Genomic DNA, 57,671 nt, shown 5'->3' on the forward strand with positions numbered 1-57,671 from the left:
GGATACAATGCCATTACGATAAGATATAATCGATCCTATATATGAGACGGTAGTCGTTCTTATCCTACATCTTACTTTCGGAATGTAATGAGGGCGGTTTACTAAAAACTGAAGTTTTTCTTCATTGCTCATATCCTTAAATGATTTATTGTGCGGGACTGTTCTCACTTGCTCTTCTTGTTCCTCTTCTTCTAGTTTTCCTTCTACTTTTTCTTCTTCCACTTGCTGCTCCTCTTTCGCAAGCTTTTCTCGTTCTACCGTCTCTTCCACTGCACTACTTACAATACTTTCATTTCTATCACTTTGCTCTTTTCTATCCTCATTTTCAAAGTTTGTAAGAAGAATTCTTTTCATGTTCGGTGCAGCAAGTTCTAAATTTACTTGTGCAATATATAACAACGGTTTTCCAACTGTTGAACTTTTATTTTTATTCTTCACACTCGTCCCTCCCACTTCCATACATAGCTGGATAAATCGTGTACTATTATAGTTATATTCATAACAATGCAAGAACTTTCGTTAAAAATCGTTCTTTCCTAGAACAATTAAAAAGGACAGCCTCAATATGTAGAGACCGTCCTTTTTAAAAAACTATAATCAATATTATATTTATCCTAAAATATGATATCCTGAATCAACGTGGATATTTTCTCCTGTTACTCCGCGTGCTAAATCACTGAATAAGAATACTGCTGTATCCCCAACTTCTTCTGGAGTCGTCGCACGACGAAGTGGTGCGCGCTCCTCAATTTCTTTTAAAATTGAGTTAAAGTCGCCTACACCTTTCGCAGATAACGTACGAATTGGTCCTGCAGAAATAGCGTTAACGCGAATGCCATGTTGTCCTAAATCGTTCGCTAAATATTTCACGCTAGCTTCTAATGAAGCTTTCGCAACACCCATAACGTTATAGTTTTTCACAACGCGCTCGCCGCCAAGGTATGTTAAAGTTAAAATATTTCCGCCTTCTGTCATCACTTTCTTCGCTTCTCTTGCTACAGCTGTTAAAGAGAATGCACTAATATTTTGTGCAAGTAAAAATCCATCGCGAGAAGTATCTACAAATTCGCCTTTTAAATCATCACGATTTGCAAAAGCAATACAGTGTGCAACACCGTGAATTGTACCAACTTCTTGCTTAATAGTTTCAAAGCAAGCTGTAAGTTCCTCATCATTCGTTACATCACAAGGTAATACAAGTGATTCTTGTCCTTCTAATGTTTCCGCTAGTTCACGAACGTTTCTTTCTAAACGCTCTCCTGCATATGTGAATATTAATTTTGCACCTGCATTATGCAAAGAGCGAGCAATTCCCCATGCAATACTTCTTTGGTTCGCAACGCCCATAACAACAAATGTTTTCCCTTGTAATAGTTCCATGATATATCCTCCCAGAAATACTTATACTTGTTATTAGTACCTGATACTATAATTATAGTACCATAAAACCTCTTAAAGGCAAACAAAAAAGTCACTAACATAAATTTGTTAATGACTTTTTGTTTCTATAAAAAACCTTTCTAATCCTTCTTCCCAAGTAGGCATTTGTAAAAAACCATTTAATTGTAGCATTTTATGCTGAAAGATCGAATATTTCGGTCTCGCTGCCGTCGATCCAAATTCCTCAGTCGACACAGGTAATACATTCACTCTTATTTTTGTATGCGAAAATATTTTTTGAGCAAATTCAAACCAAGAACATGAACCGCGATTTGATACGTGATACGTACCGTATAAGGATGTATGAATGAGCTTATTAATCACAGTAATTAAATCCGCCACGTACGTAGGAGAACCAACTTGATCAGCTACAACAGATATGTTTTCTCTCTCTTTTCCTAATCGTAGCATCGTTTTCACAAAATTATTTCCATACTTACCATACAACCACGATGTACGAACTATAAAATATTTATTATGTAACTCTTTTACGAACCGCTCTCCTGCAAATTTAGAAGCTCCATATATATTTATCGGTGCCGGATTATGAAATTCATGATAGCCATCCGGTTTGTCACCTGGAAATACATAATCGGTACTGACATACACTAACTTAGCCCCTACTAATTGTGAAGCAACCGCTACATTTCGAGCTCCAATCGCATTTATTAAGTAAGCAAGATCCTGTTCTTTCTCAGCACCATCTACCTTCGTATACGCTGCACAATGAACAATTGTATGTGGCTTTATTTCTTGTACCACTTGCTTAATTCGGGATATATTTGTTACATCTAATAACTCTTTATCAAATGGATATATGTCATATTCCTCAGAATTCAACTCTTCTTGTAGTTGCTTCCCTAGCTGACCGTTCGCTCCCGTTATGATAATCCGTTCTTTCATCTACATGCCCCTTACTTTTCTTTTAGTGGTTTCCACCAGTCCACATTGTTTTTATACCATTCCACCGTTTCTTTTAATCCTTGTTCGAACGTATACTTCGGTTCCCATTCAAACTCATTCTTCATTTTTTGTGCATCAATCGCATAACGACGGTCGTGACCTAAACGGTCTGTTACAAATTCAATATCTTTTTTCGTTTTTCCTAAAAGTTTTATAATTTGTTCCACAACATCTACATTTGTTTTTTCGTTATTTCCGCCGATATTATACACCTCTCCTACACATCCCTTATGCAAAACGGTGTCAATTGCACTACAATGATCCGTTACATGCAGCCAATCCCTTACATTCAATCCATCACCATATAATGGTAGTTTCTTTCCTTCAAGCGCATTCGTAACCATTAACGGAATTAATTTCTCAGGATATTGGTACGGTCCATAGTTATTAGAACAACGTGTTACAACAACTGGTAATTGATACGTTTCATAATAAGATAAGGCTATCATGTCGCTACTTGCTTTACTTGAAGAATATGGACTATTAGGAGCTAGCGGGGTTTCCTCTGTAAATCTTCCGGTTTTCCCTAAAGAACCGTATACTTCATCTGTTGATACTTGCACGAATTTAATATGTGAATATTTTTTCACTAACTCCAACAGCGTGACTGTCCCGATTACGTTTGTATCATAAAAAGGGATCGGATTTTCAATGCTACGATCTACATGTGATTCAGCTGCGAAATTTACAATTACTTGCACGTCACATTCCTTAACAACATGTTCCAGTAGCTCTCCATTTTGGATTTTCCCTTTTACAAATGAGTAGTTAGGATTTTCTTGAATAGGCTTTACATTATTTAAATTCCCGCTATATGTTAATGCATCGTAATTAATGATTTTATATGTTTCATAGTTTTTTAACATATAGTGAATGAAATTACTTCCAATAAATCCAGCTCCACCTGTAACTAATATATTCATAAACAACTCTCCTACTTAAAAACTATCTTCATATTCCTGAAGTAATGGTAATATTCGATCCTTATCGGACAAGATAGGATTTGTTACCGGCCATGGAATTGATAATTCTTTATCTTCCCAAAGCAAACCGGAATCGTGATCAGCACTATAATACTCATCTACTTTATACATAACAATTGTATGAGGTACAAGTGTACAAAAACCATGAGCAAATCCTTTCGGCACTAATAATTGCCTATGATTATCCGCGCTTAAAATATAACCTCTCCACTTTTTAAATGTAGGTGAATCTTTTCGCAAATCAACGATAACATCATATATTGCACCTTGCATAACTTGAATGAGTTTCGTTTGTGCTTTCGGATTTTTTTGAAAGTGGAGCCCTCGAATCGTCCCCGAATGCGCTGAATAAGATACGTTATCTTGCACAAATGAATGCGTAATCCCTAACGTTTCTAGCATCTTCTTATTATAACTTTCAGTAAAAAAACCTCGCTCGTCTTCAAACAATCTCGGTTCTAACAATTTCACATTGTTAAAATTTGTTTCTACAACTTTCATATTTTCACCTATTCTCCATTAAACTGTTTCCCAAAGTTTATATCCCGCGCTAACGTATTCGCTCTTTGAAGAGAAGCATGCGTTCCCGCATCAGTCCACCAGCCGATCATTTCATTATAAGTAAGTACTCCTCGTTTTAAATACCAATTATTTATATCTGTAATTTCAAGTTCCCCTCTTGCGGAAGGTTTTAATTCTTTTATATAAGAAAAGACTTTCGAATCATACAAATAAATTCCCGTAACAGCATAAGAACTTTTCGGCTCATTCGGCTTTTCTTCAATTTTAATTATTTTTCGGCCTTGAATATGCGCTACACCAAATCGCTCGGGATCTTCTACAGATTGAAGCAGCACTTTAGCCCCTTCTTTTTGACTTGTAAACTCTTCAACATACGGGCGAATATCATCTGAAAAGATATTATCTCCTAATATAACTACCATCCGATCATTTCCTACGAAATCTTCACAAAGTCCTAGCGCCTGCGCAATCCCGCCCGCCTTATCTTGCACACGATACGTAAAGGATACACCAAACTCTTGACCACTTCCTAGGAAGCTCACAACATCTCCCATATGCTCTTTACCTGTAATAATCATAATATCTGTAATTTCACATCGCTTCAGCTTATATACCGCATGATAAATCATCGGATACCGCCCAACAGGAAGTAAATGTTTATTCGTTACTTTCGTTATTGGATATAATCTCGATCCTGTCCCGCCTGCTAAAATAATCCCTTTCATCCTTCATCTCTCCCTTATGATGGAGATAATATATCTTTATAATGTTCTACAAATACTTTCCGATACTTCTCGTATGTATCGGCATCAAACTCATCTCCGTTGTAATGAATACACCATATATTTGCTTGATTAGGGATACCAATTAAATAGCCAGCCTTTTGAAACTCTAAAGACTGTGAAACGTCATAAAAGTGGAATCCTTGAAATAAATCTTCTCGCCACGGAATATCATACTGCGTTGCCATGAATAAACCATCGATTGCCTGCACTGACATAAAAGATTGATTTCCATAAAACCCTTGATCTAAATTTAATAATTGATAATTCTGTCTTCTGTATTCAATCACTTTCCCTACTAAATTTTTCCCTTCCCACCATATCCCATTACTCGGTATAAACTGAGCGCCAGCGACTCCAATTAAACCAAGTTTTTCATTTTCTTTAAAAAGAGAAATAAGTGTATAAAACATATCACGATTAATAAGGTACGTATCTTGATGTATATATACTTTATACTTTGCAGGAAAGGAAAGGGCTCGGTTATATGCACTTGCCATACTTTTTGCATCTCGTATCGGGAAAATTTGCACAGCATAACCAGGGGGAACAAAAATGTTTCTTATTTGCCTCTCACATTGCTCGAAAAGCTTTTCATTATTTACACAAACAACGACTAATATTGTATGATCTTTCATTTTGTAGCCCCTCTATTCTTCCTTATTCACATCTGACATATAGTTCTCTACAAATACTTTTCTATGCTTTTCATAGTTTGTCATATTTACATCGAAATGATAATGAATACACCACGCATCGCGCTGTACAGGGACACCGACTGTATATCCTGCTTTTTTAAATTCAAATGATTGAGATACATCATAAAAGTCAAATCCGTCAAATAAGTCTTCTCGCCACGAGATATCATATTGTGTCGCCATCAACAAACCGTCAATACATTCAACAGGAATAAACGTTTTTGATTCATGAAATGGTTGCTCTAAACTTGCCATATAAAACAAATCGTTCATATAACCAATGACTTTCCCGACAATCCCACGCCCCTCGTTCCATACTCCATTTGGAGGAACATATTGCGCTCCAACCATCCCAATCATCCCAAGATGTTCATGTTCCTCAAATAATTGAATTAATCCGTATAGAAAAGCTCCGTTTATAATAAAGACATCTTGGTGTAAATACACTTTATATTTCGCTGGATGTGAAATGGCTTGATTGTATCCGCCCGTCATACTTTTCGCATTTCGAATCGGCATAAATTGCACAATATATCCTGGAGGTACTGCCAACTTCAATATATGTCGCACACATTGTGCATATAATTTCCGATCATTTATACATGTAACAAATAATATTGTTTTTTCGGCGGCACTCATAATTGTGATTTTTCTGCTTCAATAATATATTGGAATACAACCGTCTCAGCCATGAAGCCACTTCCAAGACGATATTTTTTACAAACTTCATATAATTCTTCAATAAGCGGTTCATACATTTTATGATCAACATATACACGATCTACTTTACTAATAGAATATCCTGCTTTTAAAAACATTCTTAGCATTTCATTAAAAGTAAAGAAACGAATATGCGTTTTATCTAACAGGCCATACTCTGTATATGTCCAATTTCCAGCAAGTAAGGGAGCTAACACTGAAATATGAGCAACGTTCGGGATACTAGCTAAAATCACACCATTTTGTTTTATATATGGTTTAATTTTTTCTATCACAGCCCATGGATCAAATAAATGCTCTAATACATCTCCAAATATGACGCAATCAAATTGTTCCTTCTCGTAAGGAAGATCTATTTTTTCTATATCACCTAAAATAACGTGATCCAGTCTTTCTTTCGCTTTTTCTGCTGCCTCTGGAAATGCCTCAATTCCTGATACACGTGTGCCATTTTCTTTTATGGCTGCTCCCAATGCACCGCTCGAGCAACCAATATCAAGAACTTCTTTCCATTCCTTTTTTATATGCTTCAATAAATTTGGATTGGCTGCATTATAATAAAAATCAGATTTTTCTTCATATAAAGAACTTTTTTCTCGATTCATTTCACACACTCCTTATGTAAATTGAATTTGAAATATATATATCATATGAACAAAATACATTTTACAAACAATATCCTCTCTGCCGATACTCTAATATATAGCCAATCTATCATCATTAGAATAATAACAAGTTATTTCCTAAAAACAGGATACATTACGCCTTATATTGTTTATCAAAAACACCCCGAAAATATTTACGGTTATATTCGATTGCAGCATTATTCGGAACATAAGAAGCTGCTAATTCATTGTAATAATAAGCTTTGTCTTGATCTCCTAACTTGCTATAGCAAATACACATTTGTAAATAGGGAATCCATGTGTAGCTAGCTGGACTGTGAAACGGACTATCCGTTGCCAGAGGTACTTCCGTTGCCAATTTAAACCAAAATATCGCTTCATTATATTTTTGTTGATCCATATATATATATCCTATTCTTGTACAATTCTCTCCTCTAGGAACATCGTATCGAAACGATTTTGCACAAGCCTCAACGGCCTTCTCCCACATTCCGATCTTCGCATAGCAATCCCCTAACTTACCGCATGCATAAATTTTCTCTTCATACCATCCTTCATCTTGTTTCAGAAATGTTTCATATAAAAGAACTGCATCATTGTATTTTTGATTATCCATAGATTCATTCGCATAATAAAATAAATCTCTCGGACTCAATTCTTCTCCAGCTGTTACAGCATTTTGAAAAATTTTCAAATTACGATCCGTTACTTCTTTTTCCTTTTTATGTGTAACTGCAATATTACTATTAAAAATCTCACCTGAAACCGCTAAATACTCATGCACCTTACCAAACCATTGAAACTGTTTCTCGCGCTTTACAAGTCGATATCTTCTTGTGCAATAAAGAGGTTTCCCGTTAGAATCCATTACAAGATGATACGGCATCGAAACAGCATCTACATTAGAATCTAATTCTCCTTTTAATTGTTTCAACGCTTCTTGAGCATCTTCTAATAATACGTCATCTGCATCTAGCCACAATATATACTCTTGCGTCGCTTTTGAAAAAGCAAAATTTCTAGCCGCAGCAAAATCATCAATCCACTGGAAATCATATATATTAGGAGTGTATTTCTCTACAATTTCTTTCGTTCGATCAACAGAACCTGTATCAACTACTACAATTTCTTCAACAATTTCTTCAATCGCATCCAAACATCGAGCTATTGTATTTTCCTCATCGCGAACAATCATACATAGACTAATTGTAATTCCTTGCTTGTTCAACATAATCACCCTCTTCCAACTCAATCATATGTTATACATACAATAAACTTTCCATTTTTTTAACTTGTTCAAGCTATTTAAGATTTCTTTTTAATAATTCAAATGTCCGTGTCATTTTCTTGCGATTTTGCATCTACTATATAATGAAAGCTTTATGGAGGTGAATTTATGTCAAATAATAATTATTCAGATGGCCTAAATCCTGATGAATCATTATCAGCTAGTGCATTTGATCCTAATCTTGTAGGTCCAACTTTACCACCAATACCACCGTTTACACTTCCAACCGGGCCAACTGGACCTACTGGGCCGACTGGACCTACTGGACCTACCGTACCTACTGGACCTACTGGGCCGACTGGACCTACTGGGCCTACTGGACCTACTGGACCGACTGGACCGACTGGGCCTACTGGGCCGACTGGACCGACTGGGCCGACTGGGCCGACTGGAGACACTGGCGCAACTGGACCGACTGGGCCAACTGGACCGACTGGACCTACTGGGCCTACTGGGCCTACTGGAGACACTGGTGCGACTGGACCGACTGGACCGACTGGGCCGACTGGACCGACTGGGCCGACTGGACCGACTGGGCCGACTGGACCGACTGGGCCGACTGGACCGACTGGGCCATCTGGATTAGGACTTCCAGCAGGATTGTATGCATTTAACTCTGCTACAATTTCTTTAGCTATTGGAGTTAATGCTCCCGTACCGTTTAACACGGTTGGATCTCAGTTTGGTACAGCAATTTCTCAATTAGACGCTGATACTTTCATCATAAGTGAAACTGGATTCTACAAAATTACTGTTATCGCATATACTGCATTAGTAAGTGTATTAGGTAGCCTTGCAATTCAAGTTAATGGCCTTAATGTACCAGGTGCAGGCACAAGCTTAATCTCAGTTGGAGCGCCTCTCGTTATCCAGGCAATTACACAAATTACAATAACTCCATCAATGGTGGAAGCTGTTGTTACAGGACTTGGGTTATCTCTAGCTCTTGGTACAAGTGCATCCATTATTATTGAAAAAATCGCTTAATTTTTTACTTAGCAGTAAAACTGATATTAGTTTTACTGCTTTTTCAATTGTAAATTCAATCATGAAACTTTCACTACTTACATAATCATATTGTTGTATGACACTTTGCAGGAGGCAAAAATATGGAAAATAAATCTGCTGTTCAGCTTTATCTGGAATTGTTAAAGAAAACAATTTTATTTGAAATATGGATAGAATATGAACCATATTTACCAGCTTCGTTACATATTTCTAAGGAACTTCCATATGAACCAGTTACAGTACCGCTCCCTCTATTCATTAAGCAATATGCTGAAAACCATAACTTAAAAATTGTGAAACCAGATGTTTTAAAAAGTGAACGTCAAGATGGGATGGATTGGCCAAGAGCAGCACACAGTATGATTGGTCGAGAGCGAATGAATCAGTTACATGAAGCACTAGAAACAGTTGTCCACGAAAATATAGAGGGCGATTTTATTGAAACTGGTGTATGGCGCGGAGGATCTTGCATTTTTATGAATGGTTTTTTACAGGCAAATAACATTACTGATCGTAATGTGTGGGTTGTGGATTCATTTGAAGGTTTGCCAGCACCAAATATAGAACAATATCCGAAAGATTACGGAGATTATTTACACTCTTTCGATTACTTACGTGTTTCTTTAGAACAAGTACAAGAGAATTTTAGAAAATATGATTTATTAAATGATCAAGTGAAATTTTTAAAAGGCTGGTTTAAAGATACGTTACCAACAGCACCAATAGAAAAAATTGCGATTGCTCGCCTTGACGGTGATATGTACGAATCCACCATGGATAGTCTCGTAAACTTATACGATAAAGTTTCTAAGGGCGGCTATATAATTATTGATGACTATGGGCTACCACCATGCGCTCAGGCTGTGACAGACTTTAGAAATCATAGAAATTTAAAAGCCCCTATTACTCAAGTCGACGTATTTGGTGCTTATTGGAGAAAAGAATAAAAGAAATTTCAATTAGCAGGAGGTTCCATTTTCACTCATTATTTACTCTCACTTCTAACACAATAAATTAGTCGTTTTAGGAATCTCCTTACATATAACAATCATTCGCTTATTATTCTCTCACTACAAAGTGAAACTTTAATTAATAAAAAGACTACAAATAGCTAGATAAAACAAATACTGTTCACTTAATTTTCCATCACAAGAAAGGAGTATACTTATGAGCGAACTTGAAAAAGAAATGACGTTACTTCCCCCTCCCGAACTCGTCCAATATGTAGGTGGCGACTTCAAAAAGGTTGGAAAAGAGTTCCTAAAGCATTTTATTCAAATTGGCGCTTTAAAATCAAATGAAAAAGTATTAGATGTAGGCTGTGGTGTCGGCCGAATGGCTGTACCATTAATAAATTACTTAACTGATGATGGAGCGTATTATGGATTTGATCTATTTAAAGATGGAATTACTTGGTGCCAAAATAATATTGCAACTATACGTAATAATTTTCATTTTGAACACGTTGACATATACAATCAATTTTACAATCCAAAAGGAAAAGAAGATGCCTCTCAATATCGTTTTCCGTATGAAGATGAGACATTCGATTTTATCTTTTTGACTTCTGTATTTACGCACCTTCTCCCGGAAGAATTAGAACATTACTTATCTGAGATTGTACGTGTGTTAAAGAAAGACGGGAGATGTTTTATTACGTTCTTTTTAATAAATCCTGAGTCATCCTATTACTTAAATGCCGGACTAAGTACATTAGGATTTTATCATCAAATTGAAAATTGTTACGTTGTAAATAAAGATATTCCGAATTTCGCAGTTGCTTATCCTGAAACAGATATTTGCGCTTTATTGAATAAATATGGCTTAGAAATAATGAATAAACCGCATTATGGTTTATGGTGCGGCAGACATGAATATACAAGTTATCAAGATATTGTTCTTACAAAAAAAAGCTTCTGAAAGGAAGTTACGTATGATGAGTGAAAAGAATATACCTCTCGTTTCCATACTTATTCCCACTTATAATCGACCTCATTATTTCAAAATCGCTCTAGAAAGTGCTTTAGCACAAACTTATCCAAACATTGAAATCATCATCGGTGATGATAGTACAAATGATGAAACAGAGACTTTAATACGTGAACAGTATTTACCGTATTATAAAAACATAACATACATTCGAAACACCTCTACTCTAGGGCAATTCCACAATGACCTTATGCTCATGGAAAAATCGAATGGTGAGTATATAAATTTTTTAATGGACGATGATGTGTTTTATGAACATAAAATACAAAAAATGATGGACTATTTCGAGAAAGGTTCCAATAACAATCTTGCTCTTGTCACTTCTTATCGCGTACTTATTGATGAGCATGGAAATAAAATAGGTGATGCTCACCCAACACAAAGATTATATAGTGAAGACACTCCATTAAACGGAATATTTTTAGGCGAATGGATGTTAAAGGATGGCCACAATATTATCGGTGAACCTACCACCGCTTTGTTTCGAAAAAAGTTTCTCACGGAACCCTTTGGCACACTTAAAGGGCGACAATACGCTTGCAGTGTTGATATGGCATCATGGATTTCTTTACTTTCTAAAGGAGATGCAGTATACATTTCTGATCCTTTAAGTCAATTTCGCTACCATGCTGGACAACAACTACACAGTAAGCTACTTGAAGGCTCTGAAGATTTCATGCATCTCGTTATAACTTCAAAAAAATATGGCTTTTTACTTAATGAAACAGACTATAGAACAGCTCTACTTAGTGCTTACCAATGGTGTAAAAATTCCTTAAAATACTATCTTCATCAACCAGACATTTTTCCTGACGCACATGTACGTCTTTCCCATTGTTTGGATATAATTATTAAAGAGTTAAAGAGTTAAACTACTCTGCAAAATCAAAAGTGTATGGACTATATGTGAATCACTCGTATAGTTCATACATTCTTTCTCATATTATAAAATCCATTACTATAAAGAGCAGCAGAAAGGATTACATACATTGAAAGATACAAATTCTCAATATCAAATAGACTACGTTTTACTATTCATTTTATTTGCCATTGGGACTGTTAGTTGCTTTGCTATTGCAAGTGCGCAAACCTCTTTACCACCATTTTTACAAAATGTAAATTTTGCACTCAAGCAAATACAATGGTACTTCATTGGATTTTTCGCTATTGGTGTTATTATGATTATCGATTTCGATCGGTATCAAAAAATTGCTTGGTATTTATATGGCTTTGCAATGATACTACTTATCGGGCTAGAACTTCAGGTTCCAGGTGCCGTTACAATTAAAGGGGCTACCGCTTGGTACAGGCTTCCAGGTATCGGAAATTTTCAGCCTTCAGAAATTATGAAATTATTTTTAATTATCGTCATTGGACGAATTATAGCTAATCATAACGAAAAATATTTTTTTCAAACACCTCGTGAAGATTTTATCTTACTCGGAAAAATATTCGCAACGAGTTTGCCACCACTACTACTTATTGCAAAGGAACCTGATTTAGGAAACACAATGGTAATTTCAGCGATGCTTGCAACAATGATACTAGTTTCCGGTATACGTTGGCGCTTTATTTTCGGATTAGTCTCCATTATTTTCACAGCAGGTTCTACCTTAACGTATATTTATATTGCTCATACAGAATTCTTTAAGGAGCATATCTTAAAAGAATATCAATTAAACCGCTTCTATGGTTGGCTGGCCCCTTACGAATATGACGCGCAAGGCTATCAATTAAGACAAGCCTTCTTAGCTACTGGGTCAGGAGAAATGCAAGGAAATGGATGGGAAAATGGGCAAGTATATTTTCCAGAACCACATACAGACTTTATTTTCACGAATGTAGCTGAACAATTTGGTTTTTTAGGTGCAAATATCATTATTTCACTTTTTTTCTTACTCATTTTTCGCATGATTCATATCGCTTTAGAAAGTAATGATCCTTTCGGGAGTTACATTTGCGCTGGTACGATCGGTATGTTCACTTTTCAAGTATTCCAAAATATCGGGATGACAATCGGATTGCTCCCTATTACAGGGATCACATTACCCCTTATGAGCTACGGAGGAAGTTCGTTGCTTACATACATGATTGCGATTGGATTTATTTTAAACGTTCGCTCACGGACGAAAATTTTTATGTTTAAATAAACCGTGCAAAAAACGATATTTTTATCTCTATCCTTTTTTAGTTATACTAATGAAAAATAGGCTGGAGGTTTAAATATGAAATATGACATTATAGGTGACATTCATGGCTGCTTCCAAGAGTTTCAAAACTTAACGACGAAACTAGGATATAAATGGAATAGTGGCTTGCCAGTTCATCCCGACCAGCGAAAGCTTGCATTCGTTGGTGACATTACAGACCGCGGTCCTCATTCATTACATATGATTGAAATTGTATGGGAACTTGTCATCAATAAAAAAGAGGCTTATTATGCTCCAGGAAATCACTGTAATAAACTGTATCGTTTCTTCCTTGGACGTAATGTTACAATCGCTCATGGGCTCGAAACAACTGTTGCAGAATATGAAGCATTGCCTTCTAATAAGCAACAAATAATAAAAGAAAAATTCATTACTCTTTACGAACAATCACCGCTATATCACATACTGGATGAAAAAAAATTAATCGTCTGTCACGCTGGTATTCGGCAAGATTACATAGGAAGACAAGATAAAAAAGTACAAACCTTTGTATTATATGGTGATATTACAGGTGAAAAACATGATGATGGCTCTCCTGTCCGTCGCGACTGGGCGAAAGAATATAAGGGGGACGCTTGGATTATATATGGACATACACCAGTAAAAGAACCTCGTTTTGTAAATCATACAGTCAATATCGATACTGGCGCTGTATTTGGAGGTAAGCTAACTGGATTACGTTATCCTGAAATGGAGACCGTTTCTGTCCCTTCTTCCCTTCCTTTTGTCCCTGAGAAATTCCGCCCAATTTCATAATCCTCTCTACTTCGTACAATTCACGATTAACGAGAGATTATCATATTTTCTAGACGTACCCTATATAAATCTAGGTAAAGCAATTAAAAAAGATGCAATAAAGTGCATCTTTTTTTAATTGCACGACATATAATGTCGCAGGAGGTGACAGAATGAAAAAAAAATCTTCTAAACAAAAAAGAAAATTCTACCCTTTATATCAGCCCATGTGTGGAATTAACAACTGGTGCGGTATTCGAGCTGCAGCTATAGAAGAACTGGAAGAACAAGAGTCATCAAAAAAGAGCAAAGCTAAAACAAAATATGTCTCTTTAGAAAATGCTGTAATGAGTCGCATAATCAATCGTAGAAAAGTAAAGATGCAGCAAAAAAATAAACATCTCTCTCATCACGATGAACAAGTACTGCATTCTGAGAAAAAACAGGAAAATACGGAAGAGAACATTCCTGTAGCAATAAATAAAAAAATACAACCAGAAATTCCAACCGCTATTATAAACCAAGTAAAAAAAATAAAAGAAGCATTAACTCCATCAAATGATATACAAACAGAAAAAACGATCATAATTCAGACTCCTGCACCTGAAAATACGAAAGTAAAAAAAGAAGGCCGATATTCACATGCAGAAGGGCTTCACTCGCATGCAGAGGGTACAGTTTCACATGCAGAAGGACTACTTACACACGCAAAAGCAACTTGCTCTCATGCAGAAGGATCGAAAACAAAAGCAACTGGACATAGTTCGCATAGTGAAGGAAGTGAAACGACAGCAGGCGGCTCTTATTCTCACGCGGAAGGTAAACATACGATTGCTTTAGGCGAAGCAGCACACGCAGAAGGAACCGCAACTATCGCTAATGGATTCTCTTCTCATGCGGAAGGTAATCATACATCAACAGCTCATTTTGCAGGAAGCCATATTATGGGGCGATTCGGCACGGCCGAAGAAGCCTATTCTTGGTTTATTGCAAACGGAACAAACGATACCGATCATAATATCGGCGCTAAATGGCTTGCTCATAATGGAGAAATGTACATTGAGGGTGCTTCTTACAATGCAAGCGGAACGGATTTTGCACAAATGTTTGAAACAGCGGACCATAAAGCTATTGATGTCGGTTATTTCGTTACATTTAGTAACGAAGAAAAAATTCGGATAGCTACTTCAAGCGATTCTTTCATTTTAGGAATATCTAGTGCAACCCCCGCTCTTATAGGAAATAGTGGTGCTTTAAGTTGGCAAAAGCGCTATAAAACAGATAACTTCGGAAAGCGTCAATATGTACGTACAGAAACACAAGAAATACAACCACTTTTAAATACAGAATGGGATCCAGCTTGCAAATATATAGCAAGAAAAGACCGTTCCGATTGGCTTCCTGTCGGATTAATTGGACAAATGTTAGTACGTGATGATGGCACTTGCGAACCGCATGGATATTGTCGTCCAAATGATGACGGTATTGCTACAAAAGCTGAAAGTGGCTTTTTCGTTATAAAACGTACTGGTGAAAATCAAATTTTAATATTATTTCGCTAAAAAAAGGGAACAAAATTCTTTTTATGATAAGAATTTTGTTCCCTTTTATTTGTTATGTAAAGCGTATTGCATATCATCTGGGATACTTACGGTAAAAGTCATTCCCTTTTCTAAAATAGGATGATAAAACGTCAACGATGTACTATGAAGCGCTTGACGTTTTATCACATCTCTTCGGCCGCCGTATAGATCATCCCCAAGTAGCGGATGCCCTATATATGCCATATGTACACGAATTTGATGTGTTCTTCCCGTCTCGAGCTCAAGCGATACATGCGTCTTATCGGAAGAACTCTCCATCACTCTAAAATGAGTGACAGCTCTTTGACCATCTTCGCAGACCGTTCGCTCGATAATACTCTCCGCTTTTCGTCCAATTGGCGCATCAATCGTTCCTACTTCTTCTAAAATAGTCCCATGAACAATCGCCTCATACGTTCGTTTCACCCCTTTTTGTTGATGCTGCTTTGATAAAAGGTGGTGAACAAATCTATTTTTTGCAATTAACATAAGTCCTGAAGTATCACGATCGAGTCTCGTTACAATGTGCACTGTACTTGCAAGGTTCTGTTTATCATAATGATATAACAGAGCATTTGCAACACTTCCTGATGGATGCTCCCTAGATGGAATTGTCGACATATATGCTTCTTTATTTACAACAAGCACTGCGTCATCTTCATATACAATATTTAAAGGAATATCTTCTACTTCCATCCCTTCACTTCTTTCCTCGAATGGAAAGAAGACTTGTAACCCTTCACCGGCTTGTAACTTGTGGCGAACACTCGCATGTTGACCGTTTACTTCAATAGCTCCGCCGTGAAACTTTATATCGGTTAAAGCAGCTTTCGAAATCCCTTTCGTTTTCAAAAACTCTCTAACTAAAGTCCCCTCATCTGCAAGCTGTATATCCCATTTCAATGTAAATCTGTTCAAATATATAAACCCTCTCTATTTATCTGCAACAAACGAGTCACGGACACGTTTCCAGAACGGGAACGGACGGAAACGAACAAATCGTACTTTCTCGTTTGCAACGCGATACTGAATTGATTTCACATCTTGATGAACCATCGTCAAATGATCCACCGTAATTTGCAAGTTCATTCCTGCAGCCGGCTTTAAAACGCATGTATGATGTTTCGGCAGTACGAGCGGTGAACCTACCGTACGAAATACACGATTGTTAATTGATGCCATTTCTGCAATTTGAATCGCTTCAATAGAAGGGTGAATAATCGCTCCGCCAAGTGCCTTATTATACGCAGTACTTCCTGAAGGAGTAGAAATACAAAGACCATCTCCGCGGAACGTTTCAAAATACTCTCCGCGTATTTCCACTTCTGTTACTAATGTTCCTTCTGCACTTTTTACAGTCGCTTCATTCATCGCCAAATACTGCGACTCTTTACTACCATTCACATAGCGAATAATCACCTCTAAAAGTGGGTATTCAACTACTTGGAACGGTGTTTTAGCAATCGCAATCACTAACTTCTCTACTTCCGTCGGTAACCAATCTGCATAGAAACCTAAATGCCCTGTATGTACACCAACAAATGCGGTTTCATCTAATCGATTATAGTAACGATGAAACGCATATAAAAGCGTTCCATCTCCCCCAACAGAAATTACAATATCAGGTTCCTTTTCATCCATCGTAAAACCAAAATCTAACAAGTATTCTTTCATCGTACTTGCTAATGTATCTGATGATTGATCGCCCTTTGACATAATTGTAAATTTCATCGCCCAACACCCTTTAGTTTATGATTCAGAATCTTTCGTTTCCTGCTTTCGTGAAAAGATCTTTTGCGCTTCTTGAATTTCAAGACGAATGGAAGACATTTCTTCATCTAATAAAAATGCCGCTTCCGCTGCACGTTGTAAGCGTATTTTAATATCTTCAGGAAAACGTCCACTATATTTGTAATTTAAAGAATGCTCAATCGTTGCCCAAAAATTCATCGCTAACGTGCGAATTTGAATTTCCACTAACACTTTTTTTTCTCCCTGTATCGTTTGAACAGGATAACTAATGACAACGTGGTAAGAGCGATAGCCGCTATCTTTCTTTTGCGTTACATAATCACGTTCTTCCACAATTTCAAAATCATTTCGTTTTCGAAGATATTCTACAACAGGCTTAATCTCATCAACAAATTGACACATCATTCGAAGGCCCGCGATGTCCTGCATATCTTCTCTGAGCCGGTCTAGCGGTACATTTCTCTTCTCCGCTTTATCAATAATACTTGCAACCGATTTTACCCTTCCTGTTACAAACTCAATTGGAGAATGCTCCGTTAACATTGCAAATTGAGTACGCATTCCTTTTAGTTTCACTTTCAGCTCCGCCACCGCTTGGTGATAAGGTGCTAAAAATTCTTCCCAATTACGATTCATTTCAACCACCACCAAAATCAATCCATTTACTTATAGAAACACTTTTTCTACAGCAGTTACTAGTTCTTCTCCGTAATTTGCATTACCTTCAATATTTTCAACTAAATATTCTACTTCTTCTTTTAATCCTTCTAATTCTATTTCAACATCATTCACGCGAATAAACATCGCTGTATCTTTATTCATCGCTTCATGTATTGCTTCCCAGCATGTATGCGGAATACTTACATAAATGAAAGATGATTCATTTTCTAAGATATATAAAAATGATAAATTGTCTGAGTCTACAAGTACGTGATTACGCGCACTTAACTCCTTTACCTCTATTTCAGTATTTTCCGCACAAAAAATAAGCGCATTCTCTCTCATTTCTACGCTCTTAACTTGAATTTTATTTTGCATGCTCAAACTCCTCCATCTCAACTTCCTGTCTTACTTAACAGTATTATTGTATCATAACATGGACGCAAACAAATAAAACATTGAACCAAATTTGCGAAAAAGCGATAATGTGGAAAGAATTATTTTTCAAAAGGAGCGCATAAAATGACACAAGAAATTGAAATTGAATTTAAAAATATGGTTACAGAGGAAGAATTCCAAACATTATGCAAATCTTTTTCTATTGAAGCATTTACAAAACAAGTGAATCACTACTTTGAAACGCCTCACTTCTCTTTAAAAGATGCGGGCTCTGCACTTCGTATTCGTCATAAAGATGGAACTTATACATTCACATTAAAACAACCTGCTGAAATTGGTTTATTAGAAACTCATCAATCTATAACTGAAAAAGAAGCAAAACTTATGATGGAAACAAACGTAATCATTCAAGGCACTGTAATGGATCAACTTCAGAAACTACAAATTCCAGTTTCCTCTTTAACTTATATGGGAAGTTTAACAACAGAAAGAGCTGAAACATTATTTGAAGGCGGAACACTTGTCTTTGATCATAGTTTCTATTACAATCACGATGATTATGAAATCGAATATGAGGTACAAGATGAGGAAGCTGGTAAAGCCGCATTTATGAGTTTACTAAAGCAACATAACGTACCAGTTCGTCATACAGACAACAAAGTAAAACGCTTTTTCCTTGCCAAACAAAACGAAGAGCGCTAAAGTAAAATTTCCATCAGTACAGAAATGATTTACTGGTGGCTATGTTTCACCTTTTTGGAAAGTGAAGATTTATTAGCAACATATAGAATAAGCAAAGAATGTTATGAAGGCTGTTTAGTTGCTCTTCATAACATCCCATTGCTACAATAGATATACATTTCATGGAAAAAGGAGTTTATAAAGGATGAGCAAGCAACCGATGACACCATTTGAAGCAATTGGCGGTGAACAATGCATTGCAACATTAGTGGATACATTTTATTCCTATGTCAGTAAACACCCTGACTTATCTCCGATCTTCCCGGATGATTTAACAGAAACTGCTAGGAAGCAGAAACAATTTTTAACACAATATTTAGGTGGCCCTAATTTATACACTGAAGAACATGGGCATCCTATGCTAAGAGCACGCCATCTTCCGTTTGAGATTACTCCAAAACGCGCAGAAGCTTGGCTATCATGTATGGAGCAAGCAATGGATGATACAGGAGTGCACGGTCATATAAGAGAGTTTGTTTTTGAACGTTTAGCATTAACTGCTCAACATATGGTCAATACTCCAAATGAAACAGGTGAAGTGTAATGGATAAGCAGGAAGCAAAGCATATAAATATGCCTTCTCCTTCCACATGCGAGCATAAGTCTGTAGAAGCATATTTATTTATTGATCCACTTTGTAAAGATTGCTGGGATATCGAGCCATTTATTATTAAACTATGGCTTGAGTATGGGAAATACTTCTCTATTCGTCATATCGTAACAGGAAAAGTGGACGGGGCAAACGCTTCCTCACACAAATGGAATAAACCTGCTAATATTCGATTTGTGTGGGAAAAAACAACAAGTTTACAGGGTTTTTCATGTGATGGAAAAGTACATATGCAAGAGGCATCGTCAACACCGTATTTAGTTTCGATGGCAATTAAGGCGGCGGAGTTGCAAGGGCGAAAAGCAGGTTCGAAGTTTTTGCGAAAACTCCAAGAATACATTTTGCTTGAAAATGTATCAAACCCTGACTGTGAATTATTACTTACATGTGCTAAAGATAGTGGCATCGATGTAGAGGAATTTAAAAAGGACCTACACTCAGTTAGCGCAAAAAAAGCTTTCCAATGCGACCTGAAATTCACAAATGAGATGCATATTACAGAAATACCTTCCCTCCTATTTTTCCATGCAAATTCAGACGAGGAAGGTATTAAAATCACAGGAATTTATTCCTATGATGTATACGTACAGCTATTAAAAGAACTTGTAAAATGCGAGATTGAGCCAGAGCCATTACCTCCTTTAGAAGTATTACTAGAAGCAACACAATTTATTTCTTCAAAGGAAATCTCATTTATATATGACTGCCCTCAGCAAGAAATAGAGCGCGAACTAAAGAAATTACAACTAAAACGAAAAGTACAAATGATTGAAGTGAAGTGCGAGCGTTATTGGAAATGGATAGCAAAAGAAAAAGACCTGGTGTAAACACCAGGTCTTTTTCTTTACGGCTTATAAAAATATTAAAGGGGATGGGAGAAATTTTCACGTTCAAACAAAGGGGTATATGTTTGTATGTGAATTCGTTCACGCTTATTATATTACAAGATTCGACGTTAGTTGACAACCCCTTTTGTCGAATTTCACACTTTTGTCACATTCTAAACGTTTTCATTCTTGAATAAGCTATAAAAAAAGCAATTTAGGAGGTTTCCTTATGAAAAAATCTCATATTTTTCTTATCTTTCTATGTGTTATTGTTTCTTTTTTCTTGTATATCCTCTCTCTACTACAAGCTTTTCCTAAAATTATTGCCTTCCCTCTTTTATTCGGAGTTATCGTCATCGCTGTCTCTTATTTCAACTATAGAAAACGATTTAAAGGATTTTAACTACAAAAATAAGTCGTGAAAATTCCTTCTAATATAGAAAAAGTAAAGAAAATCACTTTAATTATTCGACAAATATCGACATATCATGCTTTTGAGAAAATGTTTCAAACAAAAAGACGAGGATAAAATCCCTCGTCTTTTCTCATTATTTCTCTTCAAACAATAGCGCTTCTAATTCATTTAACTTCTCTTCAAATACTTGTAATGCTTCTTTTACAGGTTCTGGCGATGCCATATCTACTCCTGCTTTTTTCAACACTTCAATTGGGTAATCAGAGCTCCCAGCTTTTAAGAATTCGTTAATGTAACGTTCTACTGCTGGTTGTCCCTCTTCTAAAATTTGTTTTGACAAAGCTGTCGCTGCACTAAATCCTGTTGCGTATTGATATACGTAATAGTTGTAATAGAAATGCGGAATACGAGACCATTCTAAACCGATTTCTTTATCGATTACTAAAGCGTCTCCGAAATATTTCTTATTTAAATCGTAGTAAATCTCCGTTAACATATCTGGCGTAACCGCATGTCCTTCTTGTACTTTTTTATGAATGATATGCTCGAACTCTGCAAACATTGTTTGACGGAATACAGTACCACGGAAGCCTTCTAAATAGTGATTTAATAAATATAGACGCTCTTTCTTATCTTCTGTCGTCTTCAATAGGTAATCATTTAGAAGCGCTTCATTACAAGTTGATGCTACTTCTGCAACGAAGATTGAATAATCACCATATACGTGCGGTTGTGTCTTCCTTGTATAGTAACTATGCACTGAATGACCAAACTCATGAGCAAGTGTAAATAAATTATTTACATTATCATGCCAGTTCATTAAAATATACGGATTTGTTCCGTATGCACCAGATGAATATGCTCCGCTTCGTTTTCCTTTATTCTCATATACATCTACCCAGCGATTTTCATATGCTTCTTTTAAAATTTCAACATATTCATCACCAAGTACATTTAAAGATTTCAATAACATTTCTTGCGCTTCTTCATACTTCACATTCATTTTCACTTCTGGTACAAGTGGTGTATATAAATCGTACATATGAAGCTCATCAAGACCTAGAGCACGCTTACGAATATCAATGTATCGATGTAGTAAGTGTAAATTATCATTTACTGATTCAATAAGTTGATCATACACCGCCTCAGGGATATTATTATTACTTAATGCAGCTTGACGTGCAGAATCGTATTTACGAACGCGTGCATTGAAATTATTACGTTTCACAGCCCCGCTTAGCGTACTTGCAAATGTGTTCTTATACTTTCCGTACGTTTCATATACAGCTTTGAATGCATCTTCGCGCACACGACGATCATCACTTTCTAAAAACTGAATGTAACGACCATGCGTTATTTCTACTTCTTCTCCATCTTCACCTTTAATAGATGGGAATTTTAAATCCGCATTATTCAACATACCAAATGTATTACTTGATGCACTCATCACTTCAGACGCTTCTGCTAACAAAGCTTCCTCAGCTTCTGATAATACGTGCGGGCGTTGACGCGTAATTTCTTCTAATGCATGTTCATATACACTTAAGTCTCTATTTTCTTTTAAGAATGATTGTAACGTATCCTCTGAAATCGATAAAATTTCAGGCACGATATAAGCTGTGCTACTAGATACTTGTGAGTATAAATTTGTTGCGCGATCATTTAATGCTTGATACACAGAGTTTGTTGTATCTTGATCGTAACGCATATGTGCATATGTATATAGCTTACCTAATCGCATTGAAATTTCATCTTCATATTGCAATGCCTCAAGCAACTTGTCCGCAGAGTCGCCAAGCTTCCCTTTAAATTCAGTTAACTTCGGTAATAGCTCTTTAATAGCTTGGAATTCTTTTTCCCATTCTGCATCTGTTTGGAAAATATCTTCTAATCGCCATGTATTTGCTTCTTCAATCTCATTGCGATTTGGTAATGATTTTACTGTATTTTGTTCAGCCATTCTTTAAGCCCTCCTTATAATATCTCTACTTAAGTACAATTCGATTTTTCTTATGTAATTCCTTCACGATCAGTCTTTATTATATCCCCTTTTCCCTCTCTCATGTTGTACTTTGTCTCAAATAGAGATAGTGCATGTGCTAAGCAAATTTCATCATATTTCATAATTTCTTCCTCTGTTTTTAACAAAATAACATCTCGTATTTTTCGATACTTATTAATACCTACTTTTATTAATACACCTACATAACATAAAAATGTCATATACTCTGCAACTGCTACCTTCCATATATGTTGTACAAAATACGGAAGTAGACGCCTCTTCGTATACTTTGCTGCATAGTTACATACGTATTGCAGAGAAATATACTCCCCTACCTTAAGCATACCTATACACTTCATATAAAGAGAAGCTTGCCATATAAATGGATTTGTTTGAAAAGCAAACGCGGATGGGAGCGGAACACCGATTTCAGAAGGAAAACTCGCTGGGGTACATTTATATTGATATAAGAGGCGAAGTAGTGACTTATGATTATAATTCCAGATAGATAAAGCATTTTGCCTAAAATGGTCCTTTTTTCTCTTCCATTCTTGTCCTAATATCTCTTTTTGGAAAGGAACGGAAGAAAAGAGCATGTCAACAGTAGTCGTACCGGTTGGTAAATAAATAGTATGTGAGAAAGAGACATTTGTAGAAAACGGAGTGATAAATGCGCATTTCATAAACGATTTTTGTTTCGGACAAAAGAAAATAAGAAATGGCTGAGGATAAGGTTGTAAGGAGAACGCCATAAGGGAGGAGAATGTCATCCAATAGGCGGATTGCTTTTTCAACTGATTTCCACCGATTATCCAGATGACTTGTATACTAGCTTGCCAATACGAATATGTTCGCTTATAAAGCTGCTCTATGGAGAGATTTGCACATTGATATTCAATCGCAATTTTTCTATCCGCTCTCTCTACATAAATATCTGGCCGTTGCTGGATTACCGGCAGGTAACGCTCTATATCTACATGAAAACCTTGACTTTTTAGCCATCTATATAACAATTCTTTACCGTGCATATGATACATAGATTCTGCTTCATAAAAGGCAAGACATGACTCCACTTTCTTATGAGCAAAATGCCACCTCTTCTGTTTTCCTAATTTCATTTGCACTTCTTTTCCGCAAGCTGTACAAAATAATTTTTCTCGTTTACGCATTTCGCGTAAAAGCTCTTCATCCCCGTTATATAATAGATGAATTTTTTCTCCGTTTTCTCTCCTTGCAATAAACATCACAATCACACCCTTTCAACTCCTTGTATTCTACAATTTACTACAAATTCCTCTCAAAAAAAGAGATGTCCTAAATTAGGACATCTCTTTCTATAATAAAGGTGATAATAACCGATACGTCGATTCAACAATCCGCCTATGAAGACGTCTCTTATGAAATCGGTCAACATGAATTTCACTGGATTCTTCTAAATCGTCTTTAAAATCTTGAACGAGCTTTCGAATGCTATCTGTGTCATATAAAAAGGCATTTACTTCAAAGTTTAAATGAAAACTTCTCATATCCATATTAGCTGTCCCAATTGACGCGAGATCAGAATCAACGATAACAACTTTACTATGAAGAAAACCTTTTTCATACTCATATATTTTTACTCCTGCATCTAATAACTCCGGAAAGTACGATCTTGATGCATAAAAGACAGTGCGCTTATCTGGCTTACTTGGCATTAACAAACGAACATCAATACCAGCAAGTGCAGCTACTTTTAATGCAGATAAAATATCATCATCTGGAATAAAGTATGGTGTTGCAATCCAAATCGATTTCCTAGCTGAAGCAATCATTGCAAAATATAAATGTTTAATTGTTTCCCATTTATTATCCGGTCCACCTCCAACAAGTTGGACTCCGCCCCAATGATCACCCTCAACTGCTTCCGCTTGTAAATATTCAGGTGCTAATACCGCCTCACCAGTCATATAAAACCAGTCTTGAAGGAAAATTAGCTGTAAACTTTGAACTGCTTCACCGCGTAAATATAAATGCGTGTCTCGCCAAAAACCGAAATATTTATCTTTCCCTAAATACTCATCACCAATATTTAATCCACCCACAAACCCTTCATTTCCATCTATAATAACGATTTTCCGGTGGTTTCGATAATTAATTTTATCGTTTAAAATTGGAAAACGCACAGGGAAAAATGGAATCATTTCTACTCCTGCATCATTCAATTCTTCAATATACGAATTTGATAATTTAAAGCTTCCAACCGCGTCGTATAAAAAACGAACGACAACGCCTTCTTTTGATTTTTTTATTAAAATATCTTTAATTTCTGTACCGAGCTTGTCATCACGCACAATGTAATACTCCATATGAATGTGGTGTTTCGCTCGATTTAACCCATCTAAAATTGCCTGAAACGTTTCGTCTCCATTTGTTAATGTTCTCGTTTCAGTTTGAAATGAAATATTTAAAGCACCCAATCGATCTGCTAAACGAAATAACAATTCTTGATGCTTATGATTTCGTAAAATCCGTTCTTCGTAATCTTCGTGTCCCTTATATTGTAAAAACGCCTGTTCATCAAGTAATGCCTTCTTTTGGAACATTCTTTTTCTGCGAAAATTTTGTCCAAATAAAAGATAGGCAAAGAAACCGAACACCGGAAAAATACCTAGTACGATTAACCACGTAAGTGTTTTAGACGGATGGCGGTTTTCTAAGAAAATAACACATCCAATTAAAAATGCGGAAACCGTAAATAAAATACTAATAATACCTAAAATCGAAACATCCTTTATCCCAATGACATCCGAATAAAATGCTACATCAATAAACATGCGTAATGAAACAAATAATGCGAACAATAGTAGAAAAAAGAAAAGTAGTTTTAACGTGTTTTTCATCTCTTACCTCCTTACTAAGAAAGCCTTCCTATTCTTCATAAAAAAAGCCGATTTCATACTATAGAAATCGGCCTACATTTTAGGAGGGAAATTGTTGCGAATTGTCTCAAGCGCACGCTCTTTCACAACCTGTTTCCCATACTCACTTACACGGTGAATCGTTAAAGTAGATTCTTCTCCATATTCTAAAACAATACTTAAAATACGATCAATTTCTTCTTCATCATGTAGCACTTCATCGAATTCCACATATACATAATAGCGGTCCTCAAATGAATGCAATTCATCTTTTATATCTTCAAAGATAAGACGATGACTTAATGAAATGACATCTTCAAAATCATTAAACTTAATTAAAAAGCCAAACGTACCATCTTCATTAAAGTTTGTTCCTACTTGTTCTTCTACCTCTTCCACTAATTCTTGCTGGAATAATGATTCGATGCCTTCATCTAGAGGAATGTCTATAATTTTGTCTACACCTATTGGTAGTTCAAGCTTTTGCCCATCCTTTGAAAGCTCCGCTTTCGTTACAAGTACTTCAATCCCTTTATCGACTGCTTGCACTTGAATCCATAACGGCCCATCGATAAAGAAATCATCATGATCACGAGCTTCGTCCATCATCTCCCAAAAGAGCTCTTCACTTCGTTCGCGATCATACCAAATTTCTTCACGGTTAAACCCTCTGTCCTCTATATCAATGTACGTAATAAAAAATTTCATCGTATGGTCATTAATTCTTTCAATATCCAAAATACAACGCTCCCTTCCTGCTTAGAATTGTTATGAAGGGATCCCCCACTCATATGACAAATCAATAGATTCTCGTACTCTCATTTTATGATAAGATTCTCCAGAAGGGAAATAAAATCGATTTATTTTACAAAAATAGTTATGTGCCTATCCTCATTCGACTGTTTATATAAAGGAAAACTTTATTCAGTATTTTTTCATCCTCCACTGATTATCAGCTCGCACCAATCGGAATAAATATACCATTATACCAATTCACTGCTCGCAAAAAATTTGGACATACATTCCCATATTCCCTCGTACACTGTAATAAAGTGAAACTTCTATTAGAGGTGATTATTTTGTCCCTGGGAGCGCGGGATCAAAACTAGACAAACTTTCTTCACCACATACATATATTTCGCTTATTAAAACATCATAAATGGAGGCAGACGAATGGACTTAGAGTTTTTAACATCTGTACTAATGATTGTCGGTATCGATGTTGTACTAGGTGGTGATAACGCAATTGTCATCGCACTAGCTAGCCGAAATTTACCTGAAGCAAAACGAAATAAAGCTATTTTGATTGGTACTATTTTAGCAATTGTGCTACGAATTCTCCTCACAATACTAGCTGTCTATTTACTTGATATCCCATTTTTACAACTCATCGGCGGAATTTTACTCACATTAATTGCGGTAAATTTACTCACTGATAATAACAACGATCTTTCTTCTATCAAAGGAAAAACAACTTTATTCCAAGCTGTGCGTACAATTGTATTCGCGGATCTCGTTATGGGGTTTGACAATGTTATTGCCATTGCAGGAGCAGCTCACGGAAGACTTTCACTCGTAATAATCGGTTTATTCATTTCTATCCCGATTATCATTTGGGGAAGCAAACTTATTTTAATACTCATGGAACGCTTTCCATTTCTCATTTATTGTGGAGCAGCAGTTCTCGCCTATACAGCAGGAAAAATGATTACACATGAAAGCAGACTTGCAACGTTTTTCCATCATAATCCTAGTTTTACCACAAGTATCCCTTATTTGTTCATTTTCACGATTTTATGCATAGGCTTTGTCGTTCAACAAGTGCGATTACGTAATGTTAAACAGTAAAAAAAAAACCTTCTACTCTATAATAGGTAGAAGGTTTTCATATTATTATAATTAATTTACAAGACGCTGTGCTTCACGTAATTGGAACGTTCTTACTGTACGTGGTAAGAAACGACGGATTTCGTCTTCGTTGTAACCTACTTGAAGGCGTTTTTCGTCAATCATAATTGGACGACGTAAAATACCTGGATAGTCACGAATCATCTTATATAAATCTTGAAGTGGTAAAGACTCTAAGTTCACATTCAATTCTTGGAAAACTTTTGAACGAGTAGAAATAATCTCATCCGTTCCGCTTTCTGTCATACGTAAAATCTCTTTAATCTCATCAATCGTTAATGGATCTGAGAAAATATTACGTTCTGTATAAGGAATATGATTTTCCTCTAGCCATAATTTCGCCTTTCTACAAGACGTACAGCTTGGAGAACTATATAATGTTACCATACAAAGCTCACTCTCCTTAAAGAGTACAAATTCTGTACTAATTACAGTTTAAATTTCTAACTTCCGCAATTTTTCGCGATAACTTGTCTTATAGCAAAGTAAAAAATCGCAATTCATGTAAGCAACAACAATTACTTTTAATAAGTAACTTCTATAATCATTATACAATAGTTTTTGCAAGAAATATACAGTGAATTTACTGCTAGTTGAGAAAAATTCTCCGTGTACTCCACTGCTATGTAACATGATTACACTCATTAAAACTGTCCTTTAACAACGATCTTCAACCCTTTTGATACTTACTTTCTACAATAATTTTCAATTGATATACAATTACAGTTTCACAATCTTCCCTATCAAAAAAAGAGCGTTTTCTTACCTTTTCCCGACAAAACAATTGAAAAATGTAAGACTCTAAAGGTTAGAAAAAAAATAAGAACACCTGTTCTTATTTTAACAAATCTCCCCGCTCATGTCTATATGCTTTCTAAAGTAAATCGAATATTTTTCTGACATTTCTTTCTTTTTTACCATTTATCTCATACAATAAAAATATAGACAGGCAAGGGGGAATTTGCATATGATCGCTTTTTTTACTGATTTTATCATTGTTGCTACCCTCATCATCGGAATAACAGCATTGATTGGTGTCATTACAAATAGCATCGGTGAAAAACTCTTTGGTGGGAAAGAAAAAATGAAGTTTGTTAACAAAAGTTTAGATATACAATCTGGCTGGAACCAAGTTGGCGGAAAAGGCATTTATAAAAAACGTACGTACTAAAAAAAGCAGGTAATCACCTGCTTTTTTTGTTATTTTCCTACTGATGCCCATTTGAAGCTTACTTCCCCACCATACTTATGGTTGTACATGTCTTTAATTGTTTCTCTTTGTAAATATGCTCTACCACGTTGATATACTGGAACAATCGCGGCGTCATCAAGTAACATTTTTTCCGCGTCTAATAAATTTTTCCAGCGAGCATTTACGTCGCTTCCATCTTTCTTCGCTTTCATAATAATCTCATCGTACTTCGGATTAGAATAATTCATTTTATTCTGTGCTCCGTCAGTTACGAACATATCAAGATATGTAACTGGATCTGGGAAGTCTGCACTCCATCCAGAGAATGACATTACATAGTCACCCGCATCTTCTAATTTTAGTTTTTGCGCGAATGGCTGCTGTTTAATTTTCACTGTTAAACCTGGTAAATTCTTTTCTAACTCACCTTTTAAATATTCACCAGTTTTCTTCGATAATTCCACGTCTTCATTTAACATCTCTAATTCGATTTCATTTTTACCAAGTTCTTTTTTACCAGCTTCCCAATACTTTTTCGCTTCTTTCACATTCGGTTTTACAATATCTCCATTTTCAGCACGGAAATCTTTGTTATCCGGCCCTTTAATGAAGTTATCTGGAATTAATCCAGTCGCTGGCTTAGAACCGTTATTTAATAACGTATCAACGAATGGTTTACGGTCAAAACCAAGTGAAATTGCTTTACGAATATTTTTATTTGCTAAAGCTGGGTCTTTTTGATTTAAGCGAAGGAAGAATACAGATGTATCTTCTACCGTTTTGAAATCTGGTTTTCCTTTATATTTATCGATGAACTCTGCTAATAACGTCGCTCGATCGACTGCGTTTGTTTCATATAAATTAATTGGCGTAGACGTATCTTTTACAATATTAAAGTTTACTTCCTCAAGCTTCACTTCTTTATTGTCCCAATACGATGGGCTCTTTGTCATTTTGAAGCTACGTTCATGTTGCCAATCACTTAATGTAAATGGTCCGTTATAAAGTGTTGTATTTGCTTCTAAACCAAACTTCGTTCCTTGCTCTTTCACATACTTTTCATTAACAGGATAGAAGATCGGATAGACCATTAAATCAACAAGATATGGAATAGAATTATCTAATTCTACTTCTAATGTATGATCATCAATCGCTTTCACGCCTAATTGGTCTGGACTCATCTCTTTTTTATTAATTTTCTCAGCATTTTTTATATCGTACATAATGTACGCCGATTTCGCAGCTGTATCTGGATTAATTGCTCTTTGCCATCCATATACGAAATCTTTCGCTGTTACAGGTTCACCATTTGACCATTTTGCATCTTCACGTAATTTAAATGTATATTTTTTACCGTCTTCTGACTTTTTGAATTCTTTCGCTACACCTGGAACTAACTTATCATCTTTTCCAAGACGGTATAGTCCTTCCATCGTGTTGTTCATTACTTTCGAAGAAACTGCATCAGCTGACAAAGCTGGATCCATCGTTGGAATTTCTTGTGTTTCAATTAAGTTTATAACTTGCTTCGCACCGCTTTTCCCGCTATCCCCTTTTGCGTTCGCTTGCGGCTCATCTTTTTGATAACTACACGCCCCTAAAATCATGCTCATTGCTACCGTTGATAATACAAAAACCGGCATCTTTTTCTTCATATTTCCACCCTCCACAAAAATGTTAGCCCTTTCATTTTCAAACAGAAAGAAATGTATATATGTTCTAATAATTCATATTATACACATAAATATATTCTTTGTATATTTATATTTCTATTTTATTAAAATTTTCTGTTAACACTTAGTATATTTGTAAACGTTTCATACTGCCTTTTTATTGAACTAAAGTGTTAAAAATACCAAATTTTATACTTTTCTAAATTATCAGAGAAAAACAAATTTTATATTCTATAATATCTTTCGTATAATTATTCTTCCTTTCCTGTCATAAAATGAAGGTTTATTCATATTGAAAATATGTAGGCTAAAATAAGTGCAAAGGATATGAAAGTGTGTTACGATACACTTTGCTAAAAATAGATATCGGTAAAGAGGGGACGGACATGACAGCAATTCGCTCAAAAAACGGGCCAACAGAGAAATTGAGTTTATTCTTATTAACATGGCCTATTTTTCTAGAAGTTTTTCTTTTTATGCTGATGGGGATCGCTGATACTTTCATGTTAAGTGCATTATCAGACGATGCTGTATCTGGGGTTGGTGCAGCGAATCAATACCTTCATATCGCGATTTTAGTACTAGAAGTCATCGGGAATGGCGCTGCTATCGTTGTATCCCAATACCTCGGTTCTAAACGCTTTATGGAAGCATCAAAAATATCAGCATTAGCAGTAACATTAAACTTAGGAGTCGGGCTCGTTATAAGCGCCGGTTTTCTTTTATTCTCAAAACATATGATGATAGCAATGAACTTACAAGGCGATGTATTAACGTACGCGCAAAGCTATTTATCCATCGTCGGAGGAGCCATTTTCCTTCAAGCTATTATTAACTCATTAGCCGCAATTATCCGTGTACACGGTTTTACAAAGCAAGCAATGTTTATTTCACTTGGAATGAATATTATTCATATCGCTGGAAACTACGTACTTATTTTCGGGAAATTCGGTTTCCCTGAACTTGGTGTGCAAGGGGCAGCTATTTCTTCCGCAGTCAGCCGGTTAATCGCACTTATCGTTTTCTTCTGGTTACTGTACCGCGTTATGGAATACCGCGTGAAATTACAATATTATTTCACTTTATCAAAAGAATACGTTGGTAAAATTTTAAAAATTGGCATTCCATCTGCATTTGAACAAGTCATGTATCAAGCTTGCCAAATTGTCTTCCTATATTACGCAACATACTTAGGAACGGAATCATTGGCAGCAAGACAATACGCTACTAACATTTCCATGTTCACTTATTTATTCGCTATTGCTATCGGTATGGGAACAGCTATTATCGTTGGACGCCTAGTTGGCGGGAATGAAAAAGATGAAGCTTACACACGCGTATGGAAAAGTGTACAATGGGCGATTGGTGTAACTTTATTTATGGTCATTCTCGTTGTTACATTCCGCACACAATTAATGGGACTATTTACGGATAATCCCCATATTATCTCTCTAGGGGCAAGCGTTCTTTTACTAAGTGTACTACTTGAAACAGGACGGACGATGAACATCGTCATCATTAATTCACTTCGTGCAGCTGGCGATGCAAAATATCCGGTTTTAATCGGCGCATTCTCCATGGTGTTAATGAGCTTACCACTCGGTTACTTTTTCGCCTTCCATTTAGATATGGGGCTCGTTGGTATTTGGCTAGCGATTGCCATCGATGAATGGACGCGGGCAATTATTATGTTCTTCCGATGGAGAAGTAGAGCGTGGGAAAATTATGCACTTGTTAAACCAAATGAGCAAGAAGAAAGTGTTTCTGTTCATGCACAGTAACACTTGTTTGATCAAGTTGTAGTTATTAGTGAATGAAATTTATATCGGCGATTTTTTCAATATATCGACTTACCGACAATGTTGACAACTCATTTATATAGTAGAAAAAAGCCACCCTTCCTTAATGGAAGAATGGCTTTTTTATTATTGATAGATTTCTTTATATTTCTTATACTCTGCTTCAGAACATAGTACGAAATGTCCTGGGCGAATTTCGCGCATTGTTGGCACTTCACTACCATAATCATGCTGAGATGGATCGTATACGATACGTTTACGGTTGCGCTCATAATCTGGATCTGGAAGTGGAATTGCTGATAGTAGTGATTTTGTATATGGATGCATTGGATTCTCATATAACTCTTCACTTGTTGTCAGCTCAACGATTTGACCACGGTACATTACACCGATGCGATCACTAATGTATTTTACCATCGATAAATCATGGGCGATGAATAAGTACGTTAAACCTTTTTCTCTTTGTAACTGTTTCAGTAAGTTTACAACTTGCGCCTGAATCGATACGTCAAGTGCTGAGATTGGCTCATCAGCAATGATGAATTCAGGTTCTACAGCTAGCGCACGAGCGATACCGATACGTTGACGTTGTCCGCCTGAGAATTCATGCGGGAAACGGTTCGCGTGCTCTTTATTTAAACCAACTGTATTTAAAAGCTCGTGAACACGGTCCATACGCTCTTTTTTGCCTTTTGCTAGTCCGTGAATATCAATACCTTCTGCGATAATATCCCCTACTGTCATACGAGGATTTAATGATGCATATGGATCTTGGAAAATCATTTGCATTTTACGGTTGAACTTCTTAAGTTCTGCGCGTGATTTTTTACCATGTACATTTTCACCATCGAACAACACTTCACCGGCAGTTGCATCGTATAAACGAATGATCGTTCTTCCAGTTGTTGACTTACCACAACCAGATTCTCCTACAAGTCCAAATGTTTCACCGCGGTAAATATCAAATGAAATATCATTAACTGCTTTAACAACACCACCACTCACATCAAAGTGTTGTTTCACATTTTTTACTTCAATTAATTTCTCACGTTGTTTAGTCATGTTGTTCACCTGCTTTCATTTGAAGAATACGTTTTTCAACAACTGCTGGTGGTTTTACTTCTGGCGCTTGCTCATGAAGTAACCACGTTGCCGCATAATGTGTATCGCTTACTTTAAATAAAGGTGGTTCCATTTCAAAATCAATTTTCAGCGCCTGCGGGTTACGTGGTGCAAAAGCATCACCCTTTGGCGGTTTTAATAAGTCAGGAGGCGTTCCAGGAATCGCATATAGTTCGTCCTCTGAACCATCTAAGCTTGGCATAGATGCGATTAAGCCCCATGTGTATGGATGTTTTGGATTGTAGAAAATTTCATCAACAGTTCCAATTTCAACAACTTTACCAGCGTACATAACCGCAACTCGGTCTGCAACGTTTGCCACTACACCTAAGTCATGCGTAATGAAAATGATTGCTGCTTCTGTTTTTTGCTGAATGTCCTTCATAAGTTCTAAAATTTGCGCCTGAATTGTAACGTCTAACGCTGTTGTCGGCTCATCGGCAATTAATAATTTCGGATTACAAGCTAACGCCATCGCAATAACTACACGTTGTCTCATACCACCTGAGAATTGGTGAGGATATTGTTTTAAGCGTGCTTCTGGATTTGGAATACCTACAAGGTCGATTAATTCTAAAGCAACTTTACGTGCATCTGCTTTACTCATTCCTTGGTGTTTAATAAGACCTTCCATAATCTGATTACCAATTGTCATCGTTGGATTTAACGATGTCATTGGATCTTGGAAAATCATCGCAATATCTTTACCGCGTACTTGCTGCATTTCTTTTTCTGTTAGTTTCGTTAAGTCACGACCTTCAAATACGATTTCACCGTTTTTAATACGTCCTGGAGGATTCGGAATTAATCCCATTAACGCTTTAGAAGTAACTGATTTACCAGAACCAGATTCTCCTACAATCGCTAATGTTTCTCCTTTTTTTAAATCAAAAGTAACGCCGCGTACAGCTTGTACTTCACCTGCATGTGTATCAAAGGAGACTTGCAAATCTTTTACCTCTAGCAATGTTTTCATTTTTACTTCTCCCCTCTTTTACTTACGCATTTTTGGATCTAACGCGTCGCGTAATCCGTCTGCCATTAAGTTGAATGCTAAGATTAACATACTGATGACAACCGCTGGGATGAACATCATATGTGGATACGTTTGAATTGATTTATAACCATCGTTTACAAGAGAACCAAGTGATGCGAATGGTGGCTGAATGCCTAGTCCGATGAAGCTTAAGAATGCTTCACCAAATACCGCTGTTGGAATTGTAAACATTGTCATTACGATAATCGGTCCCATTACGTTCGGAATTAAGTGCTTCACAATTAACTGTGTATTCGTTGCCCCTAATGTACGAGATGCTAATACATATTCTTGATTTTTTAATTTTAGGATCTGTCCACGAACGATACGCGACATCCCTATCCAACCTGTAATTGCCATCGCGAGTGTAATCGACCAAATACCTGATCCCATAATGATTACCATTAAAATAACGATGATTAAGTATGGAATACCGTTAATAATCTCCATAATACGTTGCATAATATTATCTACTCTGCCGCCATAGAAGGCTGAAATACCTCCGTATGCAACCCCAATTACTAAGTCAATCGCTGCTGCTAAAAGAGCGATATATAATGATACTCGTGTACCTTCCCATGTTCTTGTCCATAAATCACGGCCAAGATCATCTGTACCAAACCAGAAGTACTCTTTAATATCACGTTTTTCATATTGGTCAACACCATATTGATCTGTACCATCAAATGGTAGCCAATGAACATTTTCAATCACTGGAATTTTCGGTGGCATTTTCGCACGACCTAAATCCTGCTCTTTATAAGAATGCTTACTTACCATCGGTCCTATAATTGCTAGTAGTACAATAAGCATTAATAATACGAAACCAAACATTGCACCTTTATGTTGGAACAAACGTCTTCTTACATCTTGCCAAAACGTTAAGCTTGGACGGGCAATGACTTCATTATCAACATTACTTTGATTGGCTGGTTGAAATAAATCTGGAGATAATTTTTGTACATCTTTCATCATTTTTTCCCTCCCGCTAAACGAATACGAGGATCAATAATTCCGTATAAAATATCGACAATGAAAATAACTAAGATGAAGATCGCACTATAGAAAATTGTAGTTCCCATAATAACTGTATAGTCATTCACTGTAATCGATTTAACGAATTGTTCCCCAAGTCCAGGTACAGCGTAAATTTGCTCAATAACTAGTGTCCCTGTAATTAATCCTGCAACCATTGGTCCTAAAATTGTTACAACTGGAATTAATGCGTTACGCAGTGCGTGCTTGATAATGATAACGCCTTGGCTAATTCCTTTCGCTTTCGCTGTTAAAATGTAGTCAGCTTGCATAACCTCAATTAACTCTGCACGAGCGAAACGTGCGATTGTTGCGATAACTGCCATCGATAAGGCAATTGTAGGCATTACTGTAAACTCCGGTCCTTTCCAGAATGCTACTGGGAACCAACCAAGTTTTACCCCTACGAAATATTGTAGTAATGCGGCGAATACGAATGATGGTACCGACATCCCGAGTACGGAAATAATTGTCGCCCCATAATCGACCCACGTATTGTTACGAAGTGCCGCAACGATTCCTAAAATTAAACCGATAAATGTTCCTAATATAATTGCTTGCAAACCAAGTTGTGCTGATGGTCCAATACGATCCACAATCATATCTGTTACTGGGCGGTTATCATATTGGAATGATACCCCTAAATCACCTTTTGCTAAGTTACCTAAGTAACGTGCATATTGAACTGGTACTGGATCATTTAATCCATATTTTTCAAGAATGATTTCTTTTTGTGCCGGTGATAGCTTCTCCTGGTTTTTAAGCGGAGAACCCGGAAGTAATTTCATCAAAAAGAAAGTCAGTGTAGTAATTAAAAATAATGTCAAAGCCATGTACACGAAACGTTTTAATACATAACGTCCCATAGTCAAGCACCTCCCCGTTTTTCTCAAAAGCAATAAGATAGTTTGAAATATTCTTACTTTTATTTTTTTAAAATAAGAGCACATGCCCATCATAGGCATATACCCTTATTCATGATGGAAACCATTTTTAGTTTTTGAGTTCAACCCACTTATAGCTAAATTCTCCGCCGTATTTATGTTCTAATAGGCCTGTAATTGAACTACGTTGTAAATATGCCTTTCCAGGTTGATATACTGGAGCAATCGCTGCATCTTCAAGCAGTTGTTGTTCTGCTTTTAATAGAGCATCCCAACGAGCTTGTACATCTACTTCTGTTTTGGCTTTCTTAATTAGTGCATCATAAGCTGGATTTGCGTAATTCACTTTATTTTGTGAATTGCCTGTTGTATACATTTCAAGGAATGACATTGGATCCATATAATCTGGACTCCATCCCGCATATGACATCGCATAATCTCCACTTGCTTCAAGTTTTAATTTTTGTGCAAATGGCTGCATTTTTGTTGAAACTGTTAAACCTGGTAAGTTCTTTTCGAATTGTCCCTTTAAATACTCTCCGATTTTTTTGGCATCATCAGTATCAAAGTTTAATAACTCTAACTCTACTTTGTCTACACCAAGTTCTTTTTTACCAGCTTCCCAATATTTTTGAGCTTCTTTAACATCCTCTTTTATAAGCTTTCCGTTCTCTTCACGGAAGTCTTTTCCGTTAGGTCCTTTTGCCAAACCCTTCGGAACAAAACCATACATTCCTTCTGAACCATCGTTTAAGATAACTTTCCCGATATTTTCACGTTCAAAGGACATCGCAATTGCTTTTCGGATATTTTTATTTGCTAAAAATTTATTTTTTTCATTTAAACGAATGAATTGTGTAGATGGTCTCTTAATTGTTTTAAAATCAGCATCTGATTTGTATTTATCTACAAACTCTGATGTTAATACTACACGATCAATCGCTTTTGTTTCATATAAATTTATAGCCGTTGAACGATCCTTAACAATATTGAAGTTTATTTCCTCAAGTTTTACTTCTTTATTTTCCCAATACGTCGGGTTCTTCGTCAATTTGAAACTTTGTTCATGCTTCCATTCATTTAATACGAATGGTCCATTGTAAAGTGTCGTATTGGATTCTAATCCGAATTTATCTCCTTGTTCTTTTACAAACTTCTCATTCAAAGGATAAAATGTTGGATAGACTGTTAAACTTACAAAATAAGGAACAGGGTTGTCTAATTCCACTTCAAATGTGTGATCATCAATGGCCTTTACACCAAGTTCTTCAACTGGTAACTCTTTTTTGTTAATTTTCTCCGCATTTTTAACATCAAATAGTATGTAAGCAAACTTGGCACCCGTATTTGAATCTATAGCTCTTCTCCAAGAATAAACGAAGTCTTTAGCTGTTACAGGTTCACCATTCGACCATTTCGCATCTTCACGTAATTTAAATACATACTTTTTACCATCTTCTGATTTCTCATAAGATTTAGCGACTCCCGGAACAAGTTTATCGTCTTTCCCCAGACGATACAATCCTTCCATTGTGTTATTCATAATGTTAGAAGATGCTGCATCCGTTGATAACGTCGTATCCATTGTTGGTATCTCAGCAGTTTCTGTTAGATTCAATACTTGCTTATTGGAAGTACTGGATCCTTTCGCGCTTGCCTTATTATCATCTTTTTGATAACTACAGGCTCCTAGCACACTTACTGTCAACGTCGATGCAAGCAATAGCGGTATCTTTTTCTTCATGTTGTATTGCCTCCCCTAATTGCACTTCCTGTACCCTCACTTGTAAAAAAGTAGAATTGAAAGAATAATCTCCAAGTTTCTACAATTTTCATTATACATATAATTTGACGATTGTGAATATAGTTTTTTGTTTTTTTGTTAAAATTTTTAATGAATTGTTTATATTTTTATTTTTTTGTAAAGGGATACGTTAACATTGCTACCATCATCTTGAAATTAGAACCATAATTGCGTATAATTTTCAAAAAATTATTTATATTACTTATTATAACTTTTATAGTATAATAATTCTAGTAATATTTTGACGGAGGGGAATATTTTGAATAAAGTTTTTTTTCATACTTGTATACTATTTTTTGTAGCGATAATCGCTTCTAGTGTTGGCGCATTCCTCGTTTCATCTCAGTTTTTGTTGAATTTTGTCAACATCTCATTCTATATTGCATTGGTTTTTATTCTTATAGGTGGTTTTTTATTCATATTTCAAAACGGATTTTTTAACGTAACAATTTACGCATTCCAAAGAGTATTTGGTACGAATAAAAAAATTGACTCTTTAATTGAAGAAGCAGAGGAACCTATCGATAAGAAAGAACGTATTTATAAAACATATTCATTCAAATGGACGTATCCGATTTGTATTACCGGTATCGTACTTGGGTTGTTCTCGATCCTCATTAGCTTTACTATTTTGATGTAGTTTGCAAACACTATTCCATATGATATAATAATCAGCAAAACATTTTGTTATAAAACTTTAGTTCTTTCATATTAAAAGGACTCAGTTAACAATAAATAAATTTATATGTATGCGATGATAAAGAAGAGTACATATTGGGGCAATTTCAGAGAGCTTGTGGCTGGTGTGAACAAGTAATTGTACAATATGGAATGGGCTTTTGAGCACCAAACCGAACCGAAAGTAGTAGGCTTTGGCGTTATATCCAGACGTTATTATGGATCTTGAGAGATTTCACAGCTGTGAAATAATTAGGGTGGTACCGCGGTCCATTCGTCCCTATGTAATTTGGGATGAATGGGCTTTTTTGTATGCCTTCTCTTCCCCATCGCACATTCAATTTTAGGAGGAATTACTTATGTCAGTTATCTTTTCTGGTATTCAGCCAAGTGGAACAATTACACTTGGAAACTATTTGGGAGCTATGAAGCAATTTACAGAGCTTCAAAACGAACACGACTGTTATTTCTGTATTGTAAACCAACATGCGATTACAGTACCTCAAGACCCTGTAGGGCTTCGCAAAAACATCCGCAGCCTTGCTGCGCTATACGTTGCATGCGGCATCGATCCTGAAAAAGCTACTTTATTTGTACAATCAGAAGTACCAGCACACGCTCAATTAGGATGGATTATGCAATCTGTTGCATACGTTGGAGAATTAGAACGTATGACACAATATAAAGACAAATCATCTGGTAGAGATTCAGTTCCAGCTGGATTGCTTACATACCCACCATTAATGGCTGCTGATATTTTACTTTACAACACTGAAATCGTACCAGTTGGTGACGACCAAAAACAACATATCGAATTAACACGCGACCTAGCAGAGCGTTTCAACAAGCGTTACCGCGAAATCTTCACAATGCCTGAAATTCGTATTCCAAAAGTAGGAGCTCGCGTTATGTCATTAACAGAACCTACGAAAAAAATGAGTAAATCTGATCCGAATCCAAAATCAATGATCAGTATGCTTGATGAACCAAAAACAATTGAAAAGAAAATTAAAAGTGCTGTAACTGATTCAGAGGGTATCGTGAAATTTGATAAAGAAAACAAACCTGGAATCTCTAACCTATTAACAATCTACTCTTCATTCTCTGGAAAAACAGTTGAAGAACTAGAAGCAATGTACGAAGGAAAAGGATACGGCGACTTCAAAGGCGACCTAGCACAAGTAGTCGTAGAAGCAATTCGCCCAATCCAAGACAAATATAACGAACTAATCAGCTCGCCAGAACTAGACGAAATTCTAGACAAAGGTGCCGAAAAAGCAAACCGCGTCGCATTCAAACAACTACGCAAAGTAGAAAACGCAATGGGATTAAGTAGAAAACGTAGGTAACTTAAAAAGCGGAGGCGACTGCTTAGCCCTGACGGATAAGGTTCTTCCCCACAGAAGGTGCTTTTTACCTTCTCGTGTGGAAGGTTCTTAGACGCGAAGGGCTAGGAGCCGGAGCTGGATTACTACAAAAAGCGGAGGCAGCTCGTTCAGCTCTGACTGGCTAAGGTTCTTTCGCATAAAAGGCGCTTTTTGCCTTCTTATGCGGAAGGTTCTTAGACACGAAGAGCTTGCTGTCGGAGCTGGATTTCTATATAAAAAGCGGAGGCGGCTCGTTCAGAATGTGAGGGGGATGGAGCTCCTGACGCAGAGGCGTTTTTTGCCTCACAGGAAGGCGCGAAGCCACCGAACATTCTTGCCGCCTCCATAAAAAAAACCGCCAATCGGCGGTTTTTTTAATTTACCTTCTGCTCATTTTCCATTTCCCATAACTTTTCAAAAAACGGCTGTCCTTTTACAAGGCGCTCACATAATTGCTCGTGCTTCTCAGACCATCCAGTTTTCGCTTCATCATAAAGTTTAGCCCAAACATCTTCAAACTCCATATGTTGGACCATTCCATACGCTGATGGATCCCACTCTGTAAACCAATAGCGAATTTCAGCTGGATTTTTCGTTGTATGTAATTGATCTAACGCCATAAATAATAATTGTTTTAGCTGTCTTTCTTTACGAGTTAGGCCATTCATAATGAAAGGCGATGGTGATAAAATATGATGTTCTTTTTCAATCTCTTCCACTTGGAACTCATACTTTTCTGCTTGCACATTTTCTACCATCTCATATACCATCTGTTCTTGACGAGGTATAAGCCTACTTTTTCTAATTGGCACATTATAGCCAATTGAATCAATCGCAATAATTCCTTTTCCATCTGTAACTACAAAACAATATTCTTGTTGCAAACGTTCGTGATTTTTACGAATATAAGCCTTATGATGTACGTCTTCCAATAATTTTTGCGGAAGCTCTAATAATTCGTTCTCGATGTAATGATATAATGTGGAATCTACTTTTAATAATGGCACTTGATCTAATAGCTCAATCGTATCATCTTTCCGCCACTCGTAAAAATGACAAACGTTATACCCATTCTCTTCACCTTCAAACCAATTTACCCATACATCATGTAGATATAACATTCACTACCCCTCACTTCACTACTGTTTGTACCAATCATTATGTTCATTTTCGCTTAACTTTATTCCACTTTAGGAAATATATTCTAATTATTATTTTTTCTTCTATAATATAAAAAAAACAAGAGATAGCTCTCCTGTTTTTTTATGAAATATGAAATGTATTTGCTTTATTCAATATTTCTTTCGCCTCTATAGATAATAAAGAAAGTGTATCTTCTCCTTCAAATGCTACACAGTCTTTCACAATATGGAACCCAAGTGCATAGCCAAGCATTTTCGGATACGAGTGTAGACCATTTAATAAAACATCATGCTCCCTCGTACCTCTCTTTACATCTATTCGTTCTTGTATTGAATTTCTCCAATAATAAACAGCATCTTCTTTTGAAATGTAAGTAGTCCACGGTGCACATCTTTTTTCTGTATACCTTTCATACACGGCTTGCTCAGCTAACCCTTCCATAATCATCGTATCAAGTAATGTATACTCTGTTTCTTTCGTCTCAATTTGATGTAATCTACATATATGGTGGTATTCATGCGTTAATAAAGCTTTTAGTTCCTCTACTGAATTACGTCCACATACGAATAAGAAAATAACGTGACGCATAGATAAACCAGCCTTCCCGTTATATTCCTCTTGTACAGTTCGATTATATGAATCTGATAATAAAATAAAGATAGGGACATCTGGACCTTTTAGCCAAACTTTCAATTTTTCATACTCCATACTAAGTTCTTTCCAAATTTCTTTCTTCTCTAACTCTTTAATTTCCTGCTCCCCCCGCATTACTGGGCGATACATACCTTTAGAGATTAAAAAACGATATAGCCTCTCTTTTGGCAATGGAATATACTTTGTAAATTTCTCACAAAGCTTTTCAGGGCGTCCATAATACAGATGTAACCATTCTGCCGTTTCAACAACCCCCACCTTCATCCCTCCTTTTCTTATGTATATGCAAAAAAAGAAAGGAACGTAAAGGTGATAAAAAATAAATAAGGTGTTTTTTCGTAGTACTTTACGAAAAGACACCTTATTGTACATATTACTTATATGCTTTAAATACTAATACTGCGTTATGACCACCGAATCCTAATGAATTACTTAATACAGCTCGCACTTCTTGATGTCTCGCTGTATTTGGTACGTAATCTAAATCACATTCTGGATCTGGTGTTTCATAGTTAATTGTTGGAGGAATTACTCCGTCCGTAATTGATTTAATAGAGAAGATCGCTTCTACAGCACCAGCTGCGCCTAATAAGTGACCTGTCATAGATTTCGTTGAGCTAATGGCTACTTTATATGCATGCTCACCGAAAGTTTCTTTAATTGCCATCGTTTCGTATTTTTCATTTGCATCTGTACTTGTACCATGTGCATTAATGTAATCAATATCTTCTGGCTCTAGACCTGCATCAGCTAAAGCTTGACGCATCGCACGAACTCCGCCTTCACCGCCAGGAGCAGGCATTGTAATATGGAACGCATCACCAGTTGCACCATAACCAGCAATTTCCGCATAAATGTGAGCACCACGTGCTAATGCATGCTCTAATTCTTCAAGAATAATAATTCCTGATCCTTCACCCATTACGAAACCACTACGGTTTTTATCAAATGGGCGGCAAGCCGTTGCTGGATCTTCATTGAATGTTAATGCTTTCGCTGAACTAAACCCAGCGAATGCCATGCTTGTTAACGGCGCTTCTGCTCCGCCTGTTATCATCGCATCAGCATCACCGCGCTGGATTACTTTAAATGCATCACCAATTGAGTTTGCTCCAGATGCACAAGCTGTTACAGAGCAAGTATTAATCCCTTTCGCTCCTGTAGCGATTGACACTTGACCTGCTGCCATATCTGGAATCATCATTGGTACGAAGAATGGGCTCACGCGGCGCGGACCTTTTTCAGTAAAAATCTTAAATTGTTCTTCGTATGTTTCCATACCACCAATACCAGAACCAACCCATACACCAATGCGTGGTGCATTTTCTTCTGTAATTTCAAGCTTCGCATCTGCAACTGCCATTTTCGCTGCTGCTACTGCATATTGCGTAAAGCGGTCCATACGGCGCGCTTCTTTTTTATCTATATATTTTTCGACTTCAAAGTCGTTAATTTCTGCTGCTACTTTTGCAGGAATTTGTTCTGAATCTATTCTTGTAAGTCGTCCGATTCCGGATACACCGTTTTTAATGTTTTCCCAAGCTGTTTCAACATCTGTTCCGATCGGTGTAACAGCTCCTAGCCCTGTAATTACGACCCTCTTTTTTTCCATACAAAATACACTCCTTTTTTTCTCTCAGTCCTTATTTACCCCAACGAAGAGCTACTGCTCCCCATGTTAACCCGCCGCCAAAACCGACTAGTATAATTAAATCACCATCTTGAATACGTCCATTTTGCAATTCCTCTACCATTGCAATTGGAATTGAAGAAGCCGATGTATTACCGAACTTTTCAATTGTCATACTCATTTTTTCTTTCGGTAAATTTAATCTTTCTCTTGCAGATTCCATAATACGAATATTCGCTTGATGTGGTACTAAGAAGTCCACATCCTCTTTCGTAAGTCCCGCTTTTTCTAACACGCGAAGACAGGAATCACCAAGTTGGCGAACAGCAAATTTAAAGACTTCTCTGCCGTTCATCATAACATACTCGTCTTGATAAAGATGCTTACCGCCACTTCCGTCCGCTCCTAATTCAAAGGAAAGTACACCTTTTCCTTCCGTAACAGCTCCCATTACGATAGCACCTGCTCCGTCCCCAAATAGTACTGCTGTATTTCGATCGTTCCAGTCTACAATTTTAGATAGTTTGTCACTACCAACTACTAATACATTTTTATAAGTTCCCGTTTGAATAAATTGCTGCGCTGTAATCATTCCGTACATAAAGCCAGCACACGCTGCACTTAAATCCATTGCGGCTGCGTGTTTTGCGCCAATTGCTTCTTGGATTACACAAGCTACTGCTGGGAATGCGCGATCTGGCGTTACCGTTGCCACTAAAATAAGATCGATATCCTCTCCGCTAATCCCTGCATCTTCAAGTGCTTTTTTAGAAGCCTCTACCGCCATATATGAAGTATCTATTGTATCATCGGCAATGCGTCTTTCTGCAATTCCCGTTCTCGTACGAATCCATTCATCAGATGTATCTACGATTTTCTCTAAATCGTGATTTGTGACTACTTTTTCTGGCACATATCTTCCGATCCCTAAAATGCCCACGTTCACATCGCAGCCCTCCGTTTTATATCAATTATTATGACTTGGTACTAATTTTAAAACATAAATGTATTTTTGTCTAGAATATATTTCAGCTAAAGAATAAAGACAGCGTATTACTAACTTTATTTTTCATTAAAAGAAACAGAAAAATTCCCGCCTCCCAAAATACAAATTATTCCATACCCTTACTCCACTCGAAACAAAAAAAGGCTCCAACCACTTCTATCCACAGCTCGAGCCTCTCTTCCCTCTAAAAAAGAAGGGTTTTTTATTCTTTATCTGCTTTCCCTTCAAAACTAGGGCGTTCTCCTCATAATCTTCCCCTTTAACCTCATCATCCCTCTGGTTTTACTCCGCTCGAGACTAAAAAAAGCCCCAACCGCTTCTATCCACGGCTCGAGCCTCTCTTCCCTCTAAAAAGAAGGGTTTTTTTATTCTTTATCTGCTTTCCCAAGCTCATACGCTTCGCCCATTACTTTCATCAATAGCTCTAACACCGGCTGCGCTTTCTCCATATCAAGTGCAATTCCATTAGAATCTAAAATTGCCTTAGCTTCTGGTAAATGCTTCATTGCGATTTGTAAAAATTGCATACTTTTTTCGTTCATGTAATCTCGTCCTCTCTATTAAAGCTTTTCAATCAATTATCCATACAATAGTGTAACACGCGCGCTACCCTTCGTATAACTTTTTATATTTTTTCATATGTGCCAATTGTTTATTTAAACCGAATTCTACTGGTGTATTTTTTTGAATAGAAATAACCTCTACAGCTTCATCTCTTACTTCCATATTTTTTTTATTTACTTTATCATCTGCATGCAGTAAGGTCATACCTTTTTCCCATAACGCTTCTTTTCCGCTAAGTAAGTCATATACACCGAGGCGCTTTACATTCATTCCATTTTTCCATAAATACTCACATACATCTTCAATGTAAAGTAAATCGCTTCCTTTTTCTCCATTTATACAACGGCACTCTTTTTCATCGAGTTCTGATAAAATGAGCTGATGATACATCATAAACGACGGTTGCCACGGCCCATATAATGTAGGAACTCGATATGCGCTATATTGTAATTCTCCTTTTTTCAACCCTTCTTCCACTTTCGAAAATAGACGTTTGTTTTCGGATTCTTCAGTGCTTCCTATTTCAATAGAAGAAATTAGATTTAACTTTACTTTATTGTTTTCACACATCCTTACGATTCGTTTTAAATATTGTAATATGACCCTTTCATTCCGAAATCCACTTTGCTGATTCGGCTCATACAAGCAAAAATAAACTGTATCGAAACTCTCTTCCTCTACCGATCGCCATCCGTCTTCATCCCTTATAGAATAGTACGTAAATAACGCATTTCGCCCAATCAACAATAATTTCTCTTCATTAATTTTTGTCATACTATCAAATTCATCAAAATCAAGACCATATACTTCTACTTCTTCTGCAATCATTTTATTCACAAGGTGATAACCTACAAACGTAAGTGCACCTATAATCAGCACGCGTTTCATACCACCAACCCTTTCCCCTTGAAACAAATAGCTCCTCATTTATGTATATGGGAGCTTCACAATTCTTCTTCATATTTTTTAAAGAAATCAGTCGTTTGTCTAACCATTTTATATTTCACATCTTGCAGATGGAATAAAACAGAAGTATCGCATTGATTTAGTTGCCTCATTTTCTCGTATTTACGTAACAACTGTTTTCTTCCTCTTTTTTCCTGTGTTGATACGAAAATTTTAACAGGTACACAAGACGGAAGAAGCGCAAATGATTTTTTATTTATTTTTGATTCTAATTCTTCTTCTTTGGAATCATACGCCAAACTTAATTCCTTCACGAGTCTCTTGTAAAAAAACTTATGCTCTTTCTCAAACTCCACATATTCTGGTAAATCTAAACACGGATTTAACATAACGACAGAACGTATACATTCAGAGTATTTGTTCATCATCTCAAGTGCTACAAGCGCTCCCATGCCATCTGCCATAATGTGCATTTTCGTATTTAATGTCTCTTTTCTTAAAACGACATCATACAAACGTTTTGCAAGACGAACAGCTCGATCGTTTCCCCAATGCCTTCCGTATAAGTTAGATGAAAAGACCGTATAGCCTTTTTCAATAAGGCCCTGTAAAAAATAAGCTCTCCCTGCATGTTGTGTCCATAAACTTGTACCATTCTCAATAAAATAGTTATAATCTCCTAGGAGCATAACAGAAAATCCATTTGGCTTTTCTGGTAAATAAATTACACATGGTTCTTTTTCTAAATAAAAAAAACGTTCCGTAATACTCATTTTTCCCCCGCCTTATTTTCTAAACGTATAAAAGTACTCTTTTATAATGTATGAACAGAATGCAAATTTGCGTTGGAAAATCTACAAATATTTTTCTATATTCTTTTTTCAATTGTGTTACAATAAGGACAGATTGAACGAATAGAGGTGTAAAATATGCGTTTCATTTGGGCATTAATTTGGTCGTTCGCGCTTGTACATATGATGAGCTACGTAATCGGCTCTATGACTGGCGGTACATACGATTTTAACCAAGCGTCTATTTTCTCAGTTGTTCTTGCGGTATTAGTATTAGCGATTGCAGCTGCGATTCCGAACGAGCCAGTAGAACAACACTAAAAAGAGTCCGGATTTTATCCGAACTCTTTTTTTACTTTACATGAACAACTAATTCATTATTTTCAACATCAACAACTACGTGACTATTGTCCGTAATCGTTCCTGCAATCAATTCTCTCGCTAATTTCGTCTCAACTTGACGCTGTACGTATCGTTTTAACGGACGAGCTCCGTACATCGGATCGAATCCAGCTTCTACAACAAATTCTTTTGCAGATTCCGTCAATTCTAATGATATGTGGCGATCTGCTAAACGCCCTTGTAATTCTTGTACAATCTTATCAACAATATCTTTAATTTCATTCCTTGTAAGAGGTTTGAATAAAATAATTTCATCGACACGGTTTAAGAATTCTGGTCGGAAATGTCCTCTTAATTGTCCCATTACAAGTTCTCTTGACTCTTCTTTAATAGAACCATCTTCTTCTAGCCCTTCTAATAAGTGAGCAGATCCAATATTTGAAGTCATAATAATAACCGTGTTTTTAAAGTCTACTGTACGTCCTTGTGAATCTGTAATGCGTCCATCGTCTAACATTTGTAATAAAATGTTGAATACTTCTGGATGTGCTTTTTCGATTTCATCTAACAAAATAACAGAATATGGTTTACGTCTTACTGCTTCTGTTAATTGTCCGCCTTCTTCATATCCAACATATCCAGGAGGCGCACCAATTAAGCGTGATACTGCGTGTTTCTCCATATACTCAGACATATCGATACGAATCATTTGCTCTTCACTGTCAAATAACGTTTGTGCTAATGTTTTTGCAAGCTCAGTTTTACCAACACCTGTAGGGCCTAAGAAAATGAATGAACCAATTGGACGATTCGGATCTTTAATGCCAGCGCGAGCACGAAGAACTGCGTCTGATACAAGGCTTACCGCTTCCTCTTGACCGATAACACGCTCTGATAAAATTTGTTCAAGACGTAATAATTTCTCACGTTCACCTTCAACGAGTTTTGCGACAGGAATACCAGTCCACCTTGAAACAATGTCTGCAATTTCTTCTTCACTTACTTCCTCGCGTAATAAACGATTCTCTTGTTTATTATGTGCACCCATCTCTTCCGCTTCTTTTAACTCTTTTTCGATAGCTGGAATTTTCCCGTGGCGAAGCTCAGCTGCTTTATTTAAATCATAATTTCCTTCTGCTTCTTCTAACTCACGGCGCAAGCGCTCTAAATGTTCACGTAAGTCACGCACTTTATGAATGTCTTCTTTTTCTTTCTCCCATTTCGCTCTCATACTACTTGCAACTTCTTTTAAATCCGATAATTCACGTTGCAATGTTTTTAGGCGCTCTTGACTACCTAAGTCCTTTTCTTTCCCAAGAGCAGCTTCTTCAATTTCCAGCTGCATAATGCGGCGCGTTACTTCATCTAATTCTGTTGGCATAGAATCAATTTCTGTTCGAATTGTTGCACAAGCTTCATCAACAAGATCAATTGCTTTATCGGGCAAGAAACGATCTGAAATATATCGATCTGATAAAACAGATGCTGCTACAATCGCACGGTCATGAATATTTACACCGTGATAAATTTCAAAACGCTCTTTTAAACCACGTAAAATGGAAATTGTATCCTCAACAGTTGGCTCTTCTGCTAATACTTGTTGGAAACGTCTTTCTAACGCTGGGTCTTTCTCAATATATTTACGGTATTCATCTAGCGTTGTTGCTCCAATACAATGCAGTTCACCACGCGCTAGCATTGGTTTTAACATATTTCCTGCATCCATCGCTCCTTCTGTTTTACCAGCCCCGACAATTGTATGAAGTTCATCAATGAATAATAAAATGCGACCTTCACTCTTTTTAATTTCATTTAATACAGCTTGCAGACGCTCTTCAAACTCACCGCGGAATTTTGCTCCGGCCACAAGTGCACTCATATCTAAAGCGAAAATTGTTCGATCTTTTAGTCCTTCTGGGACATCTTTTTTCACAATACGCTGCGCTAATCCTTCAACAATTGCTGTTTTACCAACACCTGGCTCTCCGATTAAAACAGGGTTATTTTTCGTTTTGCGTGAAAGAATACGGATTACGCGGCGAATTTCACTATCTCGGCCAATTACAGGATCAATTTTCCCCGCTCTTACTTCAGCCACTAAATCACGGCCATATTTTTCTAACGCTTCATAAGTTGCTTCTGGATTTTGACTAGTCACTCTTTGATTCCCCCGAACTGTCATTAAAGACTGTAATAAGTTATCTTTCGTAATATGAAATTTTGTAAATAATTGATTTATATCGCCTTTTTCTTCAGAAAAAGCAAGCAATACATGTTCGACTGAAATGTAATCATCTTGCAATTTCTCCGCTTCTTTTCCTGCTCTTACAAGCAGTTGTTGCAAAGCACCTGTTACATATAATTTCCCTGCCTCTGCCCCGCTTCCAGTTACAGAAGGCTTTTTCTTAATTAAACTTTCAGCGCCTTGCTTTAACGCTTCTATATCGACATTCATTTTTTGAAAAATACGTACCGTTAATCCGTCTTGCTGCTCTAATAACGTAAGCAATAGATGAACAGTATCTACTTCTTGATGATGATGAGATACCGCTAAAGATTGAGCACTCATAATCGCTTCCTGTGTTTTCGTTGTCATTTGATTTAAGTCCATCTTTACAGCCCTCCAAATGTTTGACTTTCTTTGACCTTTGATTTGATTATACGCCAACTGACTTTTTTATACAATAATTTTGCTTATGTAGTTCCAACTTATTATTGGAAAAAGAAAAAAGTAACATTCATTTTCCTAATCAAAAAAAGCCGCAATAACGATTGCGGCTTCTGTTACGGTTTTCTTTTATATGTCCACTGACGGTTATGATTTGCGTTCTCTGGAAACCTTTCCCCGGCAGTTAATTTCACCATTTGTGGATCTTTCACCATACTTCCCGTTTCACCAATTTCTACGTAAATGCCATCATTTGGCGCCTTTTGCCCTGAACGAAACCTGCGATTTTGTCCCATTTCCATTCTCCTTCCATGACGTCTTGCCTCATTAGTATATCCATTTTAAAAGAAAGCTTTTCTGTCATGTTTAGGAAACAAGTACTACCGTTTACTCATGTACATATATATAATTACACAAGCTTAAGCAGGAATTGTTGGTATATTTGTTGAAAAAAAAGAAACCAACCAAAGTTTAGGCCAGTTTCAAAGGAGAGTCAAACATATACGAGAAGATTACATGTTCATTATAAGTCGCATCATTCAAACAATGTAACCCTTTTCACAAATTGTACATAATGAAATAAACATTGTTTGAACTTTCTAAAAAGATGTTGACTTTTCCTAATTTCCAACGAGAAATAGTAGACACCACAGCGCTTCGCGACGTAAGATGGATATATAGTGAAACTTTCATCTACAGTAGTTTCACCCAGTCTAACCTCTTATTTCTGCATATTAAAAACGGAAATACAGATAGAAACAAAAAATTATTATAAGAGGTGAAATTATGAACAAACAACATTTAATCGCTTTAGACTTAGACGGAACATTATTAACAGACAACAAAATAATTTCTCCAAGAACTAAAAACACAATTGCAAAAGCAAAAGAACAAGGACATATTGTCGTTATTTCAACAGGGCGTCCATTCCGCGCTAGTTACGATTATTATAAAGAACTTAGCCTTAACACACCAATCGTAAACTTTAATGGGGCTTACGTGCATCACCCACTTGATTCAAATTGGGGAACACATCACTCTCCTCTTGAACTTTCAACAGCGCAAGAAATCGTCCGAGCTTGCTTTGATTTCGGTGTGAAAAATGTCTATGCTGAAGTCATGGATGATGTGTATGTCCGTGAAATTGATGAAGATAAAAAACATATTTTTGAATTCGGTTCTCCAAAGATTTTCACAGGAGATTTATTAAATATTTTAAATGACCACCCAACTTGCTTATTAATCGATGCACATGACGAGCATTCTGCTGCAATTCGCCAACATTTAACAGATATGCATGCTGAAGTCATCGACCATAGAAAATGGGGTGCGCCTTGGCCAATTATTGAAATTGTAAAAAGCGGATTAAATAAAGCTGTCGGATTACAAAAAATTTCAGGCCATTACAATATTCCTAAAGAACGAATTATCGCTTTTGGTGATGAGGATAACGACTTTGAAATGATCGAATTTGCTGGTCATGGAATCGCAATGGGTAATGCAATCCCTGAATTAAAATCACTCGCAAATCATACAACATTAACGAATGAAGAAGATGGTATCGCTCTATATTTAGAAGAGGTTCTTGGATTGTAATCTAAAAATTCCCTGCTTATAGTTTCTCGCCAAACGCTCATACTATTATTAGACGCAAGAGAAAGCGCGTCAATTGTTTTCAGCTAAATAAAGGGGGGTTTTTCGAATGGGTAAAAAGAACAAATCAAAACGTTTTATCCAGCAAGGAGCCGATGCTGTTATGAAGCATGATGCCAGATTCCCGTACAGAGGTACATTAGCTGAGGCAGAAAAAGCGAGAAGTAACTCTTCGTTTGGAGGGGTTTAAATGGGGAACTTACTATTCCAACAAGCTAGAGACGCTGTTGCAAGTGCTGTTTCTTGTTCAAGTGGCGCTGAACAACAGGAACTCGTTTATAGAGCAAAAAATTCTTTGCACTCTGCTTATGCAAACTCTTCAACTGCTGAAAAAGTTCAGCTACGTGAAATGCAGGAGCAATTGCAAAACATTACGAATTTGCATTAAAAAAGAGGACCAACTTTGGTCCTCTTTAATCTTTTCTAAACAATCCAAACACCCCGACCGTTTGCAGTATATTTGTAAATGCACCTGGGTCCACCTGTTTAATAACCCTCTCTAATTCGTACAACTCGTAACGAGTAATAACAATCATTAACATTTCTTTATTTTCATTTGTATAAGCACCTGTTGCTGGTATAGTTGTAATCCCTCTCACTAAGCGAGAGTGAATCGCTTTTCGCACATTTGCCCCGTTCTTTGTAATAATTAATGCCGTAATCTTCACATGACGGGTATGAATCGCATCAATAATTCTCGTTGACACATACAAAGTAACCAAAGTATATAATGCTTTTTCCCATCCATACACATAGCCCGCGGCGATAATGATAATTGCATTAAAGAAGAAAAAATACGTGCCGACAGGCTTATCTTTTATCTTTGATAAAATCATGGCGATAATATCTAGGCCACCGGTAGAAGCACCCCACTTTAAAGCAATTCCTACCCCAATCGCTGAAATAATACCACCAAAAATCGCATTCAATATGATATCGTTCGAAACCGCTCTAACTGGGATAATTTCTAAAAACAAAGTCATAAATATAACACAAAGAAAACTAAAAAACGTAAAAGCCTTTCCAACCTTTTTCCACGCTAAAATAACGACAGGAATATTAAATAAGCTAAACAATACACCCGTAGATATATGAATAGATAAAAAGTCACCTAATATTTGTGACAATAATTGAGACAATCCAGCAAAACCACTCGCATACACTTTCGCTGGTGTTAAAAATAAATTCATTCCAATTGCATTTAATAAACCTGCAATAATTACAACGATTAGCTTCTTAATAAGTTCAGTATAATTCAGCTTCAAATCCATTTCTAATCCACCTTTACCCCGCTATTTGCGGGCAGTAAGACCCCTACCTCAAAATTCAGCGAAAGCAAAGAAGTTAGGTGGGGGTCGGGCTGCCCGTAAAAGCCCGATTGGTGCGGGCTAATAATCAGCGGGGGATGAAGACCCCCCACTGATTAAAGTTTCACTTTATTATTCATAAATGCCCCGCTATACATAGTCTTTACGAAAAAGGAAATGATAAACGTACAACGTTTAGAAATGGAGTTGATACATATGCCACATACGAGCGATAACGACAAAAAAGCACGCGACAATAATGCAAAGCGCACTCAAAAAAATGAACAAGAGCAAAAAAATATTCAGCAAGGAAAGCGTGCATATTCTAAGAAAACTGATCACCTTTGATTACATCGTACATCAACGTTAATGTTGATGTACTTTTTTTACATTTTACAGGGGAAAAACATTAAAAATTCACTTCATGTTCACTTCTATATTCTACAATAGCGATAACATATTCGGATGAGGTGTTAGCATGAAAGGAAAAAGTATATTCATTATCACTGCACTAATAAGTATAATAATGCTATCTGCTTGCGGACAAAAAAATAACTCGGCCACAATCGCCACAACAACAAACTCAACCATTACGAAGAGCGATTTCGAAAAACAATTGAAAGATCGATATGGAAAAGACACGCTATACGAAATGGTAGCACAAGATGTTATTACTAAAAAATATAAAGTATCTGATGATGCAGTGGATAAAGAAGTAAAAAGAGCAAAAGATCAATATGGAGAACAATTCAAAGCAACACTAGAAAATAATCGTTTAAAAGATGAAGAAGATTTCAAAAATCAAATTAGATTCAAACTTGCATTGAATGAAGCGATTAAACAAAGCGTTACAGAAAAAGATGTGAAAGATCACTACAAACCAGAAATTAAAGCTAGTCACATTTTAGTAAGTAACGAAAATGAAGCGAAAGAAATAAAAAAGAAATTAGATACCGGCACTTCATTTGAAGAATTAGCGAAACAAGAATCTCAAGATTTAGTATCAAAAGATAATGGCGGAGACCTCGGATACTTCGGGGCAGGCAAAATGACACCTGAATTCGAAAAAGCTGCCTACAAATTAAAACCCGGTCAAATTAGCAATCCCGTTAAATCACCAAACGGCTATCACATTATTAAACTAACTGATAAAAAAGATTTACAACCTTACGATGAAGTGAAAGACTCTATCCGTAAAGACTTAGAAGAAGAACGTATTGCCGACCCTTCCTTCGGTCAAAAGTTATTACAAGATGAATTAAAAAAGGCGGATATTAAAATAAACGACAGTGACTTAAAAGATACATTTTCTCATCTTTTTGGGAAAGAGAACTAAAATAAAGAACGATCTTATTTGTTCAAATAAGGTCGTTCTTTTTCATCTTCTATCAATATTTCTAACTTTTACTGAACGCAAAAAGAACTATCTCTTCCCTAATAAATTTAGAGAAAAGATAGTTCTTTTTAGTCCACTTTATTTCTTAAAGTAAGTCCAGCCTTCTTCTTGGTAAATCTTCTCTTCTTTCATCAACTTACCAAGTGCACGCTTAAATGCAGCTTTACTCATGTTGAAACGTTCTTTAATGTCTTCTGGGTGGCTCTTATCCCAAAACGGCATCGCTCCGCCTCGTTCTTCCATATATGCATAAAGTACTGCTGCATCATCTTCCATTCCTTCTTCTTTACGAGGAAGAAGTGAAATGTTGATTGTACCGTCATCTTTTACGTCAATGATACGACCTGTTACGCGCTCACCGATGCGGACTTGTTCTTTTCTTTCTGTATGGTGTAAGAAAGCACGGAAATGCTCGTCAGTTAGTATGAATGAACCAACTTGAAGTGAGCGATACACACGTCCATTTACGTTTTTATTACGCATAGATGGCGTTGCATCTACGATAATTTCTTGCATATCACTATCTCTTGCCGGAAGAGCAATTAAACGATCACGATTCGTTAATTTTAACGTACAATATAATTCGTCGCCGACTTCTGGCCATACTGGCATATAAATTGGAAACTCATCAAGTGGAATTAGTATATCTTTTGATACACCAATATCAACAAACACACCTAAACTAGGAATAACTTCTACAACCTTTACCCAATTCCAATCATGTGTTGTAATAATTGGTTCCTTCATTGTTGCTGAAATACGATTTTGGTGATCAAGGTATAAGAATACATCAATTGTATCGCCTTCTGCAATTTCTCCAGCTAGTTCGTTTTTATGTAGGAAGATTTCTTCCTCTTCGTTTCCAACCATATATCCGATTTCCGTTTCGCGTAAAACAGTTACCTGTTCAATCGATCCTAATTGCAAATACATATCTTTTAATTCCCTTCTATATATATAAAGTTATCTTTTTTATCATTCCAAACAAAAGTTAATTATAACACGATTTTTCCTTTATTTGTCCAACTGCCCAAAATTCACTATAATTAAATAAAGACTTTATCTATAGGACTATATTACCCTACGGATGATCCGTCAAAACACTTAAGTTGCAACACTCTATCTAATCGATGTATTTTCCGCTATACTTTAATATGTATATTACATATCCTATTTAGGTGCATTAAAAGATAGAAATTTATTTGGAGGTGCTAACTATGGCAAAAGAGAGTTCTTTTGACATCGTTTCGAAAGTAGAATTACCTGAAGTAACAAACGCAATTAACATCGCATTAAAGGAAATCCAAAACCGATATGACTTTAAAGGTAGTAAAAGTGATATCAAATTAGAAAAAGAAGTACTTGTTTTAACTTCTGATGACGAGTTCAAATTAGACCAAGTAAAAGACGTTCTAATTGCTAAACTTGTAAAACGTAACGTTCCAATCAAAAACTTGGACTACGGAAAAGTTGAGGCTGCATCTGGTAACACTGTTCGCCAACGTGCAACTCTGCAACAAGGTATCGATAAAGATAACGCGAAAAAAATTAACAACATCATTAAAGAAATGAAATTAAAAGTAAAAACACAAGTACAAGATGACCAAGTACGCGTAACAGCAAAAAGCCGTGATGACTTACAAGCAGTAATCGCAGCCGTTCGCAGCGTTGACTTACCAATCGACGTACAGTTCATTAACTACCGATAAAAAGAAACCTCCTCTATTCAGAGGAGGTTTTATACTTATTACGAGCAACAATATATTGCTTTATCAAATGATTTTTCTGGAATATACACTTTATCATTTTCAATTTTGTATTTAATATTAGTTCTCTTAAGAACCGCTGTATCGACAGAATGAACACTATCGCCCCACTGAACAAATTCCCCATCGTCACCGTTGGCCCAAAAATACAAACTTACGAATACGATAAGAAGACAAAAAGATAGAGCGAACAACTTCTTTCTCCTCAAATATCTCACCTCATCTTGAACTGTAAACGGACTACCAAAAAGAAGAGTTACTCATTTCCCTTTCTTTTTAACCGTAATTAAAAAAGTAATAAATAATACGTTCACACCAACTATTAAGGAGATAAATAACCAATTCACACCTGTTTCTTCACTAACTTTATACACATTCGATTCCTCACGCTTTAAAACGAGATAAAAATTTCCGTTTTCTACTCTTATAATTTCGTCTTCTAACAAGCCTCTTAACTCTTGCTTTTCACCAATTGCACTTACAGGCAAGGAAACTTTTTGTGTTTCTTTCGTATTATTAATTGCTACTAATGTTACTTCATCTTTATACTTTCGTTTTAATATACTCATTCCATCTTTATCATATAGAAGTTCAAACGTACCGCGTCGTAAAGATGGTCTCGTTTGTCTAAGTTCACCTAGCTTCGTTATGTGCTGCATAAACTTTTCATCCGACTTGAAATCCATTAATCGTCTATTATCTGGAGCATCCCCTCCATCTAATGCGATTTCAGTTCCGTAATAAAAATTCGGTATCCCCGGGGATGTATATAAGTAAGTGATCGCTAGTTTTAAACGAGACGGCGGGTAATACATATTTTCTTTTGCAATACGCGCAAATCGCTTTGTTTCTTGATTATCTAAAAACGTAGCGAATTCCTCTTCTTTTCCACTCACATCATATAAATGTTTCACAGACATATCTACTTTTGAAAATGACTCTACTATTTTTTTATAGTACTCATTATCTTCCTTTGTCATAATGTGAAAATCTTTCTTTACCTTCTGCAAATCCTCTTGCACTTCATCCCAAAAAGCACGCGGCTTTTTTTCACTATGTATCACATAACTTCCGTCTAAATCGACTTCTTTTATCCACCATTTCATCGAGTCTATTAATTGTTGCTCATTTTCTTCATAAGGAAATTGAAAGACAACTTTCATCCCTTTTTTGTGAGCCTCATTTACAAGTTCTTTCACATCATTTTCTGTTCCGAAATGTTCATTTACTTTTTGAAAGTTTCGAACACCTAATCCATCATACTTTTCACTTTCAAAAAGCGGTGAAAGCATAATAGTAGTAAATCCCATTTCTTTTATGTAGTCCACTCTTTTTATAATCCCTCTTATATCTCCTCCCTGATACCCTTCTAAATTACCAACGTCTAACTGTTTGTCATTTTTCGGTTCTCCGTTGTTGAAGCGATCAATCATAATAGAATATATAACTTCATCTCGCCATTCCCTTTTTTCTTCCGCAAAAGTATGTACTGGTACA

At 36.4% G+C, this 57,671-nt stretch carries 62 protein-coding genes and 1 other annotated feature (2 of these 63 cut by a window edge); of the genes, 23 read left to right on the top strand and 39 right to left on the bottom strand.

Annotated elements, in window-relative coordinates; translation table 11 throughout:
* The 10 genes from QCI75_RS20765 to QCI75_RS20810 all read right to left on the bottom strand — a co-directional run.
* On the bottom strand, positions 1 to 459 hold the 5' portion of the coding sequence (locus QCI75_RS20765) for a spore coat CotO family protein (protein WP_353761561.1). The gene continues 78 nt to the left of window position 1, outside the view; only the first 459 of its 537 coding nucleotides appear in the window; its start codon is at positions 457 to 459; its stop codon lies beyond the left edge, outside the window.
* 150 nt (positions 460 to 609) lie between these two features.
* Positions 610 to 1,380 (bottom strand): enoyl-ACP reductase FabI, encoded by a 771-nt coding sequence (gene fabI / locus QCI75_RS20770; RefSeq protein WP_002011384.1) that lies wholly within the window; start codon positions 1,378 to 1,380, stop codon positions 610 to 612.
* Between the two features lie 108 nt (positions 1,381 to 1,488).
* Positions 1,489 to 2,343: a dTDP-4-dehydrorhamnose reductase gene (gene rfbD, locus QCI75_RS20775; RefSeq protein ID WP_353761097.1), complete on the bottom strand. Its 855-nt coding sequence runs from the start codon at positions 2,341 to 2,343 to the stop codon at positions 1,489 to 1,491.
* 11 nt (positions 2,344 to 2,354) lie between these two features.
* A complete protein-coding gene (gene rfbB, locus QCI75_RS20780; RefSeq protein ID WP_353761098.1) occupies positions 2,355 to 3,326 on the bottom strand; it encodes a dTDP-glucose 4,6-dehydratase in 972 nt (323 codons plus the stop codon).
* 15 nt (positions 3,327 to 3,341) lie between these two features.
* The gene (gene rfbC, locus QCI75_RS20785) at positions 3,342 to 3,887 is read right to left on the bottom strand and encodes a dTDP-4-dehydrorhamnose 3,5-epimerase (protein WP_144504171.1); all 546 of its coding nucleotides are present in this window, start codon (positions 3,885 to 3,887) and stop codon (positions 3,342 to 3,344) included.
* An 8-nt stretch (positions 3,888 to 3,895) separates the two neighbouring features.
* Positions 3,896 to 4,633 (bottom strand): sugar phosphate nucleotidyltransferase, encoded by a 738-nt coding sequence (locus QCI75_RS20790; protein WP_353761099.1) that lies wholly within the window; start codon positions 4,631 to 4,633, stop codon positions 3,896 to 3,898.
* A 14-nt stretch (positions 4,634 to 4,647) separates the two neighbouring features.
* Complete coding sequence (locus tag QCI75_RS20795) at positions 4,648 to 5,328, bottom strand: glycosyltransferase family protein (RefSeq protein WP_144504167.1); 681 nt, start codon at positions 5,326 to 5,328, stop codon at positions 4,648 to 4,650.
* Positions 5,329 to 5,340: 12 nt separating this feature from the next.
* The gene (locus QCI75_RS20800) at positions 5,341 to 6,027 is read right to left on the bottom strand and encodes a glycosyltransferase family protein (RefSeq protein WP_144504165.1); all 687 of its coding nucleotides are present in this window, start codon (positions 6,025 to 6,027) and stop codon (positions 5,341 to 5,343) included.
* Positions 6,024 to 6,713 carry a class I SAM-dependent methyltransferase gene (locus QCI75_RS20805; RefSeq protein ID WP_144504163.1) on the bottom strand — a complete coding sequence of 230 codons (690 nt, stop codon included), beginning with the start codon at positions 6,711 to 6,713 and terminating at the stop codon, positions 6,024 to 6,026. The genes QCI75_RS20800 and QCI75_RS20805 overlap by 4 nt, the downstream gene beginning before the upstream one ends.
* 154 nt (positions 6,714 to 6,867) lie before the next feature.
* Positions 6,868 to 7,965 carry a glycosyltransferase gene (locus QCI75_RS20810; protein WP_144504161.1) on the bottom strand — a complete coding sequence of 366 codons (1,098 nt, stop codon included), beginning with the start codon at positions 7,963 to 7,965 and terminating at the stop codon, positions 6,868 to 6,870.
* Positions 7,966 to 8,130: 165 nt separating this feature from the next.
* Here QCI75_RS20810 and QCI75_RS20815 point away from each other — a divergent pair, with 165 nt between their 5' ends.
* From QCI75_RS20815 to QCI75_RS20845, 7 genes are all read left to right on the top strand, one after another.
* Positions 8,131 to 9,009, top strand: coding sequence for a BclA C-terminal domain-containing protein (locus QCI75_RS20815; RefSeq protein ID WP_353761100.1), 879 nt, complete (start codon positions 8,131 to 8,133; stop codon positions 9,007 to 9,009).
* A gap of 122 nt (positions 9,010 to 9,131) precedes the next feature.
* Positions 9,132 to 9,977 (top strand): TylF/MycF family methyltransferase, encoded by an 846-nt coding sequence (locus QCI75_RS20820; RefSeq protein ID WP_144504157.1) that lies wholly within the window; start codon positions 9,132 to 9,134, stop codon positions 9,975 to 9,977.
* A 220-nt stretch (positions 9,978 to 10,197) separates the two neighbouring features.
* On the top strand, positions 10,198 to 10,950 hold the full coding sequence (locus tag QCI75_RS20825) for a class I SAM-dependent methyltransferase (protein WP_353761101.1): 753 nt from the start codon (positions 10,198 to 10,200) through the stop codon (positions 10,948 to 10,950).
* A gap of 13 nt (positions 10,951 to 10,963) precedes the next feature.
* On the top strand, positions 10,964 to 11,890 hold the full coding sequence (locus QCI75_RS20830) for a glycosyltransferase family 2 protein (protein WP_353761562.1): 927 nt from the start codon (positions 10,964 to 10,966) through the stop codon (positions 11,888 to 11,890).
* A gap of 118 nt (positions 11,891 to 12,008) precedes the next feature.
* On the top strand, positions 12,009 to 13,169 hold the full coding sequence (locus QCI75_RS20835; RefSeq protein WP_353761102.1) for an FtsW/RodA/SpoVE family cell cycle protein: 1,161 nt from the start codon (positions 12,009 to 12,011) through the stop codon (positions 13,167 to 13,169).
* A gap of 75 nt (positions 13,170 to 13,244) precedes the next feature.
* Positions 13,245 to 13,985 (top strand): bis(5'-nucleosyl)-tetraphosphatase PrpE, encoded by a 741-nt coding sequence (gene prpE / locus QCI75_RS20840; protein ID WP_353761103.1) that lies wholly within the window; start codon positions 13,245 to 13,247, stop codon positions 13,983 to 13,985.
* A gap of 152 nt (positions 13,986 to 14,137) precedes the next feature.
* Positions 14,138 to 15,526, top strand: coding sequence for a peptidase G2 autoproteolytic cleavage domain-containing protein (locus QCI75_RS20845; RefSeq protein WP_144504149.1), 1,389 nt, complete (start codon positions 14,138 to 14,140; stop codon positions 15,524 to 15,526).
* A 45-nt stretch (positions 15,527 to 15,571) separates the two neighbouring features.
* Here the strand turns inward: QCI75_RS20845 and QCI75_RS20850 are convergent, their stop codons facing one another.
* From QCI75_RS20850 to QCI75_RS20865, 4 genes are read right to left on the bottom strand one after another with little or no spacing between them, the layout of a single operon-like run.
* A complete protein-coding gene (locus QCI75_RS20850) occupies positions 15,572 to 16,465 on the bottom strand; it encodes an RluA family pseudouridine synthase (protein ID WP_144504147.1) in 894 nt (297 codons plus the stop codon).
* 15 nt (positions 16,466 to 16,480) lie between these two features.
* Positions 16,481 to 17,278 (bottom strand): NAD kinase, encoded by a 798-nt coding sequence (locus QCI75_RS20855; RefSeq protein ID WP_000673196.1) that lies wholly within the window; start codon positions 17,276 to 17,278, stop codon positions 16,481 to 16,483.
* An 18-nt stretch (positions 17,279 to 17,296) separates the two neighbouring features.
* Complete coding sequence (gene yjbM / locus QCI75_RS20860; RefSeq protein ID WP_002170849.1) at positions 17,297 to 17,935, bottom strand: GTP diphosphokinase; 639 nt, start codon at positions 17,933 to 17,935, stop codon at positions 17,297 to 17,299.
* A gap of 30 nt (positions 17,936 to 17,965) precedes the next feature.
* Positions 17,966 to 18,337, bottom strand: a complete 372-nt coding sequence (locus QCI75_RS20865; protein ID WP_353761104.1) for a UPF0738 family protein — start codon at positions 18,335 to 18,337, stop codon at positions 17,966 to 17,968.
* A 144-nt stretch (positions 18,338 to 18,481) separates the two neighbouring features.
* Here QCI75_RS20865 and QCI75_RS20870 point away from each other — a divergent pair, with 144 nt between their 5' ends.
* The 4 genes from QCI75_RS20870 to QCI75_RS20885 all read left to right on the top strand — a co-directional run bounded on the left by QCI75_RS20870 (position 18,482) and on the right by QCI75_RS20885 (position 20,939).
* The gene (locus QCI75_RS20870; RefSeq protein ID WP_353761105.1) at positions 18,482 to 19,060 is read left to right on the top strand and encodes a CYTH domain-containing protein; all 579 of its coding nucleotides are present in this window, start codon (positions 18,482 to 18,484) and stop codon (positions 19,058 to 19,060) included.
* Between the two features lie 184 nt (positions 19,061 to 19,244).
* Positions 19,245 to 19,643, top strand: a complete 399-nt coding sequence (locus tag QCI75_RS20875) for a globin domain-containing protein (RefSeq protein ID WP_098778105.1) — start codon at positions 19,245 to 19,247, stop codon at positions 19,641 to 19,643.
* Entirely contained in the window at positions 19,643 to 20,536 is an 894-nt protein-coding gene (locus QCI75_RS20880; RefSeq protein ID WP_098778104.1) for a ClpXP adapter SpxH family protein, read from the top strand. The genes QCI75_RS20875 and QCI75_RS20880 overlap by 1 nt, the downstream gene beginning before the upstream one ends.
* Positions 20,537 to 20,765: 229 nt before the next feature.
* Complete coding sequence (locus QCI75_RS20885; protein WP_000748141.1) at positions 20,766 to 20,939, top strand: hypothetical protein; 174 nt, start codon at positions 20,766 to 20,768, stop codon at positions 20,937 to 20,939.
* 145 nt (positions 20,940 to 21,084) lie between these two features.
* Here the strand turns inward: QCI75_RS20885 and pepF are convergent, their stop codons facing one another.
* From pepF to mecA, 4 genes are all read right to left on the bottom strand, one after another.
* On the bottom strand, positions 21,085 to 22,911 hold the full coding sequence (gene pepF / locus QCI75_RS20890; RefSeq protein ID WP_144504141.1) for an oligoendopeptidase F: 1,827 nt from the start codon (positions 22,909 to 22,911) through the stop codon (positions 21,085 to 21,087).
* A 50-nt stretch (positions 22,912 to 22,961) separates the two neighbouring features.
* Complete coding sequence (locus QCI75_RS20895) at positions 22,962 to 24,197, bottom strand: competence protein CoiA (RefSeq protein WP_353761563.1); 1,236 nt, start codon at positions 24,195 to 24,197, stop codon at positions 22,962 to 22,964.
* Between the two features lie 90 nt (positions 24,198 to 24,287).
* Positions 24,288 to 25,832 carry a cardiolipin synthase gene (locus QCI75_RS20900; RefSeq protein WP_098778100.1) on the bottom strand — a complete coding sequence of 515 codons (1,545 nt, stop codon included), beginning with the start codon at positions 25,830 to 25,832 and terminating at the stop codon, positions 24,288 to 24,290.
* Positions 25,833 to 25,904: 72 nt separating this feature from the next.
* Complete coding sequence (gene mecA / locus QCI75_RS20905) at positions 25,905 to 26,588, bottom strand: adaptor protein MecA (RefSeq protein WP_002011351.1); 684 nt, start codon at positions 26,586 to 26,588, stop codon at positions 25,905 to 25,907.
* A 435-nt stretch (positions 26,589 to 27,023) separates the two neighbouring features.
* On the opposite strand from mecA, the gene QCI75_RS20910 reads away from it, so the two are divergent.
* On the top strand, positions 27,024 to 27,698 hold the full coding sequence (locus QCI75_RS20910) for a TerC family protein (protein ID WP_144504139.1): 675 nt from the start codon (positions 27,024 to 27,026) through the stop codon (positions 27,696 to 27,698).
* A gap of 51 nt (positions 27,699 to 27,749) precedes the next feature.
* Here the strand turns inward: QCI75_RS20910 and spx are convergent, their stop codons facing one another.
* Complete coding sequence (gene spx / locus QCI75_RS20915; protein ID WP_002011348.1) at positions 27,750 to 28,145, bottom strand: transcriptional regulator Spx; 396 nt, start codon at positions 28,143 to 28,145, stop codon at positions 27,750 to 27,752.
* Between the two features lie 48 nt (positions 28,146 to 28,193).
* Positions 28,194 to 28,403 carry a hypothetical protein gene (locus QCI75_RS20920; RefSeq protein WP_078180016.1) on the bottom strand — a complete coding sequence of 70 codons (210 nt, stop codon included), beginning with the start codon at positions 28,401 to 28,403 and terminating at the stop codon, positions 28,194 to 28,196.
* A 322-nt stretch (positions 28,404 to 28,725) separates the two neighbouring features.
* On the opposite strand from QCI75_RS20920, the gene QCI75_RS20925 reads away from it, so the two are divergent.
* Entirely contained in the window at positions 28,726 to 28,929 is a 204-nt protein-coding gene (locus tag QCI75_RS20925) for a hypothetical protein (RefSeq protein WP_144504137.1), read from the top strand.
* Between the two features lie 29 nt (positions 28,930 to 28,958).
* Here the strand turns inward: QCI75_RS20925 and QCI75_RS20930 are convergent, their stop codons facing one another.
* The gene (locus QCI75_RS20930; protein ID WP_144504135.1) at positions 28,959 to 30,605 is read right to left on the bottom strand and encodes a peptide ABC transporter substrate-binding protein; all 1,647 of its coding nucleotides are present in this window, start codon (positions 30,603 to 30,605) and stop codon (positions 28,959 to 28,961) included.
* Positions 30,606 to 30,958: 353 nt separating this feature from the next.
* On the opposite strand from QCI75_RS20930, the gene QCI75_RS20935 reads away from it, so the two are divergent.
* Positions 30,959 to 32,404, top strand: a complete 1,446-nt coding sequence (locus tag QCI75_RS20935; protein WP_353761106.1) for an MATE family efflux transporter — start codon at positions 30,959 to 30,961, stop codon at positions 32,402 to 32,404.
* A gap of 144 nt (positions 32,405 to 32,548) precedes the next feature.
* Here the strand turns inward: QCI75_RS20935 and QCI75_RS20940 are convergent, their stop codons facing one another.
* The 5 genes from QCI75_RS20940 to QCI75_RS20960 form a co-directional block, all read right to left on the bottom strand.
* Positions 32,549 to 33,484, bottom strand: coding sequence for an ABC transporter ATP-binding protein (locus QCI75_RS20940; protein WP_070141281.1), 936 nt, complete (start codon positions 33,482 to 33,484; stop codon positions 32,549 to 32,551).
* Positions 33,477 to 34,520, bottom strand: coding sequence for an ABC transporter ATP-binding protein (locus QCI75_RS20945; RefSeq protein ID WP_000854345.1), 1,044 nt, complete (start codon positions 34,518 to 34,520; stop codon positions 33,477 to 33,479). The genes QCI75_RS20940 and QCI75_RS20945 overlap by 8 nt, the downstream gene beginning before the upstream one ends.
* Before the next feature lie 18 nt (positions 34,521 to 34,538).
* Positions 34,539 to 35,555, bottom strand: coding sequence for an oligopeptide ABC transporter permease (gene opp3C, locus QCI75_RS20950; protein ID WP_070141280.1), 1,017 nt, complete (start codon positions 35,553 to 35,555; stop codon positions 34,539 to 34,541).
* Positions 35,552 to 36,481 carry an oligopeptide ABC transporter permease gene (gene opp3b, locus QCI75_RS20955; RefSeq protein WP_000534165.1) on the bottom strand — a complete coding sequence of 310 codons (930 nt, stop codon included), beginning with the start codon at positions 36,479 to 36,481 and terminating at the stop codon, positions 35,552 to 35,554. Before opp3b ends, opp3C begins: the two co-directional genes overlap by 4 nt.
* 127 nt (positions 36,482 to 36,608) lie before the next feature.
* Positions 36,609 to 38,243 (bottom strand): peptide ABC transporter substrate-binding protein, encoded by a 1,635-nt coding sequence (locus QCI75_RS20960; protein WP_002158890.1) that lies wholly within the window; start codon positions 38,241 to 38,243, stop codon positions 36,609 to 36,611.
* Between the two features lie 319 nt (positions 38,244 to 38,562).
* Here QCI75_RS20960 and QCI75_RS20965 point away from each other — a divergent pair, with 319 nt between their 5' ends.
* Together QCI75_RS20965 and trpS are read left to right on the top strand one after the other, a co-directional pair.
* Positions 38,563 to 38,943, top strand: a complete 381-nt coding sequence (locus tag QCI75_RS20965) for a DUF3899 domain-containing protein (protein ID WP_098778092.1) — start codon at positions 38,563 to 38,565, stop codon at positions 38,941 to 38,943.
* Between the two features lie 105 nt (positions 38,944 to 39,048).
* Positions 39,049 to 39,266: a binding site (T-box leader), on the top strand.
* A 74-nt stretch (positions 39,267 to 39,340) separates the two neighbouring features.
* The gene (trpS, locus tag QCI75_RS20970) at positions 39,341 to 40,330 is read left to right on the top strand and encodes a tryptophan--tRNA ligase (RefSeq protein ID WP_144504131.1); all 990 of its coding nucleotides are present in this window, start codon (positions 39,341 to 39,343) and stop codon (positions 40,328 to 40,330) included.
* A 392-nt stretch (positions 40,331 to 40,722) separates the two neighbouring features.
* Here trpS and QCI75_RS20975 read toward each other — a convergent pair whose 3' ends face one another.
* The 7 genes from QCI75_RS20975 to QCI75_RS21005 all read right to left on the bottom strand — a co-directional run bounded on the left by QCI75_RS20975 (position 40,723) and on the right by QCI75_RS21005 (position 47,024).
* Positions 40,723 to 41,469 carry a YjbA family protein gene (locus QCI75_RS20975; RefSeq protein ID WP_070141276.1) on the bottom strand — a complete coding sequence of 249 codons (747 nt, stop codon included), beginning with the start codon at positions 41,467 to 41,469 and terminating at the stop codon, positions 40,723 to 40,725.
* A 142-nt stretch (positions 41,470 to 41,611) separates the two neighbouring features.
* Complete coding sequence (locus tag QCI75_RS20980; RefSeq protein WP_353761107.1) at positions 41,612 to 42,403, bottom strand: DUF2268 domain-containing putative Zn-dependent protease; 792 nt, start codon at positions 42,401 to 42,403, stop codon at positions 41,612 to 41,614.
* Positions 42,404 to 42,518: 115 nt separating this feature from the next.
* Positions 42,519 to 43,757 (bottom strand): beta-ketoacyl-ACP synthase II, encoded by a 1,239-nt coding sequence (gene fabF / locus QCI75_RS20985; protein WP_144504127.1) that lies wholly within the window; start codon positions 43,755 to 43,757, stop codon positions 42,519 to 42,521.
* Between the two features lie 31 nt (positions 43,758 to 43,788).
* Complete coding sequence (gene fabH, locus QCI75_RS20990; RefSeq protein ID WP_144504125.1) at positions 43,789 to 44,721, bottom strand: beta-ketoacyl-ACP synthase III; 933 nt, start codon at positions 44,719 to 44,721, stop codon at positions 43,789 to 43,791.
* Positions 44,722 to 45,146: 425 nt separating this feature from the next.
* Positions 45,147 to 45,323, bottom strand: a complete 177-nt coding sequence (locus tag QCI75_RS20995; protein ID WP_002011319.1) for a ComZ family protein — start codon at positions 45,321 to 45,323, stop codon at positions 45,147 to 45,149.
* Positions 45,324 to 45,387: 64 nt separating this feature from the next.
* Positions 45,388 to 46,260, bottom strand: coding sequence for an NAD-dependent epimerase/dehydratase family protein (locus QCI75_RS21000; protein WP_353761108.1), 873 nt, complete (start codon positions 46,258 to 46,260; stop codon positions 45,388 to 45,390).
* 29 nt (positions 46,261 to 46,289) lie between these two features.
* Positions 46,290 to 47,024 (bottom strand): lipase family protein, encoded by a 735-nt coding sequence (locus tag QCI75_RS21005; RefSeq protein ID WP_098778087.1) that lies wholly within the window; start codon positions 47,022 to 47,024, stop codon positions 46,290 to 46,292.
* Between the two features lie 156 nt (positions 47,025 to 47,180).
* Here QCI75_RS21005 and QCI75_RS21010 point away from each other — a divergent pair, with 156 nt between their 5' ends.
* On the top strand, positions 47,181 to 47,363 hold the full coding sequence (locus QCI75_RS21010) for a YjzD family protein (protein WP_001211111.1): 183 nt from the start codon (positions 47,181 to 47,183) through the stop codon (positions 47,361 to 47,363).
* A gap of 31 nt (positions 47,364 to 47,394) precedes the next feature.
* Here QCI75_RS21010 and clpB read toward each other — a convergent pair whose 3' ends face one another.
* Both clpB and QCI75_RS21020 read right to left on the bottom strand, forming a co-directional pair.
* A complete protein-coding gene (clpB, locus tag QCI75_RS21015; RefSeq protein WP_144504121.1) occupies positions 47,395 to 49,995 on the bottom strand; it encodes an ATP-dependent chaperone ClpB in 2,601 nt (866 codons plus the stop codon).
* A gap of 173 nt (positions 49,996 to 50,168) precedes the next feature.
* Positions 50,169 to 50,348 (bottom strand): YjzC family protein, encoded by a 180-nt coding sequence (locus QCI75_RS21020; RefSeq protein WP_002117000.1) that lies wholly within the window; start codon positions 50,346 to 50,348, stop codon positions 50,169 to 50,171.
* Between the two features lie 490 nt (positions 50,349 to 50,838).
* Here QCI75_RS21020 and QCI75_RS21025 point away from each other — a divergent pair, with 490 nt between their 5' ends.
* The 3 genes from QCI75_RS21025 (at position 50,839) to QCI75_RS21035 (ending at position 52,093) form a co-directional block, all read left to right on the top strand.
* The gene (locus tag QCI75_RS21025) at positions 50,839 to 51,648 is read left to right on the top strand and encodes a Cof-type HAD-IIB family hydrolase (RefSeq protein WP_144504119.1); all 810 of its coding nucleotides are present in this window, start codon (positions 50,839 to 50,841) and stop codon (positions 51,646 to 51,648) included.
* Between the two features lie 106 nt (positions 51,649 to 51,754).
* Positions 51,755 to 51,895, top strand: coding sequence for a hypothetical protein (locus tag QCI75_RS21030; RefSeq protein ID WP_000516816.1), 141 nt, complete (start codon positions 51,755 to 51,757; stop codon positions 51,893 to 51,895).
* Complete coding sequence (locus QCI75_RS21035; protein WP_098778083.1) at positions 51,896 to 52,093, top strand: DUF3813 domain-containing protein; 198 nt, start codon at positions 51,896 to 51,898, stop codon at positions 52,091 to 52,093.
* 25 nt (positions 52,094 to 52,118) lie between these two features.
* On the opposite strand, the gene QCI75_RS21040 is transcribed toward QCI75_RS21035, so the two are convergent.
* Positions 52,119 to 52,976, bottom strand: a complete 858-nt coding sequence (locus tag QCI75_RS21040) for a YitT family protein (RefSeq protein ID WP_098778082.1) — start codon at positions 52,974 to 52,976, stop codon at positions 52,119 to 52,121.
* A gap of 252 nt (positions 52,977 to 53,228) precedes the next feature.
* On the opposite strand from QCI75_RS21040, the gene QCI75_RS21045 reads away from it, so the two are divergent.
* Both QCI75_RS21045 and prsA read left to right on the top strand, forming a co-directional pair.
* Complete coding sequence (locus QCI75_RS21045) at positions 53,229 to 53,360, top strand: DUF3941 domain-containing protein (protein WP_001120851.1); 132 nt, start codon at positions 53,229 to 53,231, stop codon at positions 53,358 to 53,360.
* Between the two features lie 130 nt (positions 53,361 to 53,490).
* A complete protein-coding gene (gene prsA / locus QCI75_RS21050) occupies positions 53,491 to 54,348 on the top strand; it encodes a peptidylprolyl isomerase PrsA (protein WP_144504117.1) in 858 nt (285 codons plus the stop codon).
* 138 nt (positions 54,349 to 54,486) lie between these two features.
* Here prsA and QCI75_RS21055 read toward each other — a convergent pair whose 3' ends face one another.
* Positions 54,487 to 55,341: a CvfB family protein gene (locus QCI75_RS21055; RefSeq protein ID WP_144504116.1), complete on the bottom strand. Its 855-nt coding sequence runs from the start codon at positions 55,339 to 55,341 to the stop codon at positions 54,487 to 54,489.
* A 284-nt stretch (positions 55,342 to 55,625) separates the two neighbouring features.
* Between QCI75_RS21055 and QCI75_RS21060 the strand changes: the two genes are divergently transcribed.
* Positions 55,626 to 56,117 (top strand): YajQ family cyclic di-GMP-binding protein, encoded by a 492-nt coding sequence (locus QCI75_RS21060; RefSeq protein WP_001051113.1) that lies wholly within the window; start codon positions 55,626 to 55,628, stop codon positions 56,115 to 56,117.
* Between the two features lie 38 nt (positions 56,118 to 56,155).
* Here QCI75_RS21060 and QCI75_RS21065 read toward each other — a convergent pair whose 3' ends face one another.
* Together QCI75_RS21065 and QCI75_RS21070 are read right to left on the bottom strand one after the other, a co-directional pair.
* A complete protein-coding gene (locus tag QCI75_RS21065) occupies positions 56,156 to 56,383 on the bottom strand; it encodes a hypothetical protein (protein ID WP_353761109.1) in 228 nt (75 codons plus the stop codon).
* A gap of 51 nt (positions 56,384 to 56,434) precedes the next feature.
* Positions 56,435 to 57,671 carry the 3' portion of an alpha-amylase family glycosyl hydrolase gene (locus tag QCI75_RS21070; RefSeq protein WP_353761110.1) on the bottom strand. Its footprint extends 119 nt past the window's final position, so only the last 1,237 of its 1,356 coding nucleotides appear in the window; its start codon lies beyond the right edge, outside the window — the gene reads right to left on this strand; it ends in the stop codon at positions 56,435 to 56,437.

It is taken from the genome of Bacillus cereus group sp. RP43 (assembly GCF_040459645.1).
Lineage (GTDB): Bacteria > Bacillota > Bacilli > Bacillales > Bacillaceae_G > Bacillus_A > Bacillus_A mycoides_C.

Bases quoted from the DNA above. Each gene is read 5' to 3' on its own strand.
- fabI (WP_002011384.1), bottom strand. From the start codon at position 1,380: ATGGAACTATTACAAGGGAAAACATTTGTTGTTATGGGCGTTGCGAAC.
- rfbD (WP_353761097.1), bottom strand. From the start codon at position 2,343: ATGAAAGAACGGATTATCATAACGGGAGCGAACGGTCAGCTAGGGAAG.
- rfbB (WP_353761098.1), bottom strand. From the start codon at position 3,326: ATGAATATATTAGTTACAGGTGGAGCTGGATTTATTGGAAGTAATTTC.
- rfbC (WP_144504171.1), bottom strand. From the start codon at position 3,887: ATGAAAGTTGTAGAAACAAATTTTAACAATGTGAAATTGTTAGAACCG.
- QCI75_RS20790 (WP_353761099.1), bottom strand. From the start codon at position 4,633: ATGAAAGGGATTATTTTAGCAGGCGGGACAGGATCGAGATTATATCCA.
- QCI75_RS20795 (WP_144504167.1), bottom strand. From the start codon at position 5,328: ATGAAAGATCATACAATATTAGTCGTTGTTTGTGTAAATAATGAAAAG.
- QCI75_RS20800 (WP_144504165.1), bottom strand. From the start codon at position 6,027: ATGAGTGCCGCCGAAAAAACAATATTATTTGTTACATGTATAAATGAT.
- QCI75_RS20805 (WP_144504163.1), bottom strand. From the start codon at position 6,713: ATGAATCGAGAAAAAAGTTCTTTATATGAAGAAAAATCTGATTTTTAT.
- QCI75_RS20810 (WP_144504161.1), bottom strand. From the start codon at position 7,965: ATGTTGAACAAGCAAGGAATTACAATTAGTCTATGTATGATTGTTCGC.
- QCI75_RS20815 (WP_353761100.1), top strand. From the start codon at position 8,131: ATGTCAAATAATAATTATTCAGATGGCCTAAATCCTGATGAATCATTA.
- QCI75_RS20820 (WP_144504157.1), top strand. From the start codon at position 9,132: ATGGAAAATAAATCTGCTGTTCAGCTTTATCTGGAATTGTTAAAGAAA.
- QCI75_RS20825 (WP_353761101.1), top strand. From the start codon at position 10,198: ATGAGCGAACTTGAAAAAGAAATGACGTTACTTCCCCCTCCCGAACTC.
- QCI75_RS20830 (WP_353761562.1), top strand. From the start codon at position 10,964: ATGATGAGTGAAAAGAATATACCTCTCGTTTCCATACTTATTCCCACT.
- prpE (WP_353761103.1), top strand. From the start codon at position 13,245: ATGAAATATGACATTATAGGTGACATTCATGGCTGCTTCCAAGAGTTT.
- QCI75_RS20845 (WP_144504149.1), top strand. From the start codon at position 14,138: ATGAAAAAAAAATCTTCTAAACAAAAAAGAAAATTCTACCCTTTATAT.
- QCI75_RS20855 (WP_000673196.1), bottom strand. From the start codon at position 17,278: ATGAAATTTACAATTATGTCAAAGGGCGATCAATCATCAGATACATTA.
- yjbM (WP_002170849.1), bottom strand. From the start codon at position 17,935: ATGAATCGTAATTGGGAAGAATTTTTAGCACCTTATCACCAAGCGGTG.
- QCI75_RS20865 (WP_353761104.1), bottom strand. From the start codon at position 18,337: ATGCAAAATAAAATTCAAGTTAAGAGCGTAGAAATGAGAGAGAATGCG.
- QCI75_RS20870 (WP_353761105.1), top strand. From the start codon at position 18,482: ATGACACAAGAAATTGAAATTGAATTTAAAAATATGGTTACAGAGGAA.
- QCI75_RS20875 (WP_098778105.1), top strand. From the start codon at position 19,245: ATGAGCAAGCAACCGATGACACCATTTGAAGCAATTGGCGGTGAACAA.
- QCI75_RS20880 (WP_098778104.1), top strand. From the start codon at position 19,643: ATGGATAAGCAGGAAGCAAAGCATATAAATATGCCTTCTCCTTCCACA.
- QCI75_RS20885 (WP_000748141.1), top strand. From the start codon at position 20,766: ATGAAAAAATCTCATATTTTTCTTATCTTTCTATGTGTTATTGTTTCT.
- pepF (WP_144504141.1), bottom strand. From the start codon at position 22,911: ATGGCTGAACAAAATACAGTAAAATCATTACCAAATCGCAATGAGATT.
- QCI75_RS20895 (WP_353761563.1), bottom strand. From the start codon at position 24,197: ATGTTTATTGCAAGGAGAGAAAACGGAGAAAAAATTCATCTATTATAT.
- QCI75_RS20900 (WP_098778100.1), bottom strand. From the start codon at position 25,832: ATGAAAAACACGTTAAAACTACTTTTCTTTTTTCTACTATTGTTCGCA.
- QCI75_RS20910 (WP_144504139.1), top strand. From the start codon at position 27,024: ATGGACTTAGAGTTTTTAACATCTGTACTAATGATTGTCGGTATCGAT.
- spx (WP_002011348.1), bottom strand. From the start codon at position 28,145: ATGGTAACATTATATAGTTCTCCAAGCTGTACGTCTTGTAGAAAGGCG.
- QCI75_RS20920 (WP_078180016.1), bottom strand. From the start codon at position 28,403: ATGAGTGTAATCATGTTACATAGCAGTGGAGTACACGGAGAATTTTTC.
- QCI75_RS20925 (WP_144504137.1), top strand. From the start codon at position 28,726: ATGATCGCTTTTTTTACTGATTTTATCATTGTTGCTACCCTCATCATC.
- QCI75_RS20930 (WP_144504135.1), bottom strand. From the start codon at position 30,605: ATGAAGAAAAAGATGCCGGTTTTTGTATTATCAACGGTAGCAATGAGC.
- QCI75_RS20940 (WP_070141281.1), bottom strand. From the start codon at position 33,484: ATGACTAAACAACGTGAGAAATTAATTGAAGTAAAAAATGTGAAACAA.
- QCI75_RS20945 (WP_000854345.1), bottom strand. From the start codon at position 34,520: ATGAAAACATTGCTAGAGGTAAAAGATTTGCAAGTCTCCTTTGATACA.
- opp3C (WP_070141280.1), bottom strand. From the start codon at position 35,555: ATGATGAAAGATGTACAAAAATTATCTCCAGATTTATTTCAACCAGCC.
- opp3b (WP_000534165.1), bottom strand. From the start codon at position 36,481: ATGGGACGTTATGTATTAAAACGTTTCGTGTACATGGCTTTGACATTA.
- QCI75_RS20960 (WP_002158890.1), bottom strand. From the start codon at position 38,243: ATGAAGAAAAAGATACCGCTATTGCTTGCATCGACGTTGACAGTAAGT.
- trpS (WP_144504131.1), top strand. From the start codon at position 39,341: ATGTCAGTTATCTTTTCTGGTATTCAGCCAAGTGGAACAATTACACTT.
- QCI75_RS20975 (WP_070141276.1), bottom strand. From the start codon at position 41,469: ATGTTATATCTACATGATGTATGGGTAAATTGGTTTGAAGGTGAAGAG.
- fabF (WP_144504127.1), bottom strand. From the start codon at position 43,757: ATGGAAAAAAAGAGGGTCGTAATTACAGGGCTAGGAGCTGTTACACCG.
- QCI75_RS20995 (WP_002011319.1), bottom strand. From the start codon at position 45,323: ATGAACGAAAAAAGTATGCAATTTTTACAAATCGCAATGAAGCATTTA.
- QCI75_RS21005 (WP_098778087.1), bottom strand. From the start codon at position 47,024: ATGAGTATTACGGAACGTTTTTTTTATTTAGAAAAAGAACCATGTGTA.
- QCI75_RS21010 (WP_001211111.1), top strand. From the start codon at position 47,181: ATGCGTTTCATTTGGGCATTAATTTGGTCGTTCGCGCTTGTACATATG.
- clpB (WP_144504121.1), bottom strand. From the start codon at position 49,995: ATGGACTTAAATCAAATGACAACGAAAACACAGGAAGCGATTATGAGT.
- QCI75_RS21020 (WP_002117000.1), bottom strand. From the start codon at position 50,348: ATGGGACAAAATCGCAGGTTTCGTTCAGGGCAAAAGGCGCCAAATGAT.
- QCI75_RS21025 (WP_144504119.1), top strand. From the start codon at position 50,839: ATGAACAAACAACATTTAATCGCTTTAGACTTAGACGGAACATTATTA.
- QCI75_RS21030 (WP_000516816.1), top strand. From the start codon at position 51,755: ATGGGTAAAAAGAACAAATCAAAACGTTTTATCCAGCAAGGAGCCGAT.
- QCI75_RS21035 (WP_098778083.1), top strand. From the start codon at position 51,896: ATGGGGAACTTACTATTCCAACAAGCTAGAGACGCTGTTGCAAGTGCT.
- QCI75_RS21040 (WP_098778082.1), bottom strand. From the start codon at position 52,976: ATGGATTTGAAGCTGAATTATACTGAACTTATTAAGAAGCTAATCGTT.
- QCI75_RS21045 (WP_001120851.1), top strand. From the start codon at position 53,229: ATGCCACATACGAGCGATAACGACAAAAAAGCACGCGACAATAATGCA.
- prsA (WP_144504117.1), top strand. From the start codon at position 53,491: ATGAAAGGAAAAAGTATATTCATTATCACTGCACTAATAAGTATAATA.
- QCI75_RS21055 (WP_144504116.1), bottom strand. From the start codon at position 55,341: ATGTATTTGCAATTAGGATCGATTGAACAGGTAACTGTTTTACGCGAA.
- QCI75_RS21060 (WP_001051113.1), top strand. From the start codon at position 55,626: ATGGCAAAAGAGAGTTCTTTTGACATCGTTTCGAAAGTAGAATTACCT.